This is a genomic window from Methylobacterium sp. CM6257, from assembly GCF_054611515.1.
This window is the reverse complement of sequence record NZ_CM137735.1, coordinates 6,702,475-6,758,655: the sequence shown is the minus strand read 5'-3', so window position 1 is coordinate 6,758,655 and position 56,181 is coordinate 6,702,475. Positions and strand designations below refer to the sequence as shown.

50 protein-coding genes, 2 tRNA genes and 2 pseudogenes (2 of these 54 cut by a window edge) are annotated in these 56,181 nt (G+C 68.0%); 22 read left to right on the top strand and 32 right to left on the bottom strand.

Features of this window, described 5'->3' with window-relative positions; genetic code table 11:
- On the bottom strand, positions 1–153 hold the beginning of the coding sequence (locus ACYCO6_RS32955; RefSeq protein WP_459773831.1) for a helix-turn-helix domain-containing protein. The gene continues 255 nt to the left of window position 1, outside the view; 153 of the gene's 408 nt are visible here — the first part of the coding sequence; it begins with the start codon at positions 151–153; its stop codon lies off the left edge, out of view.
- A gap of 576 nt (positions 154–729) precedes the next feature.
- Here ACYCO6_RS32955 and ACYCO6_RS32950 point away from each other — a divergent pair.
- The 3 genes from ACYCO6_RS32950 (at position 730) to ACYCO6_RS32940 (ending at position 3,822) form a co-directional block, all read left to right on the top strand.
- Positions 730–1,593: a thermonuclease family protein gene (locus tag ACYCO6_RS32950; RefSeq protein WP_459767322.1), complete on the top strand. Its 864-nt coding sequence runs from the start codon at positions 730–732 to the stop codon at positions 1,591–1,593.
- A 5-nt stretch (positions 1,594–1,598) separates the two neighbouring features.
- Positions 1,599–3,068, top strand: a complete 1,470-nt coding sequence (locus ACYCO6_RS32945; RefSeq protein ID WP_459767320.1) for a M48 family metalloprotease — start codon at positions 1,599–1,601, stop codon at positions 3,066–3,068.
- 73 nt (positions 3,069–3,141) lie between these two features.
- Positions 3,142–3,822 carry a glutathione S-transferase family protein gene (locus tag ACYCO6_RS32940; RefSeq protein WP_459767317.1) on the top strand — a complete coding sequence of 227 codons (681 nt, stop codon included), beginning with the start codon at positions 3,142–3,144 and terminating at the stop codon, positions 3,820–3,822.
- Positions 3,823–3,852: 30 nt separating this feature from the next.
- On the opposite strand, the gene ACYCO6_RS32935 is transcribed toward ACYCO6_RS32940, so the two are convergent.
- From ACYCO6_RS32935 to ACYCO6_RS32915, 5 genes are all read right to left on the bottom strand, one after another.
- Positions 3,853–4,008, bottom strand: coding sequence for a hypothetical protein (locus tag ACYCO6_RS32935; protein ID WP_459767315.1), 156 nt, complete (start codon positions 4,006–4,008; stop codon positions 3,853–3,855).
- A gap of 69 nt (positions 4,009–4,077) precedes the next feature.
- Positions 4,078–4,515 (bottom strand): EamA family transporter, encoded by a 438-nt coding sequence (locus tag ACYCO6_RS32930; protein ID WP_459767313.1) that lies wholly within the window; start codon positions 4,513–4,515, stop codon positions 4,078–4,080.
- Between the two features lie 104 nt (positions 4,516–4,619).
- Positions 4,620–6,872, bottom strand: a complete 2,253-nt coding sequence (locus ACYCO6_RS32925) for a xanthine dehydrogenase family protein molybdopterin-binding subunit (protein WP_459767310.1) — start codon at positions 6,870–6,872, stop codon at positions 4,620–4,622.
- A gap of 8 nt (positions 6,873–6,880) precedes the next feature.
- Positions 6,881–7,888, bottom strand: a complete 1,008-nt coding sequence (locus ACYCO6_RS32920; RefSeq protein WP_459767308.1) for an FAD binding domain-containing protein — start codon at positions 7,886–7,888, stop codon at positions 6,881–6,883.
- Positions 7,885–8,409 carry a (2Fe-2S)-binding protein gene (locus ACYCO6_RS32915; RefSeq protein WP_459767305.1) on the bottom strand — a complete coding sequence of 175 codons (525 nt, stop codon included), beginning with the start codon at positions 8,407–8,409 and terminating at the stop codon, positions 7,885–7,887. Before ACYCO6_RS32915 ends, ACYCO6_RS32920 begins: the two co-directional genes overlap by 4 nt.
- A 243-nt stretch (positions 8,410–8,652) precedes the next feature.
- On the opposite strand from ACYCO6_RS32915, the gene ACYCO6_RS32910 reads away from it, so the two are divergent.
- Positions 8,653–10,038: a M20/M25/M40 family metallo-hydrolase gene (locus tag ACYCO6_RS32910; protein ID WP_459767301.1), complete on the top strand. Its 1,386-nt coding sequence runs from the start codon at positions 8,653–8,655 to the stop codon at positions 10,036–10,038.
- A 2-nt stretch (positions 10,039–10,040) separates the two neighbouring features.
- On the opposite strand, the gene ACYCO6_RS32905 is transcribed toward ACYCO6_RS32910, so the two are convergent.
- Positions 10,041–10,742 (bottom strand): nucleotide-binding protein, encoded by a 702-nt coding sequence (locus ACYCO6_RS32905; RefSeq protein WP_459767299.1) that lies wholly within the window; start codon positions 10,740–10,742, stop codon positions 10,041–10,043.
- Positions 10,743–11,480: 738 nt separating this feature from the next.
- On the opposite strand from ACYCO6_RS32905, the gene ACYCO6_RS32900 reads away from it, so the two are divergent.
- A complete protein-coding gene (locus ACYCO6_RS32900) occupies positions 11,481–11,924 on the top strand; it encodes an MEKHLA domain-containing protein (protein WP_459767296.1) in 444 nt (147 codons plus the stop codon).
- A 431-nt stretch (positions 11,925–12,355) separates the two neighbouring features.
- Here ACYCO6_RS32900 and ACYCO6_RS32895 read toward each other — a convergent pair whose 3' ends face one another.
- The 8 genes from ACYCO6_RS32895 to ACYCO6_RS32860 form a co-directional block, all read right to left on the bottom strand.
- Positions 12,356–13,336, bottom strand: coding sequence for an ABC transporter ATP-binding protein (locus ACYCO6_RS32895; RefSeq protein ID WP_459767294.1), 981 nt, complete (start codon positions 13,334–13,336; stop codon positions 12,356–12,358).
- Positions 13,333–14,313 carry an ABC transporter ATP-binding protein gene (locus ACYCO6_RS32890; protein WP_459767292.1) on the bottom strand — a complete coding sequence of 327 codons (981 nt, stop codon included), beginning with the start codon at positions 14,311–14,313 and terminating at the stop codon, positions 13,333–13,335. The genes ACYCO6_RS32895 and ACYCO6_RS32890 overlap by 4 nt, the downstream gene beginning before the upstream one ends.
- Before the next feature lie 196 nt (positions 14,314–14,509).
- Positions 14,510–15,481, bottom strand: coding sequence for an ABC transporter permease (locus ACYCO6_RS32885; RefSeq protein WP_459767290.1), 972 nt, complete (start codon positions 15,479–15,481; stop codon positions 14,510–14,512).
- A 10-nt stretch (positions 15,482–15,491) separates the two neighbouring features.
- Positions 15,492–16,472: an ABC transporter permease gene (locus ACYCO6_RS32880; protein ID WP_459767287.1), complete on the bottom strand. Its 981-nt coding sequence runs from the start codon at positions 16,470–16,472 to the stop codon at positions 15,492–15,494.
- Between the two features lie 11 nt (positions 16,473–16,483).
- A complete protein-coding gene (locus tag ACYCO6_RS32875) occupies positions 16,484–18,100 on the bottom strand; it encodes an ABC transporter substrate-binding protein (protein WP_459767285.1) in 1,617 nt (538 codons plus the stop codon).
- Positions 18,101–18,405: 305 nt separating this feature from the next.
- On the bottom strand, positions 18,406–21,564 hold the full coding sequence (locus tag ACYCO6_RS32870) for a multidrug efflux RND transporter permease subunit (RefSeq protein ID WP_459767283.1): 3,159 nt from the start codon (positions 21,562–21,564) through the stop codon (positions 18,406–18,408).
- Positions 21,565–21,582: 18 nt separating this feature from the next.
- The gene (locus ACYCO6_RS32865; protein WP_459767281.1) at positions 21,583–22,899 is read right to left on the bottom strand and encodes an efflux RND transporter periplasmic adaptor subunit; all 1,317 of its coding nucleotides are present in this window, start codon (positions 22,897–22,899) and stop codon (positions 21,583–21,585) included.
- 128 nt (positions 22,900–23,027) lie between these two features.
- Positions 23,028–23,480, bottom strand: a complete 453-nt coding sequence (locus ACYCO6_RS32860) for a hypothetical protein (RefSeq protein ID WP_459767279.1) — start codon at positions 23,478–23,480, stop codon at positions 23,028–23,030.
- A gap of 165 nt (positions 23,481–23,645) precedes the next feature.
- Here ACYCO6_RS32860 and ACYCO6_RS32855 point away from each other — a divergent pair, with 165 nt between their 5' ends.
- Positions 23,646–24,206, top strand: a complete 561-nt coding sequence (locus ACYCO6_RS32855) for a L,D-transpeptidase (RefSeq protein WP_459767277.1) — start codon at positions 23,646–23,648, stop codon at positions 24,204–24,206.
- 265 nt (positions 24,207–24,471) lie between these two features.
- On the opposite strand, the gene ACYCO6_RS32850 is transcribed toward ACYCO6_RS32855, so the two are convergent.
- Positions 24,472–24,936 (bottom strand): hypothetical protein, encoded by a 465-nt coding sequence (locus ACYCO6_RS32850; RefSeq protein ID WP_459767275.1) that lies wholly within the window; start codon positions 24,934–24,936, stop codon positions 24,472–24,474.
- 141 nt (positions 24,937–25,077) lie between these two features.
- On the opposite strand from ACYCO6_RS32850, the gene ACYCO6_RS32845 reads away from it, so the two are divergent.
- On the top strand, positions 25,078–25,707 hold the full coding sequence (locus tag ACYCO6_RS32845) for an outer membrane protein (protein WP_459767272.1): 630 nt from the start codon (positions 25,078–25,080) through the stop codon (positions 25,705–25,707).
- Between the two features lie 16 nt (positions 25,708–25,723).
- On the opposite strand, the gene ACYCO6_RS32840 is transcribed toward ACYCO6_RS32845, so the two are convergent.
- Genes ACYCO6_RS32840 through ACYCO6_RS32830 form a run of 3 tightly spaced genes read right to left on the bottom strand, consistent with a single transcriptional unit; the run spans position 25,724 to position 27,767 of the window.
- The gene (locus ACYCO6_RS32840; RefSeq protein WP_459767265.1) at positions 25,724–26,371 is read right to left on the bottom strand and encodes an N-acetyltransferase family protein; all 648 of its coding nucleotides are present in this window, start codon (positions 26,369–26,371) and stop codon (positions 25,724–25,726) included.
- A gap of 37 nt (positions 26,372–26,408) precedes the next feature.
- A complete protein-coding gene (locus ACYCO6_RS32835; protein WP_459767263.1) occupies positions 26,409–27,452 on the bottom strand; it encodes a MaoC family dehydratase in 1,044 nt (347 codons plus the stop codon).
- 12 nt (positions 27,453–27,464) lie between these two features.
- Positions 27,465–27,767, bottom strand: coding sequence for a YggT family protein (locus ACYCO6_RS32830; protein WP_459767261.1), 303 nt, complete (start codon positions 27,765–27,767; stop codon positions 27,465–27,467).
- Between the two features lie 122 nt (positions 27,768–27,889).
- Between ACYCO6_RS32830 and ACYCO6_RS32825 the strand changes: the two genes are divergently transcribed.
- Both ACYCO6_RS32825 and ACYCO6_RS32820 read left to right on the top strand, forming a co-directional pair.
- Positions 27,890–27,965, top strand: a tRNA-Ala gene (locus ACYCO6_RS32825).
- A 278-nt stretch (positions 27,966–28,243) separates the two neighbouring features.
- Positions 28,244–28,456, top strand: coding sequence for a hypothetical protein (locus ACYCO6_RS32820; protein WP_459767259.1), 213 nt, complete (start codon positions 28,244–28,246; stop codon positions 28,454–28,456).
- A 194-nt stretch (positions 28,457–28,650) separates the two neighbouring features.
- Here the strand turns inward: ACYCO6_RS32820 and ACYCO6_RS32815 are convergent, their stop codons facing one another.
- Positions 28,651–29,289, bottom strand: a complete 639-nt coding sequence (locus tag ACYCO6_RS32815) for a L,D-transpeptidase (protein ID WP_459767257.1) — start codon at positions 29,287–29,289, stop codon at positions 28,651–28,653.
- A 39-nt stretch (positions 29,290–29,328) separates the two neighbouring features.
- Positions 29,329–29,534, bottom strand: a pseudogene (locus ACYCO6_RS32810) (hypothetical protein); the annotation flags it as partial.
- 615 nt (positions 29,535–30,149) lie between these two features.
- Between ACYCO6_RS32810 and ACYCO6_RS32805 the strand changes: the two are divergent.
- Positions 30,150–31,087, top strand: a pseudogene (locus ACYCO6_RS32805) (IS110 family RNA-guided transposase).
- Positions 31,088–31,456: 369 nt separating this feature from the next.
- Here ACYCO6_RS32805 and ACYCO6_RS32800 read toward each other — a convergent pair.
- The 4 genes from ACYCO6_RS32800 to ACYCO6_RS32785 all read right to left on the bottom strand — a co-directional run bounded on the left by ACYCO6_RS32800 (position 31,457) and on the right by ACYCO6_RS32785 (position 35,273).
- Positions 31,457–33,448 carry a PHA/PHB synthase family protein gene (locus tag ACYCO6_RS32800; protein ID WP_459767255.1) on the bottom strand — a complete coding sequence of 664 codons (1,992 nt, stop codon included), beginning with the start codon at positions 33,446–33,448 and terminating at the stop codon, positions 31,457–31,459.
- A gap of 598 nt (positions 33,449–34,046) precedes the next feature.
- Complete coding sequence (locus ACYCO6_RS32795) at positions 34,047–34,466, bottom strand: VrrB protein (protein ID WP_459767253.1); 420 nt, start codon at positions 34,464–34,466, stop codon at positions 34,047–34,049.
- 189 nt (positions 34,467–34,655) lie between these two features.
- Positions 34,656–34,937: a DUF6894 family protein gene (locus ACYCO6_RS32790; protein WP_459767251.1), complete on the bottom strand. Its 282-nt coding sequence runs from the start codon at positions 34,935–34,937 to the stop codon at positions 34,656–34,658.
- Positions 34,938–35,045: 108 nt separating this feature from the next.
- A complete protein-coding gene (locus tag ACYCO6_RS32785; RefSeq protein WP_459767247.1) occupies positions 35,046–35,273 on the bottom strand; it encodes a hypothetical protein in 228 nt (75 codons plus the stop codon).
- 476 nt (positions 35,274–35,749) lie between these two features.
- Here ACYCO6_RS32785 and ACYCO6_RS32780 point away from each other — a divergent pair.
- A tRNA-Ala gene (locus tag ACYCO6_RS32780) sits at positions 35,750–35,825 on the top strand.
- Positions 35,826–35,968: 143 nt separating this feature from the next.
- Here the strand turns inward: ACYCO6_RS32780 and ACYCO6_RS32775 are convergent.
- Positions 35,969–36,430 carry an alpha/beta hydrolase domain-containing protein gene (locus ACYCO6_RS32775; protein WP_459767245.1) on the bottom strand — a complete coding sequence of 154 codons (462 nt, stop codon included), beginning with the start codon at positions 36,428–36,430 and terminating at the stop codon, positions 35,969–35,971.
- Between the two features lie 211 nt (positions 36,431–36,641).
- Between ACYCO6_RS32775 and ACYCO6_RS32770 the strand changes: the two genes are divergently transcribed.
- Positions 36,642–37,355: a hypothetical protein gene (locus ACYCO6_RS32770; protein WP_459767243.1), complete on the top strand. Its 714-nt coding sequence runs from the start codon at positions 36,642–36,644 to the stop codon at positions 37,353–37,355.
- Here the strand turns inward: ACYCO6_RS32770 and ACYCO6_RS32765 are convergent.
- Positions 37,352–37,639 (bottom strand): hypothetical protein, encoded by a 288-nt coding sequence (locus ACYCO6_RS32765; RefSeq protein WP_459767241.1) that lies wholly within the window; start codon positions 37,637–37,639, stop codon positions 37,352–37,354. The genes ACYCO6_RS32770 and ACYCO6_RS32765 overlap by 4 nt on opposite strands.
- Positions 37,640–37,646: 7 nt before the next feature.
- Between ACYCO6_RS32765 and ACYCO6_RS32760 the strand changes: the two genes are divergently transcribed.
- From ACYCO6_RS32760 to ACYCO6_RS32740, 5 genes are all read left to right on the top strand, one after another.
- On the top strand, positions 37,647–37,919 hold the full coding sequence (locus ACYCO6_RS32760) for a hypothetical protein (RefSeq protein ID WP_459767239.1): 273 nt from the start codon (positions 37,647–37,649) through the stop codon (positions 37,917–37,919).
- Between the two features lie 329 nt (positions 37,920–38,248).
- Positions 38,249–41,518 (top strand): efflux RND transporter permease subunit, encoded by a 3,270-nt coding sequence (locus tag ACYCO6_RS32755; protein ID WP_459767237.1) that lies wholly within the window; start codon positions 38,249–38,251, stop codon positions 41,516–41,518.
- Positions 41,518–42,906 (top strand): efflux RND transporter periplasmic adaptor subunit, encoded by a 1,389-nt coding sequence (locus tag ACYCO6_RS32750; RefSeq protein ID WP_459767234.1) that lies wholly within the window; start codon positions 41,518–41,520, stop codon positions 42,904–42,906. Before ACYCO6_RS32755 ends, ACYCO6_RS32750 begins: the two co-directional genes overlap by 1 nt.
- Before the next feature lie 176 nt (positions 42,907–43,082).
- A complete protein-coding gene (locus tag ACYCO6_RS32745; RefSeq protein WP_459767232.1) occupies positions 43,083–43,763 on the top strand; it encodes a response regulator transcription factor in 681 nt (226 codons plus the stop codon).
- Entirely contained in the window at positions 43,750–45,132 is a 1,383-nt protein-coding gene (locus ACYCO6_RS32740; RefSeq protein ID WP_459767230.1) for a sensor histidine kinase, read from the top strand. Before ACYCO6_RS32745 ends, ACYCO6_RS32740 begins: the two co-directional genes overlap by 14 nt.
- A gap of 84 nt (positions 45,133–45,216) precedes the next feature.
- Here the strand turns inward: ACYCO6_RS32740 and ACYCO6_RS32735 are convergent, their stop codons facing one another.
- The gene (locus ACYCO6_RS32735; protein WP_459767228.1) at positions 45,217–45,510 is read right to left on the bottom strand and encodes a hypothetical protein; all 294 of its coding nucleotides are present in this window, start codon (positions 45,508–45,510) and stop codon (positions 45,217–45,219) included.
- A 641-nt stretch (positions 45,511–46,151) separates the two neighbouring features.
- Positions 46,152–47,750, bottom strand: a complete 1,599-nt coding sequence (locus tag ACYCO6_RS32730) for a porin (RefSeq protein WP_459773829.1) — start codon at positions 47,748–47,750, stop codon at positions 46,152–46,154.
- 747 nt (positions 47,751–48,497) lie between these two features.
- Between ACYCO6_RS32730 and ACYCO6_RS32725 the strand changes: the two genes are divergently transcribed.
- Together ACYCO6_RS32725 and ACYCO6_RS32720 are read left to right on the top strand one after the other, a co-directional pair.
- The gene (locus tag ACYCO6_RS32725; RefSeq protein WP_459767226.1) at positions 48,498–48,875 is read left to right on the top strand and encodes a hypothetical protein; all 378 of its coding nucleotides are present in this window, start codon (positions 48,498–48,500) and stop codon (positions 48,873–48,875) included.
- 307 nt (positions 48,876–49,182) lie between these two features.
- Positions 49,183–50,484 carry an ammonium transporter gene (locus ACYCO6_RS32720; RefSeq protein WP_459767224.1) on the top strand — a complete coding sequence of 434 codons (1,302 nt, stop codon included), beginning with the start codon at positions 49,183–49,185 and terminating at the stop codon, positions 50,482–50,484.
- Positions 50,485–50,538: 54 nt separating this feature from the next.
- Here ACYCO6_RS32720 and ACYCO6_RS32715 read toward each other — a convergent pair whose 3' ends face one another.
- The 3 genes from ACYCO6_RS32715 to ACYCO6_RS32705 form a co-directional block, all read right to left on the bottom strand.
- Positions 50,539–50,787: a PilZ domain-containing protein gene (locus ACYCO6_RS32715; RefSeq protein WP_459767222.1), complete on the bottom strand. Its 249-nt coding sequence runs from the start codon at positions 50,785–50,787 to the stop codon at positions 50,539–50,541.
- Between the two features lie 236 nt (positions 50,788–51,023).
- Complete coding sequence (locus ACYCO6_RS32710; RefSeq protein ID WP_459767219.1) at positions 51,024–51,611, bottom strand: TadE/TadG family type IV pilus assembly protein; 588 nt, start codon at positions 51,609–51,611, stop codon at positions 51,024–51,026.
- Positions 51,605–52,336, bottom strand: a complete 732-nt coding sequence (locus ACYCO6_RS32705; RefSeq protein ID WP_459767217.1) for a TadE/TadG family type IV pilus assembly protein — start codon at positions 52,334–52,336, stop codon at positions 51,605–51,607. The genes ACYCO6_RS32710 and ACYCO6_RS32705 overlap by 7 nt, the downstream gene beginning before the upstream one ends.
- A gap of 481 nt (positions 52,337–52,817) precedes the next feature.
- On the opposite strand from ACYCO6_RS32705, the gene ACYCO6_RS32700 reads away from it, so the two are divergent.
- The 3 genes from ACYCO6_RS32700 to ACYCO6_RS32690 form a co-directional block, all read left to right on the top strand.
- Complete coding sequence (locus tag ACYCO6_RS32700) at positions 52,818–53,390, top strand: pilus assembly protein TadG-related protein (protein ID WP_459767215.1); 573 nt, start codon at positions 52,818–52,820, stop codon at positions 53,388–53,390.
- A gap of 42 nt (positions 53,391–53,432) precedes the next feature.
- Positions 53,433–54,470, top strand: a complete 1,038-nt coding sequence (locus ACYCO6_RS32695) for an HD-GYP domain-containing protein (RefSeq protein WP_459767213.1) — start codon at positions 53,433–53,435, stop codon at positions 54,468–54,470.
- A gap of 67 nt (positions 54,471–54,537) precedes the next feature.
- Positions 54,538–56,181: the 5' portion of an ATP-binding protein gene (locus ACYCO6_RS32690; RefSeq protein WP_459767211.1), read on the top strand. It continues 1,062 nt past the right edge of the window; only the first 1,644 of its 2,706 coding nucleotides appear in the window; it begins with the start codon at positions 54,538–54,540; the stop codon falls past the right edge of the window.

Here is a 56,181-nt window from a genome sequence, read left to right as displayed (position 1 = left end):
TCGGTTCGTGCCCTTCTCGTACTTCTGAAGCTGGGCGGCAGACATGCCGAAGCTCTGCGCAACGCGGCGTTGCGTGAGAGACGCCTTTCGGCGCTGCTCGGCGATGCGCTGCCCGACATAGACGTCGCGCTGATCGGTTTTCTGACCCGCCATGAAGAGCTCGTTCACCCCCTGCCCTGATTCCCGGCAGCGAAGCTTAGCGCGGCCCTCGGATCTTGTCACCGGGACGGGGGTGAAGCGGGAAACGATCTGATGCGCCGCCGGATCGGCGGCGACCGCGGAGTTGGAATGCTGGTGTCCCCGGCAGGGCTCGAACCTGCGACCCCAGGTTTCATACCACTTCGGCTTTCACCGCCGCGTCCCCAGGGGCCGCGTTCGTGGCCTGGACTATCCCTTCACCTTGGGCGGGGCTCGCGCCCCACCGTTAGGTGCCGCCCGTCTAGTCTCTACACCTTCCTGCGGGACGCGGACACGTCGCGCAGGCTTGGCTCGGGATCGGCAGGGCTCCGGACGACGAGGCGCCGGTGCCGGGAGCTTTCCCCGACTTTGAGCGGATCCGCCGCGCGGTTTCCCGGCGCGACGCCCAATTGAACCTGTTTAGGAAACCTGTGCTCTGTCCAGCTGAGCTACGGAGACGACCGTGCGCTCCATAGCATTCTCCCCGTCCGAGGCCAACCGCACCCGATGGACAGAGCGGGCTCCGGCAGCATGATGCGCCGGGGGCGTTCGATGATCAGGAAGGCGGGACCGGCAGGAGCGCGGCACCGGGTGGGTCCCGCGGCAGCCCTGACGATCGCACTCGTGCTCGCGGCCTGCGGCTATGCCATGCCGGTCCGGGCGGCCCCGCGGGCGGGCGCGGCGGAGTGCCTGACGGGACCGGCGCGAATCGATGTCCTGGAGGGGATCGGGCCGCGAGGGGAGATCCGCCTGGTGTCCGGAGCCCGCACCGTGCTCGATTCCCTGCGGTGGCCGGACGCGCCGGAGGCCGCTGCGGCGGCACGGGCCTGGCTCGATGTGCGGCGCGGCAACAGCCTCACGGTGACGCCGCGCGGGCAACCCGACCGCTGGGGGCGGGAGCGGGCCGACATCCAGGCCGCCGGGGGCGGCGACGATCTCGCGGGGGGCCTGATCGGGGCGGGTCTCGCCTTTGCCGACGCGACCGAGGCCGATTCGCTCTGCCGCCCGGCCCTGCGTATGGTCGAGGAGGCCGCGCGCGCGAACCGGCGCGGCCTGTGGGGTGCGCCGCTCCCGTCGGCCGCCGACGGGCCGGCCCTCCGGGCGTTGGCTGGGCGCTTCGCCGTCGTGGAGGGCCGCGTGCGTCATGTCGGCGAGCGCGGCGCCCGAACCTATCTCGATTTCGGGATCCGCGGCGCGGACGCGCTCACGGTCACGGTATCGAAACGCACTTGGCGAATGGTGCGCGCACGTGGTTTGAGTGCGGCCTCGCTCGACGGCCGGCGCGTGCGCGTGCGCGGCATCCTGGAGGTCTGGCGCGGCCCGACCCTGGAGGCCGGCGCCGACGCCATCGAGGTCCTCAGCGAGTCGGAGCGGCCGGAGGCCGGGCCGGAGAAGGAACAGGAGCTGCGGCGCTGATCGCGATGGGCGGGATCACGGGGCAATTTCGGTCGGCAGGGTCTCTCCTGAGCGGCATGGTGGCACTCTGTGTCCTGGCCGGCCTGCTTGGCGCCTGCGTGGCCGACCAGACCGCGGCGACCGTCCGGCCGGCCGTCGTGCGGGTGCCGGCGGAGGCGCCACGGACCACCGGCCGCGAGCGCGTGGCCGATGGCGACCACCTCAAGCTCGTGGCCTCCTTCGGGGGCGAGGCGCGCGCGCCTGCCGTGACTCGGATGCTCACGGAGGTGACCGACCGTCTCGTGAAGGCGAGCGACCGGCCGGACCAAGCCTACGCGGTGACGCTCCTCGACTCGCCCGTGGTCAACGCCTTCGCGCTGCCGAATGGACGCCTTTACGTCACCCGCGGTCTGGTGGCGCTGGCGAGCGACACCTCCGAGGTGGCCGCCGTGCTGGCGCACGAGATGGCCCACGTGACCCTCAACCACGCCACGGCCCGGAGCGAGCTGGAGCTGCGCTCGGCGCTGGTCAGCCGGGTCGTGGCGGATGTGCTGAACGATCCCGATACCGGCGCGCAGCTGCAGCACCAGTCGCGCTTCGCGCTGGCCCGCTTCTCCCGCGAGCAGGAGCTGGAGGCGGACGCCACCGGCGTGCGCACTCTCGCCAAGGCCGGCTACGACCCGTTCGCGGCCGGCCGGTTCCTCACCGCCCTCAACCGCTCCACCGCGCTGAAGGCGGGGGGCGCGACCGCACCCGACATGCTGGCGACCCATCCGGGCACGGCCGAGCGCATCACCCAGGTCACCCGGGCGGCGCGCCGCATCGGCGCACCGGGAATCGGTATCGACGACCGCGCGACCTATCTCTCGGCGGTGGACGGGCTTGCCTACGGTGACAACCCGCGCGACGGCGCGGTGCGGGGCCGCCGCTTCATCCATCCCGGCCTCGGCATCGCCTTCGAGGTGCCCGACGGCTTCGCCCTGGAGAACACCCGCTCGGCCGTGCTCGGCACGACCCAGGACGGCAACCGGCGCCTGCTGTTCGACCAGATCGAGGCCAAGGAGGGCCAGCCCCTCGACGCGGTGCTGAAGGCGAGCTGGAACGACGCTCTGGACCCGGCCGGCTCCGAATCCCGAGAGGTGTCCGGCCATCCGGCGGCCTTCGCGCTCTCGCGGGGGAAGGACTGGACCTTCCGCTTGGCGGCGATCCGAATCGGCGATTCGACCTACCGGATGATCATGGCGGCCAAGGGCGCGACCGATCCCGATCCGGCCTTCCGCCGCTGGACCGCGACCCTCGTTGCAATGTCGCCCGATGAGGTGGTGCTGCGCCCCCTGCGGCTGCAGGTGGTCCAGGCGACCTCGACCAGCTCCGAGGAGCTTGCCCGCCGCATGGCGGTCCCGGATCGGGCGCTCGACCGGTTCCTCGTCCTCAACGGGCTGGAGCGGGGCGCCCAGCTCGTCCCGGGCCGCGGCTACAAGATCGTGGCGGAATAGCCGCCCTGCACGGCCGCGGCTTGTGCGGGACCGGGCCACGGGGATCCTTCCGCCGTCGTTCAGGGAGAGAGCCGTGATTCGATTCTTCTACAATCTCAGCCCCAACCCCATGAAGGTCGCCCTCTGCCTGGAGGAGATGGGCCTGCCCTACGAGCCGGTGCCGGTGGATCCGCGCAAGGGCGAGCAGTTCGACCCCGCCTACACGGCGATCAATCCGAACGCCAAGGTGCCGGCGATCGTCGACGGCGACGTGACGGTGTTCGATTCGAACGCGATCCTGCTCTACCTCGCGGGCAAGACCGGCCGGTTCCTGCCCGAGGGTGAGCCGGTGCGGGGCGAGATGCTGTCCTGGCTGATGTTCGTGGCCACCGGCCTCGGGCCGTTCTCCGGCCAGTGCGTGCACTTCCGCCACTTCGCGCAGGATGGGGGCGCCTACGCCACCGAGCGCTACGCGTTCGAGGCGCGCCGCCACTGGGGCATCCTCGACCAGCGCCTCGCGGGCCGTCCCTACGTGCTGGGCGAGGAATACACGATCGTCGACATGGCAGTGTGGGGCTGGGCCCGGATGGTGCAGTTCGTGCTCGGCGAGACCGCCTTCGCGGATCTGCCGAACGTGAAGCGCCATCTCGACGCGATCAACGCGCGCCCCGCCGCCCAGGCCGCCGAGGCCCTGAAGGGTCGCCACGCCTTCAAGGCCGAGATGGATGCCGAGGCCCGCGGCTTCATGTTCCGCGCCACGCAGAGCGCCGCCTGACGGCGCCCCCGAGATCCGGCCGCCCTCGCCTCAGGGTGCGGGGGCGGTCACCGTGAGCATCGGCAAGGTCACAGCGAGCGTGCCGTCCGGTGCCCGCGCGGTGCCGAGCGTCAGGCAGGCTGCGAGGCCGAGACACAAGGCGAGACCGAGCAGCGAGGTCTCGAAGCCGCGATAGACCCAATCCATGGCGGTCCCCTTTCGCGAAGGACCTTCAGGATGCGCCGCCCGGGTTAACGGATCGGTGCGCGTCCTTACTCACCAGCCGGAGGCGACGAGGGCCGCCCCGGCGGCGATCAGCGCGACGCCCGTCCAGGCGGCGAGGCTCAGGCTCTCGCCGAGCAGGCTCGCGCCGAAGAGCGCCACCAGCACGACGCTCAGCTTGTCGATCGGCGCGACCCGGGCGGCGTCCCCCAGGGACAGCGCCCGGAAGTAGCAGAGCCAGGACGCCCCGGTGGCGAGCCCCGACAGGATCAGGAAGACGAAGCTGCGTCCGGAAATCTGCGCGAGACTGCTCGCCTGCCCGGTACCGAGGACGATCGCCCCGGCGAAGGCCAGGATGACGACCGTGCGCACGAAGGTCGCGGCATCCGACTGCACGCCCGAGACGCCGACCTTGGCGAGGATCGCGGTGAGCGCCGCGAATACCGCGGCGGCGAGCGCCCAGAAGCGCCAGGATTGCAGCAGATGACTCACGCGGATCTCATGCTGAGAAGCCGCCGTGCGGTGGGCACGACGGCTCTCCTGTAGCAGGTCGCCGGGTGCGGGACCGCAATCGTGTCCCGTGAAACAGCGGTGCCTTACAGCAGTTTGTCGACGGTGATCGGCAGATGGCGCACCCGCTTCCCGGTGGCGTGGAAGACGGCATTGGTGATCGCCGCCGCGACACCGACGATGCCGATCTCGCCGAGCCCCTTCACGCCAAGCGGGTTCGCCTTGTCCTCCTCGTCCACGAAGATCACGTCGATGTCGTAGATGTCGGCGTTTACCGGCACGTGGTACTCGCCGAGATTGTGGTTCATGAACCGGCCGATGCGGTGGTCGAGCATCGACTCCTCCTCCAGCGCGGAGCCGATCCCCATCACCACACCGCCCAGGATCTGGCTGCGTGCGGTCTTCGGGTTCAGCACCTTGCCGGCCGCGATGGCCGAGACGACACGGGTCACCCGGACCTGACCCAGCTCCTCGTCGACCTTCACCTCCGCGAATATCGCCGAGTGCGTGTAAGCCTCGTATTTTTGGTTGAAGTCCTGGTCGGGTCCGGCCTGCTCGATGGCCTCGACCTTGTCGACGCCCGCGGCCTGCATCACCTCGACCAGCGAGACGCTGCGGCTCGGATCGCCCGCCACGGAAATGCGACCGTCCGAGAACACCGCCCGCTCGAAGTCGACATTGGCCAGCGGCGAGTTCTCCATGGCGCGGGCCAGCTTGAACACCTGCGCGGCGACGTTGCGGCAGGCCTTCATCACGGCGGTGCCGGAGGAGGCGGCGGTCCAGGATCCGCCCGCGACCGGGGCCTCGGGCAGGCGGGTGTCGCCGAGCTTGGCCGTCACCGCGTCCATCGGCAGGCCGAGGGTGTCGGCCGCGATCTGCGTCAGGATCGTGTAGGTGCCGGTTCCGAGGTCGCCGGTGGAGTTGCCCACCGTGAGGCGGCCGTCCGGCGTCAGGGTCGCGATGGCGCTCGACTGCATCATCATCGATTCCCAGATGCCGGTGGCCACGCCCCAGCCGACCAGCTCCCGCCCTTCACGGGTGGAGCGCGGCTCGGGATTGCGCTTCGACCAGCCGAACCGCTCGGCGCCGAGCTCGAAGCAGCGCCGCAGCTCCTTCGAGCCGAAGGGCTTGCCCTCGGCGGTGGCATCGGATTCGGCGTAGTTCCGGAGCCGCAGGTCGATCGGGTCGAGCCCGGTCGCGTAGGCGAGCTCGTCCATGGCGGTCTCGATGGCGAAGACGCCGGTGACGGCGCCCGGCGCGCGCATGTCGCCCGGCGTCGGCGTGTCGAGCTTCACCAGCCGGTAACCCAGGGCGACGTTGTCACACTTGTAGAGGACGCCCGACCAGTTGACGACGACCTCCTGATAATCCTCGAAGTGCGAGGTGCCCTGAACGGCGTCGTGCCGCAAAGCCGTCAGCTTTCCGTCCGGCTCGGCACCGAGCGCGATCGTCTGCAGGGCCTCGGACCGGTAGGTGAAGCTCCACATCTGGTCGCGGGTCAGGGTCACCCGCACCGAGCGCTTCAGTTCCTGCGCGGCCAGCATCGCCAGGAACAGCTGATACTGCGGGCGCAGGCCCGAGCCGAAGCCGCCGCCGAGATAAGGGTTGAGCACCCGCACCTGATCGGGCTTCAGGCCGAACACGTTGGCGAGGTACTGGTGGCTGTTCGAGACGCCCTGGATCTTGTCGTAGACCGTGTAGGTGCCGTCCTGCTCCACCACCACGGTGGAGGCGTGCGGCTCCATCGGGTTGTGGTGCTCGTCGGCGAGGCTGTAGGCGCCCTGCACGCGGACCGGCGCGCAGCCGAAGGCCTTGTCGGCGTCGCCCCACGGTTCCGGCGGCGGCTTGATGCCCATGCGCTTGTAGGGAGGCTCGTAGGCGGTGCCGCGCAGGGCCTCCAAGTCGGTCCCGGGCTCCTGCATCTCGTAGCTGACGCGGACGAGCGATGCGGCGTAGCGCGCCGTCTCGAAATCCTCCGCCACCACCAGGGCGACCGGCTGGCCGCTGAACACGATGAGGTCGTCGTAGAGGGCGCGGAACGGCGAGCCGGGGGGCGCCACCGCGTCCTGGAAGTTCTTGTCCCGCCACGCGGTGCGCGGCCGGTTCTCATGGGTGAGCACCTTGAGGACGCCCGGCACCGCCTCGGCCTCGGCGGCGTCGATGGCGGTGATCCGGCCCTTGGCGATGGCGCTCGACACGACATAGCCGTAGGCGAGATCCGGGGCGGCGAACTCGCCGGCGTATTTGGCGAGGCCGGTGACCTTGGCGGGCCCGTCGATGCGGCTGCGCGGGCTGCCGACGAAGGTGTCGCGGCCGGTGGAGCTGAAGGTCTGGGTCATAGCGGGGCCTACTGGATGCGCTTGTCGCTGAGCGACTGGGGCGTGCCGGCGGCGGCCTGTTCGAGGCCGCGCACGATGGCCCGCCGGGCGAGATCGATCTTGAAGCCGTTGGTCGATTGCGGCTTGGCCTCCGCGACGATGAGGTCGGCCGCCGCCTGGAAGCTCTCCCGGATGGCAGGCTTGCCCTCCAGCAGGGCCTCGGCCTCGCGGTTGCGCCAGGGCTTGTGGGCGACGCCGCCGAGCGCCAGCCGGGCGGTCTTCACCGTGTCGCCGTCGAGTTCCAGGCCTGCCGCCACCGAGACCAGGGCGAAGGCGTAGGACAGGCGGTCGCGCAGCTTCAGGTAGGTGTAGTGCTGCGGGAAGCGGCTCTCCGGCAGGTCCACCGAGACGATGATCTCGCCGGGGGCGAGGTTCGTGTCCTTCTCGGGAGATTCGCCCGGCAGGCGGTGGAACTCGGAGAACGGGATCGACCGGTCACCCTGCGGCCCGCTCACCTGCACGGTGGCCTCCAGGGCCGCCAGCGCGATGCACATGTCGGAGGGGTGGGTGGCGATGCAGTGCTCGCTCGTCCCGAAGATCGCGTGAATGCGGTTCATCCCGCCGATCGCCGGACAGCCGGAGCCGGGCGCGCGTTTGTTGCAGGGCGTGGCTACGTCGTAGAAGTAGTAGCAGCGGGTCCGCTGGAGCAGGTTGCCGCCCGTGGAGGCGGCGTTGCGCAGTTGCGCCGAGGCGCCGGCCAGGATGGCGTTGCGCAGCAGCGGATAGCCCGCCGCGACCCGGTCGTCGTACGCGACCTTGGCGTTGGTGGCGAGTGCGCCGATCCGGAGGCCGCCCCCGTGATCCTCGATCCGGTCGAGAGGCAGACGGGTGATGTCGATCAGCCGGCCCGGCTTCTCGACCTCGTACTTCATCAGGTCGATCAGGTTGGTGCCGCCGGCGATGAAGCGGGCCCCAGCTCCGAAGGCCTGCACCGCCTCCGCCACGGTGCCGGCGCGGACGTAGTCGAAGCGGTTCATCGGGCGCCTCCCTGCATGACGTCCTCGATGGCGTCGACGATGTTGGTGTAGGCGCCGCAGCGGCAGATGTTGCCGCTCATCGCCTCGCGGATCTCGTCGCGGGTGTGGGCGTGGCCCTCGTTCATCAGGCCGACCGACGAGCAGAGCTGGCCCGGCGTGCAGTAGCCGCACTGGAAGGCGTCGTGCTCGATGAACGCCTCCTGGATCGGGTGGAGGGCGTTGCTGCCCGCCCGGTCGCCGAGGCGGGCGAGGCCCTCGACGGTCGTGATCTCGGCGCCGTCCCTCATCACCGCGAGTGTCAGGCAGGAATTCACCCGGGTCCCGTTCACCAGGACCGTGCAGGCCCCGCACTGGCCGTGGTCGCAGCCCTTCTTGGTGCCGGTGAGATCGAGCCGCTCGCGCAGCAGATCGAGGAGCGTCGTCCAGGGCGCGACCTGGAGCTCGCGCCGCTGCCCGTTGATCGTGAGCGTGATGCCGATGGGCGTGTCGGCCGACACGGGTGGCTGATTCTCGAGGCGCATGGTGTCGTCCACGGTCTGAGCCGGCCGGGGCCGGACGAGGAGCAGAGAGAGCGGCGACGGGGACGGCGCGCGGGTGCCGGCCGGCCATTCGGTCGATAACCATTCCAATCTGTCCCTGTTCCGCTTGATGCGCGTCGCAGCTCCCCGGCGGCCCCGGCGTCAAAGATCGGAGATTGCCGCGCCCGCTCCGCCTCGGGTAACCCTCGTCCCCGCAGAGTTCACGCCGCACCCCGGAGGCCCCCGATGGCCGCGCTCGACGCGATCCTCAACGACATCGACACGGATCTGGAGAACGCCCTGGAGCGGCTCTTCGCCTTCCTGCGGATCCCGTCGATCTCCACCGATCCGGCCTATGCCGGCCCGTGCCGCGAGGCCGCCGCCTGGCTCGCCCAGGACCTGACCGCGCTCGGCTTCGAGACCTCCGTGGAGGAGACCTCGCTCCATCCGGTGGTGCTGGCCCACAGGCCGAAGCCGGGAGCGCCGCACGTCCTGTTCTACGGCCATTACGACGTGCAGCCGGTCGACCCGCTCGACCTGTGGAAGACGCCGCCCTTCGAGCCGCACATCGCCAACGACGGCCAGGGCGGCAAGAAGATCGTCGGGCGCGGCGCCTCCGACGACAAGGGTCAGGTGATGACCTTCGTGGAGGCCTGCCGGGCCCACATCGCCATGAGTGGCGAGCTGCCCTGCGGCGTCACGATCCTGGTGGAGGGCGCCGAGGAGAGCGGCTCGCAGGGGCTGCCGGAATGGGTCGCGGCGAACCGCGACCGCCTCGGCTGCGACGTTGTGCTGGTCTGCGATACCGGCATGTGGGACCGGAACACGCCGGCCATCACCTCGTCGCTGCGCGGGCTCGCCTATTTCGAGGTGAAGGTCACCTGCGCCGACCGCGACCTGCATTCCGGCTTCTTCGGCGGCGCGGCGCGCAACCCGATCCATGTGCTCGCCAAGATCATCGCCGATCTGCACGACGCGGACGGGCGGGTGACGATCCCGGGCTTCTACGAGGGCGTGCACGAGCGCCCGCCGGAAGTGCTGGAGCAGTGGCGCGGCCTCGGCCTGACGCCCGAGACGCTGCTGGGGCCGATCGGCCTCAAGGAGCCCGCCGGCGAACGCGGGCGCATGCCGATCGAGCTGGTGCAGTCCCGCCCCTCCTGCGACGCCAACGGCATCATTGGCGGTTATACCGGCGAGGGCACCAAGACGGTGATCGCCTCCACCGCCTCGGCCAAGGTCTCGTTCCGCCTCGTGGACGACCAGGATCCGAAGCGGCTGGCCGAAGCGTTCGAGGCCTTCGTGCGCGCGCGGGTTCCGTCCGACTGCAAGGTCGAGGTCATCACCTACAAGGGCTCGCGGGCGATCAGCCTGCCCTTCGATATGCCACAGCTCGAAGCCGCCAAGGCGGCGCTGCAGGACGAGTGGGGCGTGCCGGCGGTGACCGTGGGCGCGGGCGGCTCGATCCCGATCGTCGGCGACTTCAAGCGGATCCTCGGGCGCGACACCCTGCTGATCGGTTTCGGGCTCGACGACGACCGCATCCACTCGCCCAACGAGAAGTACGACCTGACGAGCTTCCACAAGGGCACGCGCTCCTGGGCGCGGATCCTGGCGGCCCTCGGGCAGGGCTGATCTCAGCCGGCCGCCGCCTGCATCTTCCCGTCGATCCAGGCCCAGAGGGCCCGGATCTCCTCCGCGGCCTGGCTGCCGGGGGCGTATTCGGTGACGCCGAGGCCCGTCGCCAGGGCGTCCTGATGATCGACCCGATGGATGATGCCCGGCTCGGCCAGCACCCCCAGTGTCCGCAATTGCGCGGCGTAGGCGCTGGTGCGCGGCGACGGCGGCGGCGGGCACTGGTTCAGCACCAGAGCCAGCCGGTCCCGCAGCCCGAGGCCGACCAGCGCCTGGAGCGTGGGGCGGGCCGCCACGATATCGAGCCGGGAGGGCCGCACCGGCATCAGGACGAAATCGGCGTCTCTCAGGGCGGGCGCGAGCCCGGCCGAGCTGCCGGCGGTGTCGAGGACGGCGAGGGTCGTGCCCTGCTCCGCAAGGATGCCCAGAATCTCCGAAAGCTGACCGATTTCCCAGGGCTGGATGCGGTCGACCGCCACGCCGCCATCCTTGCGGAGGGTCCCCCAGCCGGCGAGCGAGCCCTGCGGGTCGAGGTCCAGCGCGGTGACATGCTCACCGCTTTCCGCCGCGGCGACGGCCAGGGAGGCCGCCAGCGTGGTCTTGCCCGTGCCGCCCTTCTGAACCGCGACCGCGAGGATCCTCAGAGGCCGGGCCTCCTGTCGAGCCGGAGCCTCGGGCTCTCGTTCGGATCCTTGGGGATCCATGCGCCTCCTACCCATCGCTCTCGAGCCCGGTCCCGTGCCCGTCGCGGCACCGGAAAACGGCCATCTGCTCCCGTGCTGCGCACGGAACCGCGCGCCGGCCCCGGTGCCGCAGGCCCGTACCCGTGAATCGCCCGTCGGGGCTCTCCGTTACGGCAATCGTGGGCCAGGTAACATGACGATCGAGCCCCGAACACAGGGCCCGATCGTCCTTGCTCTTGAGAATCGCCAAGTTCGCCACCGGTTAAAATCGAACTTGCATCCTCCATGGTCTGGACATGAAGCCAAATCCGACGCGCACGCCGCTCCTTAAATCAATTCGGCATGCCGCTGATATTTTTCGGCTCTTAACGTGCGCCGTTCATGCCCGTCAAGTCGTCCGACCAAATAGCAAACGCCTTCTCTTTATTGCATCGATTTTCAGATCAAAGAACAAGCTGTACCTGCAACTCCGCCCGCCGAGATCGATTCATGAATTCTCGTTTGCCGTTATAGCGTGGTAGTCAAACCGAGGAATACAGCACCCTCTTCGATAGGCCCGGAGGCTTCCGCCCGGGACAGCAGCGCGCCGGAGCGCTCCATCTCGCCCGCCGAGCGCGGCGCCTGCAGCGAGTGGAACTCTCGTCCTCGGCATGCGCCGCATTGCCGGTGCCGCGCCGATCGGAGATGGACGGCGGCGGCCGTCACCCCTACGAGATCCCGCGCCCGCGAATCGATGCGGATCCAGTCAGGGAGGCCGGCATGCATGACCTGTCGCACGATCCCGACTTCTTCGCCGTGCTCACCGGCAGCTACGCGCGACGCCTCGGCGAGACGCTGGTGCCGGACGGCGCGGATGCGGCGTGGCTCTACGGGTCGGCCCCCTTCGCGGTCCTCGCCCATGACGGTGGCGGGGATCCGCGCTTCGTCTACGCCAACAAGGCCGCGCAGGCCTGTTTCGGCTATACGCGGGAGGAACTCGTCGGCCTGCCGTCGCGCCTCTCGGCCGAGGCGCCCGAGCGCGCCGAGCGGCAGCGGCTCCTCGACGCGGTCGCCCGGGACGGGTTCAGCCGGGGTTATCGCGGGCTGCGGATCGCCAAGGACGGGCGTCGCTTCTGGATCGAGCGGGCGGTGGTCTGGCAACTCGACCGCGATGGCGTGACGGTGGGTCAGGCGGCGACGTTTTCGGACTGGCGCGACGCCTGACGGGAGCGGAGCTCCCGCAGGGCGGCCGCCACTTCCTCTCCCGTGTCTCGATCGCGAACGCCGCATAGGGCGTGTCGAACCCTAGACCCACATCATGGCGCGGCAGCTCGGCGGGGATGCTCCCCTGATGGCGGGCATCACGGCGACGCAGACCGTCCTCCCCCGAGACCGTCGTCCCCCGGCGACGATCCCGCTCATGCTGATCGGTCTCGCCCCAATCATCCGGTTCTGGAGGGCGAGCGAAGATCCGAATGGCCACCGTCTTTGGAGCCGGGCCGTGATGGTCGTGGCGCCGGGTTCCGCCTTTCCGCATCCTGCTTTCGCGGGCGGTACGGAGCGCCGGACTTGGCCCACACGCCAGATCCTGCTTGCCACGGCCGATTGACGGGGCCGGCCGGCGCGGCAGCCCGGATCCGGCCGGCCCGAGCTCCTCAGGCCCGCCCCTCCTGCACGGCGTGGCAGGCGACGCCGTCGAGCAGCGCCGGCACCTCGGCGCGGCAGCGGTCGTTCGCCAGCGGGCAGCGCGGGTTGAAGGTGCAGCCGGGCGGCGGGTCGATCGGGTTCGGGATCTCGCCGGAGACCGGGACCCGCGCGCGGCCGACATGGGCGAGGTCGGGCACCGCGTCGAGCAGCATCCGCGTGTAGGGGTGGCGCGGCGCGGCGAACAGGTCCTTGGCGGCCGCGACCTCCACGAGCCGACCGAGATACATCACGCCCACGCGGGTCGCCATGTGGCGGACCACGGCGAGGTTGTGGGAGATGAACAGGTAGGTGAGCCCCAGCCGGTCCTGCAGGTCGCGCATCAGGTTGAGGATCTGGGCCTGCACCGACACGTCCAGCGCCGAGGTCGGCTCGTCGCCCACCAGGAACTCGGCCTGGCTCGCGAGCGCCCGGGCGATGGCCACCCGCTGGCGCTGGCCGCCGGAGAATTCGTGCGGGTACTTGCGGGCGTCATCGGCGTGGAGCCCGACGAGGCCGAGCAGCTCGCCGACCCGAGCGCGGATCGCCGCCTCCCCCTGGATCAGGTCGAAGGCGCGGATCGGCTCCGCGATGATCTTTCCCACCCGCCAGCGCGGGTTCATGGACGCGTAGGGGTCCTGGAAGATCATCTGGATGCGCGCGCGCAGGCGGCGCCGCGCGGCGGCCTGGCGCGGATCGGTCATCGAGACGCCGGTGATCCGTACCTCGCCCGCCGTGGGCGGCAGCAGGCCGACCACCATCCGCGCCACCGTCGACTTGCCGGAGCCGGATTCACCCACGATCGCGAAGGTCTCGCCCTTCTGGATCGCGAAGCCGACCCGGTCCACCGCCGTGAGGAGCCGGCGCGGCTCGCGCTCGATCACCCGGTTGAGCCAGGGCTTGGAGACGTCGAACTGGCGGCGGAGATCGGTGACTTCGACGTAGGCGCTCACGCTGCGCGCTCCGCTGCATCGTACAGGTGACAGGCCACCCGGCTCGCCTCCACCGCCTGCGGCTCCGGCCGCTCGACCCGGCAGCGGGCGAAGACCTTCGGGCAGCGCGGGTTGAAGGCGCAGCCCTTGGGGATGGCGGTGAGCCGCGGCATCGATCCGGGGATCTGGCTGAGCCGGTCGGCCTCCTGCGACAGGGTCGGGATCGCCCCCATCAGGCCGACCGCGTAGGGGTGGTGGGGCTTGGCGATCACCGAGGCGACCGGGCCGATCTCGGCAACCCGCCCGGCATACATCACCGCCACCCGGTCGGCGGCCTCGGCGATGACGCCCATGTCATGGGTCACCAGCATCACGGCGGTGCCGTGCTCGCGGCAGAGGCGCTTCAGCAGGGTGATGATCTGGGCCTGGACCGAGACATCGAGCGCCGTGGTCGGCTCGTCGGCGATGATCAGCTCCGGCTCGGCGGCGAGCGCGAGCGCGATCACCACCCGCTGGCGCATGCCGCCGGAGAACTCGTGCGGGTAGCCGTCGATGCGCCGCTCGGGCGCCGGGATGCCGACCTCGGCGAGGAGATCGATGGCGCGGCTGCGGGCGGCCCTGGCCGACAGGTCGGTGTGGGTGCGCAGGGTCTCGACGATCTGGTCGCCCACCCGGAACAGCGGGTCCAGCGAGGTCAGCGGATCCTGGAAGATCATGCCGATGCGCTTGCCCCGCACCCGCCGCATCGCCTCCGGGGAAAGATTGTCGATGCGCTCGCCGCGCAGGCGGATCTCGCCGCCGGCGATCCGGCCGGGGCGGTCGATCAGGCCGATCACGGCCGAGCCGGTCACCGACTTGCCCGCCCCGGACTCGCCGACGACGCCCAGGATCTCGCCGCGGCCGATGTCGAAGGAGACCCGGTCGATGGCGGTGAGCGGCCCGCGGCGGGTGTCGAAGGCGACCGTCAGGTCGCGCACGGAGAGGATGGTTTCGGTCATGGCGTGCGGGCTCCCACGGCGGAGCTTTCTCCCACCCGCGCCCTGATCCTGAGGTGCCGAAGCGCGGCGGAGGCCTCGAAGGAGCACTCCAGCCAGCCGCGCCATCCCTGGAGCCCACCTTCGCAGCCGCTGACGCGGCACCTCAGGATGGGGGCGTGGATAAGATCCAGCCGGGGATTGTGGGAGGCCAAATCCATCATTGCAGCTTCGGATTGAGCGCGTCGCGCAGCCAATCCCCCAGGAGGTTGATGGCGATGACGAGGCCGGCCAGCGCGACTCCCGGGAAGGCGACGATCCACCACTCACCGGAGAACAGGAAGCGGTTGCCGGTGCGGATCAGCGTGCCGAGCGACGGCATGGTCTCGGGCAGGCCGGTGCCGAGGAACGACAGGGTCGCCTCGGTGATGATGGCGAGCGCGAGGTTGATCGTCGCGATGACGAAGACCGGGCCGGTGACGTTCGGCAGCACGTGGCGGACCATGATCACCGGGGGCGACAGGCCGATCAGGCGCGCCGCCTGGACGTAGTCCTTGCCCTTCTCGACCATCACGGAGGAGCGCACGGTGCGAGCGTACTGTACCCAGAAGGACAGGCCGATCGAGACGACGATCAGCCCGATCAGCGGGCCGACATCGAGGGCGCTGCCGAAACTCGCCTTGGCGACGCCGTCCACCACCAGGGCGATCAGGATCGCCGGGAAGGTGAGCTGCACGTCGGCGACCCGCATGATCAGTGTGTCGAGGAAGCCCCCCGCGTAGCCGGCGATCAGGCCGAGCGCGATCCCCAGCACGCCGGAGGTCAGCACCCCGAGCACGCCCACGATCAGCGACAGGCGCAGGCCGTAGAGCACCGCCGAGAGCACGTCCCGGCCTTGGTCGTCGGTGCCGAGATAGTAGGGCGCCTGCCCATCCGCCTGCCAGATCGGTGGCAGGTTGGAGTTGATCAGGTCGAGCTGGGCCGGATCGTAGGGATTCTGCGGGGCGATCCACGGCGCCGCGAAGGCGAGCCCGACCATCAGCAACGTGGCGATGAGCGCCGCCACCGCGGTCTTCGAGCGCAGGAAGTTCGCCAGCAGGTCGGAGTCCCGCCAGCGCGCGAACCGAGACGGCGCCGCCTCCGGCAAGGGGACCGGCGGGGCGTCGCCCGCGTCGAGGTCGTATCCGCTCATGCGTGTGCCCTCACGCCGTCCGCCCGGCGGGCAGCCGCAGGCGCGGATCCACCACCGTGTAGAGGATGTCGACCACGAGGTTGATGGTCACGAAGATCAGCGCGACGAGCAGCAGGTACGCGGACATGATCGGGATATCGACGTTCTGCACGGCCTGGACGAAGAGCAGGCCCATGCCGGGCCACTGGAACACCGTCTCGGTGATGATCGAGAAGGCGATCACCGAGCCGAGCTGCAGCCCCGCGATGGTGATCACCGGCACGAGGGTGTTCTTGAGCGCGTGCCGCAGGTGGACGGCGCGGGTGGTGAGCCCCCGCGCCCGGGCGAAGCGGATGTAGTCGGTGCGTAAGACCTCCAGCATCTCGGCGCGTACCAGCCGCATGATCAGCGTCATCTGGAACAGGCCGAGGGTGATGGAGGGCAGGATCAGCGCCTTGAGCCCGGAGGCGGTCAGGAAGCCCGTGGTCCACCAGCCGAGCCGCACCGTGTCGCCGCGCCCGTAGGAGGGCAGCCAGCCCAGCGTCACCGAGAACAGGTAGATCAGCAGGATGCCGATCAGGAAGGTCGGCAGGCTGATCCCGATCAGCGAGACCGCCTGGAACAGCCCGGCGAGCCAGGATTCTCGGCGCAGCGCGCAGTAGACGCCCATCAGGATCCCCACCACCAGGGCGAAGATCGTGGCGCAGAAGGCGAGCTCCAGCGTCGCCGGCATGCGCTCGGCGAGCAGCTGCGAGACCGGCTGCCGGAACTGGTACGAGATGCCGAACTGGCCCCGCACCACGCTGCCGGCGTAGCGGGCGAACTGGACCAGCACGGGATCGTCGAGGCCCAGATCCTTACGGATCTGAGCCCGCTCGGCCACGGTGGTGTCGGGTCCCACGATCTGGTTCACGGGATCGCCCGCGAACCGGAACATCGCGAAGGCGATGAGCCCGACGACCGCGAGGACCGCGGCCGCCTGGATCACCCGGCGCAGCAGGAAGGCGAGCACGCCTCAGGCTCCTACGACGGGTCCTTCGACACCCAGTAGAGCAGGAGCAGGTTGTCGGCGCGCTGGGTCAGGTGGACCTTCTTGGAGACGCCCCAGGCCAGCGCCTGCTGGTGCAGCGGGATGTAGCCCCAATCGGCGTTCAGGACGTCGAAGCCCTCCTTGATCAGGGCGTCCCGCTTGGCCTTGTCGGTCTCGGATTCGACCTTGTCGGCAATCGCGTCGATCTTCGGGTCGCAATAGCCCGCGAGGTTCCAGCCGCCGCGGCCGGACTTGTCGCCAGGCTTCCGGCAGCCGACGATCTCGTAGAGGATGTTGTGGCTGTCGAGCGAGGACGGGGTCCAGCCGAGCAGGTAGAACGAGGTGTCGTAATTCGGCGCCAGCACCTTGGCGAAGTACTTGGCCTTCGGCTGCGCGTTGAGGTTCACCTTGACGTTGATGCGGGCCAGCATCGAGACCACCGCCTGGCAGATCGCCTCGTCGTTGACGTAGCGGTCATTGGGGCAATCCATGGTGAGCGAGAACCCATCCGGGTAGCCCGCCTGGGCCATCAGCTCCTTGGCCTTCTTGAGGTCGGTGGCCGGACGCTTGAACTCGGCCCCGCGGTCGAACAGGCTCGGAGCGATCATCAGGGCCGAGGGCACCGCCTGCCCGCGCATGACCCGCTTGGCGATCGTGTCCTCGTCGATGGCGAGGTAGAAGGCCTCGCGCACCTTGATGTCCTTGAACGGGTTCTTGCCCTTGACGCTCGAATCCTTCAGCTCGTCCCGGTCCTGGTCCATCCCGAGGAAGATCGTGCGCAGTTCGGGCCCGGCCATCACCGTGGCAGTGCCGCTGGCGTTCACCCGCTGCTGGTCCTGCAGCGGTACGGGATCGATCCAGTCGACCTCGCCCGAGAGCAGCGCGGCGACGCGGGTCGCCGGGTTGGCGATGGTGGTGAGAATCGCCTCGTCGAGGTTCGACTCGACCTTGCCCCAGTAGCCGTCGAACTTCTTGAAGACGGTCTTCACGCCGGGCTGGTGCTCGGTGATCACGAACGGGCCGGTGCCGTTCTCGTGCAGGGTGGCGTAGCTCGGGCTGGTGGCGTTGGGCGGCGTCGGCTGCACGACGCCGTTCTTCTCGGCCCACGCCTTCGACATGATCACCCAGGTCGGGAACTGGGCGATGGCGATGGGATTCGGCTTCGAGAGCTTCATGTCGACGGTGTAGTCGTCGACCTTCACGAATTCGGCGTCGGCCGGGACGTTGGTGGTGAAGTTCGAGCCCGGGGCCCGGACGCGCTGGGCGGAGAAGATCACGTCGTCGGCCGTGAAGGGCGAGCCGTCGTGGAACTTGACGTTCTTGCGCAGGTGGAAGCGCCAGCGGGTCGGCTCCGGCGTCTCCCAGGATTCGGCGAGGCCCGGCGCGAATTTCAGGTTCTTGTCGAGGTTGACGAGAGGCTCGTAGGCCGCCTGCTGCATGCCCTCCGTGAAGCTCTCCTTGAGGGAGTACGGATCGAGGGATTTCAGATCACCCTGGAAGGCGAAGCGGAAGACGTTGGCGGCCTGCGCGGGCAACGCCGCGAAGGCGAACGTCGCGACCGCGCCCGTGGCCACGCCGCGGACGAGGGTCTTCAGGGCTGAACGGGGCAAGCGGATCTCCGGAACCGTGAATGCGACACCGGCAGGCGGCCCGCGGTGTCCACCGCGGCGCCAGCAAGCTTCGGACCATCTGTATACAAGACGACGGGCGAGCCTGTCGCGGTCGAGTGACATTCCCCGGCCGCCATAGCGGGTTTTCCCCGCCTGATGCCGTCTCTGGTTGATGACTTTGATGCCGACGCCCCGCGATAGGCGCGTGCGATGCTGCCTTCGCACAGTGAGGCGCGGGTTCCCTCTCCCGAGCGGGAGAGGGGGTGCGTCGCGCCTTGCGGGAACCAGGGCGCGAACGCCTCGGCTCACTCGGCCGCCACCCGCGCCGGCTCGTGCCGTGCACCGGCCTCCGCCCGCTCGCCCTCCGCCACCGCCTTGCGCCGGAACAGGCGCATGACGACGACGAAGAAGACCGGCACGAAGAACACCGCCAGCACGGTGGCGGTGATCATGCCGCCCATCACGCCGGTGCCGATCGCCTGCTGGCTCTTCGAGGCGGCGCCGGTGGCGATGGCCAGCGGCACCACGCCGAAGATGAAGGCGAGCGAGGTCATCACGATCGGCCGGAACCGGAGCGTGGCCGCTTCGACCGCGGCCCGCACCACCGAGGTCCCGGGCTTCCACAGGTCCTTGGCGAATTCCACGATCAGGATCGCGTTCTTGGCCGAGAGCCCGATGATCGTGATCAGCCCGATCTTGAAGTAGACGTCGTTGGGCATGCCGCGCAGGTGCACGGCCGCCACGGCGCCGATCACGCCGAGCGGGATCACCAGCATCACCGAGACGGGGATCGCCCAGCTCTCGTAGAGCGCCGCGAGGCACAGGAACACGATCAGCACCGAGAGGCCGAGCAGCAGCGTCGCCTGGCTGCCCGCCTGCTTCTCCTGGTAGGACTGACCCGTCCAGGCGTAGCCGAAGCCCTTGGGCAGCTGGAGCATCAGCCGCTCCATCTCGGCGATCGCGTCGCCCGACGTGTAGCCAGGATTCGGCTCGCCGGTGAAGCGCACCGACTGGTAGCCGTTGAAGCCGACGATCTGGCTTGGCCCCATCCCCCATTTCAGCTCCGCGAAGGAGGACATCGGCACCATCGTGCCGCTGGCGTTCTTCACCGCGTAGTTGAGGATGTCCGACGCGTTCATGCGCTGGAGCTGCTCGGCCTGGACGTAGACGCGCTGCATCTTGCCGCGGTTCGGGAAGTCGTTGGGGTAGACCGAGCCGAGGTTGAGCTGGATCGTGGCGTTGATGTCCTCGAACTTCACGCCGAGCGCCGCCGCCTTCTCGCGGTCGATGACCAGCTCTGCCTGCGGGGTCGGCGGCAGGCCCTCGATCTTCACCTTCTGGAGAACCGGGCTGGCCGATGCGAGCTTCAGGAGCTGCTCCTGGGCCGAGAGCAGGGCTGCGTAGCCGCGGTTCGCCCGGTCCTGGAGGCGGAACGAGAACCCCGCCGCGTTGCCGAGATTGTCCACCGGCGGCGGTTCCTGGGCGTCCACCGTGGCGTCGCGGTAAGTGGCGAGCGCCGCGTTGGTGCCGGCGACGAGGGCGGCGGCCGAGTTCTTGGCGTCGCGCTCGGCCCAGGGCTTCAGGGTGACGAAGGCCTGGCTGGTGCTGGGGGCCTGACCCGAGAACGAGAAGCCGTTGAGCATCGTCACGGTGGCGACGCCGGGCTGGGCCAGCAGGTGCTCCTCGACCTTGCGGACCGCCTCCTGGGTGCGGTTGTAGGAGGCGCCCGGCGGGGTCTGGATATCCACCGTGAAGAAGCCCTGGTCCTCCACCGGCAGGAAGCCCTCCGGCAGGTTGACGAAGGCGTAGGCCGTGCCCGCCACCAGCGCGACGTAGACCAGCATCACCCGGCCGGACTTGCGGATGAACCACGCGGTGCCGCGGCCGTAGCGGGCGGTCTCCCGGTCGACGAACCGGTTGAACATCCCGAACACACCGCCCTTGGCGTGACCGTGCCCCTTGGCGACCGGCTTCAGGAAGGTCGCGCAGAGCGCGGGCGTCAGCGACAGGGCGAGCAGCGCCGAGAACGCGATGGAGGTCACCATCGCGATCGAGAACTGCCGGTAGATGATGCCCACCGAGCCGGGGAAGAACGCCATCGGGACGAAGACGGCCATCAGCACCAGGGTGATGCCGATGATCGCCCCGGTGATCTGCCCCATGGCCTTCTTGGTGGCCTCCTTGGGGGGCAGCCCCTCCTCGTTCATGATGCGCTCGACGTTCTCCACCACCACGATGGCGTCGTCGACCAGGATGCCGATGGCCAGCACCATGCCGAACATGGTGAGGACGTTCACCGAGAAGCCCGAAAGCCACATCACCGTGACCGTGCCCATCAGGGCGATCGGCACCACGATGGTGGGGATCAGGGTATAGCGGATGTTCTGCAGGAACAGGAACATCACGAGGAAGACCAGCACGACCGCCTCGACGAGCGTGTGCAGCACCTTCTCGATCGAGGCCTCGACCGCCGGAGTGATGTCGTAGGGGATGTCCCACTTCAGGTCCGGCGGGAAGAACTGGGACAGCTCCACCATCTTGGCGCGGATCGCCTTGGCGGTCTCGAGCGCGTTGCCGTCGGGGGCCAGCGTCACCGAGATGCCGGCCGCCGGGCCGCCGTTCAGCCGGGTGGAGAACTGGTAGGCGTCGCCGCCGAGCTCGATCCGCGCCACGTCGCGCAGGCGCACGTTCGAGCCGTCGGGATTGGCCCGCAGCACGATGGCGCCGAACTCCTCGATCGTGCCGAGCTGGCCCTTCACGATGATCGGCATGGTCAGCGACTGCCGGGTCGGGCTCGGCTGCGCGCCGACCGCCCCGGAGGCGACCTGGACGTTCTGGTTGCGGATCGCGTCGGTCACGTCCGAGGCGCTGAGCGAGAGGCCGCGCAGCTTGTCGGGATCGACCCAGACCCGGAGCGAGCGCTCGGTGGAGTAGAGCGTCGCGCGCCCGACCCCGGGGATGCGGCGGATCTCGTTAATGACGTTGCGGATCAGGAAGTCACCGAGGCCCACCTCGTCCATCGAGCCGTCTTTGGAGACCAGCGTGATGATGTTGAGGGTCGCGGCCGAGGCCTCCTCCACGAGGATGCCCTGCTGGCGCACCTCGGCCGGAAGGCGTGCCTCGACGCGCTTCAGCCGGTTCTGCACCTCCACGGAGGCGAGCGACGGGTCGGTGCCCGGTTCGAAGGTGGCGGTGATGTTGACCGAGCCGAACGAGTCGGTGGTCGACTCGAAGTTCATGATGTTGGCGGCCCCGTTCAGCTCATCCTCGATGAGCCGGGTCGTGCCGATGTAGAGGCTCTCCACCGAGGCGCCCGGATAGGCCGTGGACAGGGCGATCTGCGGCGGCGCGATCACCGGATACTGCGCCACCGGCAGGTTCGGGACGGCGAGGGCACCGCCCAGGCAGATAAACAGGGCCACCACCCAGGCGAAGACCGGCCGGTCGATGAAGAAGCGTGCCATGATCGGGCTCTCCCGGGCTCAGTGGCGCTGCCGGACGGCGGCCCGCTGCGCCGCGTCCGCCGTGTCGCCCGGATTCTTGGTGCCCGGCGCGTCCGGGGCCTCGTCGGCATCGTGCTTCGGACCGGCCTCGCCATGGACCGGAGTCTGATCGAGGGGCTTCACCTTCGCGCCCACGGTGATCTTCTGGAAACCGTCGACCACGACCCGCTCGCCGGCCTTGAGGCCGGAGCGGATCAGCCAGTTCTGCCCGACCACCGGCCCGACCTCGACGGGCTGGCGCATCACGGTCTCGTCGGCGCGCACCACCCAGACCTCGGCGCGGCCGTCATCAGTGCGCTGGATCGCCTGCTGCGGCACCGCGATGGCGTCGGAATCGATGCCCTGCTTGATCCGCGCCCGGACGTACATGCCGGGGAACAGCTCGTCGTGCGGGTTGGGGAACTGCACGCGCAGCGTCACCTGGCCGGTGCTCGGATCGGCGGTGACGTCGGAGAACAGCAGCCGGCCGGCCAGCGGATAGAGCGAGCCGTCATCCATGATCAGGTGGACGTTGGCGGTGTTGTCCTCCAGCCGCGCCAGCTCGCCGCTGGCGAGGTCCCGGCGCAGGCGGTTCAATTCGCCGACCGACTGCGTGATGTCGACATAGATCGGGTCGAGCTGCTGGATCGTGGCGAGCGCCCCTGTGGAGCCGGGCTCGATCAGGGTGCCCTCGGTGAGCAGCGCCCGGCCGATGCGGCCGGTGATCGGCGCGCGCACGTCGGTCCAGCCGAGGTTGAGCTGCGCCCGGTCGCGGGTCGCCTTGGCGCCGGCGACCTCCGCCTCGGCCTGCTTCTTGGCCGCGAAGGCCGCGTCGTACTGCGCCTGGCTGGCGGTGGCGCGGCTGAGCAGCTGCTCGAGCCGGTCGGCCTGCTGGCGAGCGAGCACGAGGGCGGCCTCCTGGCGGGCGAGCGCCGCCTCGGCGCTGGCGAGCTCGACCTCGTAGGGCGCGGGGTCGATCTTGTAGAGGATGTCGCCTTCCTTGACCTGACTGCCCTGCTCGAACAGCCGCTTGACCACGAGTCCGGAGACCCGGGAGCGGACCTCGGCGATGCGCATCGGGGCGACGCGGCCCGGCAGGTCGCGGAGATACGGGATCGCCTGGGGCTCCACGGTGACGAAGCCGACCTCCGGCACCGGGGGCGTCGGCGCGGCGGCCTGCTTCGGGTTACAGGCGGCGAGGCCGAGCAGGAGCAGGGAAGCGGGCCAGGCGACCTTCGCGCGGGCCAGGCGGCGGGGAGAGGACGGGGTTCGGGCGGACAGAGTGCGGGTCACGGTTACCGACGCTCCTGAAAGCATGCGTCTGCTGAGGCTCGCGCGGACAGGGCCGCGCTTCGTCGAAACGGATCTCGGGCCCAATCCTCGGGACGGGCGCGTGGAGATCAGAGCAGGCGCGTTCTCGCCGGCCGTCAGGGCCGGGGCGCGCTTCAGGCCGTCCGCGGAGGCCGGTCGGGCGAGCCGTCCGGCTCGGAGGGCGGCCGGGTGTCGGACCTGTGCGCGAACGCCGCGCTGACAGCGGGACGGGGCTGCGGTGCCTCGACCGGCGGCCGCGGCAGACCCAATTCGGTGAGGATCTCGATGTCGGCGGCGCGGAGATCCGTGCCGCCGAAGGCCGACCGCTCGGCCTCGGGCTGTGAATCCGGCGCGCCCGACAGCATCGCCAAGCGCGGGCTCACCAGGGCGCAGGCCGGGCCGTCGGCCACCGCGGTCTGGGCCGGCGCAGGCGCGGTGACGATCGCCGCCGTCGCGAGGACGAGCAGCGCCAGCACGGCAAGGCCCCGGGCGAGGCGGTCCGGCGAGGCCGCGACGCAGCGGGCCAGGAAGGCGACGGATCGGATCACGGCTGCGAGATAAGCATGGCTGTCGCCGGGTGCAATCACCCACGGCGTCGCGCCATCCGCACGGTGTTGCGCGCACCACACAGTCATGTCCGGAAGTGACCTCCCCGGCGGGGCGGCCTCAACCTTGCCGCGAAGTCCGGGCCGGCTCGCCCGATGCGCGCGGCCGCCGAGGGCCTGCGCCACGATCAACAGAGGATGAAGACCATGTCGAGACGGATCGCGATGCTCGGGCTCGCGGGGCTGCTGCTCGGGAGCGCCCCTGCGCTGGCCAACCCGCTGGACAGGGGTCCGATCGCGGACTTCCTTAACATCTTCCGCAGCCAGGCAATTCCCCGCGAGACGGTGGCCTGGACCGGCAAGGAGAAGCCCGGCACCATCGTGGTCTCCACGCGCCAGCGTCGGCTCTACTATGTGCTGGGCGGCGGTGCGGCGATCCGCTACGGCGTCGGCGTCGGGCGGCAGGGCTTCTCGTGGTCCGGCACCAAGACCGTCACCATGAAGAAGGAATGGCCGGATTGGCGCCCGCCGCAGCAGATGCTGGCCCGCCGCCCGGACCTGCCGCGCTACATGGCCGGCGGCCAGGACAACCCGCTGGGCGCCCGCGCCCTCTATCTCGGCTCCTCGCTCTATCGCATCCACGGCTCGAACGAGCCCGAGACGATGGGGGCGGCGGTCTCGTCGGGCTGCATCCGCATGACCAACAAGGACGTGGTCGATCTCTACGACCGGGTCCGGGTCGGCACCAAGGTGATCGTGCGCGACTGATCCGGGACGGATCGGACCGGCGCCGGAAGGCTGCCGGCGGGGGCGCGAGCCGGGCAGGCTCGGAGCGTCTCAGGGAACGCGCGGCGATGACACGGCGATGGCGGGCGGGTGGTCCACGCCGCGCGTTCGATCCTCCCACCATCCCGCATCCTGAGGTGCTGCGCAGCGGTCGCACCTCAGGATGCGGAGAAGGAGCCGGATGGGGCCGTCCGCCGCCGTCTGCCGGCTGCCGCCTCGGCCTGCCTGTCGCAACCGGGGAAGAACGCTAGATCTGCCTCCGGCGCTCGGCTGAGACCACGACCGCCGCGGCCAGACCGGCGGCGATCGCATCTTCGGCCAGCCCCCTCGCCCGGCCCGGCCCCGTCCGCGAATCAGGGCCCCGTGCCGCGCGACCGAGCAGCGTCCCGGCAACCGCGCCCGCAAGACCGGCCAGGACTCCATAGGCGGGGCGCGCGTGCGGCCCGGCCAGAGCCCAGCCGCCCGCCGCGCCGATGGCCAGCCGGACCGCGAAGGAGGGCGGGATGCGCCGGTCGGGCGCGAACGGCATCTTGTCGCCCGCCATCTCGGCGAGGGCCGCCGTCGTGGCGAGCACCCGCGCGCCGGCACCGGCCGGGATGAAGGCATCGCGCGTCCGGCCGCCCGAGGCGGCCCACGTCAGGGCGGCACAGGCCGACATGCTGCGCATGCCGGCCACGAGCCCAAGACCGAAGGCGGGTCCGTATCCCTGCATCGCCCCCCGCCTCTCGCCCTTCGCCGACCCACGCAGGTTGCAAAACGGCGGCGGCCCTTATGTTCCGGCCCGGGCTGCCGGGCGACGGCCTCGCTCCAGGATGACCTGTTGCCGCCCGGCGCGCTCGGCTAACATGGCGGCATGACTCGACGTGCCGCTTCGCGTCCGTTCCGCCGTGCCGCCAGCCTCGGTCTCGGCATAGGCCTTCTTCAGGCGTCGCCGGCCGCAGCCCAGGCGGTCCTGTGGCCCTCCATCGGCTTCGCGCCGCTGCCCTCCTTCGCCTGGCCCCAGCCGGTCGAGGACGAATACGGCCGCTGGACCGGCTCCTACGCGCGCCTGTCGACCGGATACGCGGTGACCTCCTCCCGGCACTTCGGCAGCTATGCGGGCCCCACCGTCGGGTTCGAGGCGGGCCGGATGTGGCAGGAGGGTCCGATCCTCTACGGCATCAGCGGCGGCTTCGATTACATCGCCGGGCTCGACGGCAACCTGACGCCCGGCTACGGGCGGCTCGCCTATTCCCGCGACTTCGCCGGCGCCCTGGAGGTGAAGGTCGGGACGCTGCTCGCGCCGGACGTGCTGCTCTACGCCAGGGGCGGGGCCGTGGCCCTCCACGAGACCCTGCGCGTCGGGCCGACGCCCTCCACGCTGCCGATCACCCGCCAGGACATCGCTGTTCGGCCGATTGCGGGCGTCGGCGTCGAATGGGCCGTTACGGACCGCCTCTCGCTGGCGGTCGAAGCAGGCGTCGCGGGGGCTGGCATCCGCTGAGGCGCCGGGCGGCCGGTCACGCGTCGCGCCCGCCATTCGAGGACTTCGGGACCGTCGCGCGGCCGCCCGGCTCCGGCGGGCCGGTCCCGGGCTTCTCCCCGGCCGCCGCGAGCAGGGCGAGATCGCGCCAGCCGTAGGCGACCTCCGCGAGACGGCCATGCCCCCGGACCGCCGTGTCGATGACGGTCCCGCCGAGGCCTTCGCAGAACCGCCGGCCGAGCGCGTTCGCCTGCAGCGCCCACAATCCGGCGGCGCCATGCCCGGCCTTCCGGAGCCTCGCCGCCATGGCCGCCATCAGGGCACGGCCCGCCCCCCGTCCCTGGGCGGCACGCAGGACGTAGAGACCGCTGATCTCCCCGCCGAAACCCGCCGCCGCCAGCGCGTCCGAGCGCTGGGCATTGCAGGTGCCGAAGCCGATGGCCGTTCCCTTCACCTCGGCCAGATAGGCGGCCCCGCCGGGGCTGGGTGCCGGAGCGCTGAGGATCCGCGCCCACCAAGCGAGCCGCACCTCGAGCGTGAGCGCGGCGATCATCTCGGCGGGCAGGAGGCCAGTATAGGTTTCGTGCCAGGCTCTGACGTGAATCGCCGCGATCGCGGACGCATCGTCCGGCCGCGCGCGCCGCACGGTCACGGCGGCCGTCTTGGGGAGCTTGAGCGCGGCCATGGGCGCCGGATCGGCCGCCAGGCCGTGCGCGCCCAGACTACTTCGGCACGAAGGCCCAATAGTCGAGGTCGAGGATCACGGCCGGGTCGTAGCCCTCGCCCACGCGGGCCGGGAAGGCGCCACAGGGCTGGTTCTTGGTGGCGACCGTGCGCAGGCGCAGGAGCCCGACATCGTCGCGGCCGACGTCGGCGGTCGCCAGGACCTCGCTCCAAGCATAGACCGTATCACCGGCAAAGAGCGGCGCAACGTGGCGCCCGGCATTGATGCCGGCGATGGCGAACACGTTGGCCAGCCCGTTGAAGCTGAGCGCCCGGGCGAGCGAGATCACATGCCCGCCGTAGATCAGGCGCCGGCCGAAGCGGGTATCCTTGGCGGCCAGCCCGTCGAAATGCACCTTGGCGGTGTTCTGGAACAGGCGCGTGGCGATCTGGTGCTCGGCCTCCTCGACGGTCATGCCGTCGACGTGGTCGATCTTCTCGCCCACCGCGTAATCCGCGAAGCGATGCGGGCTGCCGGCCAGCTCCGAGTCGTAGGCGGCGGCCGAGAGCTTCGGCAGGGCGCCCGCGAGATCCTGCGGATCGACCACCTTGGCGAGGGTGGGCACGTGCTCCTCGGCGACCGCCGCCTCGGGGTCGCGCTTGCGCACCAGCACCCAGCGGCAATAGCTCAGCACGGTCTCGCCGTGCTCGTCGGACCCCACCGAGCGCACGTAGACCACGCCGGTCTGGCGGTTCGAGCTCTCCTTGAGGCCGATCACCTCCGAGACGGTGGAGAGGGTCTCGCCCGGATAGACCGGACGCCGGAACCCACCCTCCGCATAGCCGAGATTGGCGAGCGCATTCAGGGAGACGTCCGGCACGGTCTTGCCGAAGACCATGTGGAAGGTGAGCAGATCATCCAGCGGGCTCTTCGGATAGCCGAAGGCCCGGGCGAAGGCGTCCGAGGACTGCACGGCGAAGCGCGGGCCGTAGAGGCCGGTGTAGAGCGCCACATCGCCCACCGTCACCGTGCGGGGCGTGGCGTGGCGAATGGTCTCGCCGAGGCGGAAATCCTCGAAGAAGCGGCCGGGATTCGTCTTCACGGTCAGGCGATCCTACTGCGCGTAGATGTAGGTCTGGGGGACGGCATACTCGTGCAGCAGGCGGCTGATGAACAGCAGCAGCAAGATCAGGATGATCGGCGAGATGTCGACGCCGCCGAGATTGGGCAGCAGGTTGCGAATCGGCCGCAGCACCGGCTCGGTGAGCCGGTAGAGCACCTCGCCGATCTGCGCGACGATCGGATTGCGCACGTTCACGACGTTGAACGCCACGAGCCAGCTCAGGACCGCGCTGGCGATGAGGACGTAGATGAAGAGCTGGACGACCGTGTCGAAGAGCCAGATCAGGGCGTTCATGCGGGTCCGCGCGTTGTCCTCGGGGCGCCCGCACCTCGGCGCCGGATCGGCGCGCGGCGGGCGGCGGTGAAACAGGAATTGACAGGCTGAGCCGCCCGCGCCTACAAGGCCGGCGCCTCGACGGGGCTGTAGCTCAGATGGGAGAGCGCCGCAATCGCACTGCGGAGGTCAGGGGTTCGAATCCCCTCAGCTCCACCAGGCTTTTCGTGAGCTTGGTGAATGGCTTAGGGCCATTTCTGGTCCACATTCGGCAGCCTGAAGATCGGCCCGTTACACCGGATAACGGGGACGAGGAATGGCCGCGATCCGCAGACGGGACTTGGCTTGGCAGGCAGAGGGGTCGCCGGCAGGGCTCCACGCCGATCTCGGAGAGCTTCGCGACCAAGGCCGGCGCGGCCCTGTGGGCCCGGGATCTGGAATGATCCATCGGCCGGGCTGAACGCCCTCCCAACATCAAAGACCCTCAGGGGGTCACCGTGGCTGACCTGCTGGCCCGGTATGAGTCCGAGGTTACGATCAGGAAGCGTGGGGCTGATCGAGAGGACTACAAGCGCCGCGTGCTTCGCAGCCCCGGCATTTCGGCCCTGCAGTTGGTCAAGCTGACCTCATCGGCCCTGTGCGGCTACCGGCCGCCCGTCACGTTCCCGGATCCGGCCTTCCGGCTACCCATGCCCGCCACCACGCCGTAGCCTCGCAATTGGCTCGGTCCAAAATACCGGTCAGGTTAGGGGACAAACATCAAAATGTCCTCTGGGCCGCAGGCCCGCAGGACGGGCCGAAGGCCCAGGGTCTCCCACCAATCACACTGCGCCGGCTGGTCGGAAAGGCGACGATCGAGGCCTTCGCAGGGCAAAAGCCGAAGCTGGGTACGGGTAGCAGACCGCTACTCGAAATTGTCATCGACCGGGTCGGACCCATAGGGCGCATATACTGGCTGTTGGTACGATGGCCTTACGGGCACACGCGTGTAATAGCCGTGAACGGGTTCCATCTGCATCTGCAACCCTGCAGGTACAGTGCCATAATCATAACGCCGCCTATGCGACACCGCCCTGAAGCCACGTTCTCTATTGCTGGCAACCAGTGGCTCGCTTCCTACTATCGTAATCCGTGTGCTTCCTAAGCCCTCAGCTTCAATGATGCCGAACAGTGCTGCAGCGTTCGAGGGTGATAGACGAACGCATCCATGCGATGCCGCCCGGCCGAGCCGTCTGACGTGCCGAGTGCCGTGAATCGCATGACCGGCCGATGTGAAGAAGACGGCGTGAGGCATCGGTGCATTGTCGTATTTGCGAGAAAAGTAGACCCTCTCCAGCCGCAAGGCTCTGAATGAACCATTCGGGGTTCTGTGTCCGGGCAGTCCGGTTGACACGGGCCAGCGATAGAGCGGCTGCCCGTCAACAGAGACAGACATCCGTTGGCTTGTTTGGTCGATCCTTATGCGGACGTCCGCCTCGGCCTGAACGGAGAACACCGCCGTCAGCAACAAGCTCGACGAGGCAGCGAGAAAACGGGAGCGCATGGGAACCCCTCAGGGCCAGAACAGCGAAGCCTCAAGAAATTACGCGGGCGTACGCCCAAGGTTCCGCTCTAGTGCACGGCCTCGGACGGATGGTGCAGCCTGGTTGTTGAGCATGGCTGCTGCAAGTTTGGTCCAGATGAAGGACCTAGACCGTTCGTTGTGCTCGGGGCTACAGCGTTTATCGCCGCCTGTAGGTCAACGACACCGGTGAACGTGCCTCGTCGCAGCCGCCGACGCCAGAGCGCCAGTTGTCTGAGAGACTCGGCGCGGCACGTGCCAGATGCCCTCCCCCCTCCTGTTTAGCAGCATCACCAACATGGTATATTGGCGAGTGCCGTTACCCAGGGGGGCGACACAAAGCAGAATATCTTACGGGCCGCAGGCTCGGAGGACGCACCGAAGGCGCAGGGTCATCCATCGGCTACTTGCAACTCTGTGTCTTCGATCAGACCGGCCTGCGCCGGTCTGATCGGGAGCAATCAAAGCGACCTTCATGGCCTGAGGCGCCGGCAACGGATCATACCGGTTGCTCAACCGGAAAGCCGAACGGTGAAGCGTGCGCCATCGCCGTCAAGCGGGAAGACACCCCGAAGTTCGGCTTCCCCGCCAGGGATCTGGGAGCAGACGATGTGCGTCCAATTCCCCTTTCGGTATCGGTCGAAGTCCGAGGGCAAAACGATTGCCAACAAGGCAGGCTCCACGACCATCGAGCGCACGGAGGATCCATCTGCGCTCGTTCGCGTGCTGTACTCCGCGCCGCGGAACGCTACCGAACTGCACTTCACGGTGAGGGAAGGGGCCTCTCCGCAACCAGCGAACCGCCCCTCCATACGGATCGCCTTGTATCTTGGAGTTGCCCGCTGGCGCGAAGCTTCGTCGGCATCGACGTGTCCAAGGACCGCCTCGACGTTCATCTCAGGCCGACGGGCGAGGCCTTCCATGTCCCGCGGAACGCGAAGGGACTGGAGACCCTCGCGTGCCGCTTCAGCAGCCTCCCGGTTGCCCTCGCTGTCCTGGAAGCCACGGGCGGCTTCGAGGCGAGCGTCGCTGCAGCGCTCACAGCGGCCGGACTGCCGCTCTGCATCGTCAACCCGCGCCAGATCCGCGACTTCGCCCGAGCCATGGGCCGGCTGGCCAAGACCGACACGCTCGACGCTGAGGTGATTGCCCTCTTCGCCGAACGCATCAGACCGCCGGCCAAGCCCCTGCCGAAACCGGAGAGAAGCCACTTCGCCGCGCTCGTGAGCGGGCGACGGCAGATCATCGGGATGATCAACTTAGGACCAACCGCCGCGACCAAGCCGTGGACAAGCAGCTGATCCGGAGGCTCAACCGTCACATTGCCTTTCTGGAGAAGGAACTCGAGGAGCTCGACGGCGACATCGGCCAAGCCATCAACGCCTCTCCGGTCTGGTGCGAGACCGAGGCGCTGCTCAAGTCCCTGCCTGGGATCGGCGATGTCACCGCGCGCACGCTTCTGGCTCAGCTGCCTGAGCTCGGCACCATCCGCCGCCACCAGCTTGCCGCCCTCGTCGGCATCGCCCCGATCAACCGCGACTCTGGTCTGATGCGAGGCCGGCGGTCCATCGCGGGCGGGCGAACATCTGTGCGGGGCGTGCAGTACATGGCTGCGCTCACCGCGATCCGGCGAGGCTCTCCCTTCCGACCTTTCTACGAGCGCCTCACCCAGCGGGGCCGCCCGAGGAAGGTCGCTTTGGTGGCGGTGATGCGAAAGCTCCTGGTAACGCTCAACGCTATCGTCCGCGACCGCACGCCATGGCGGCCACTCACGTCTTGACCTTCAACACAGCCGCTCTGTCGTGCGGGCGCTGCCGTGGAGAACTTGGCCCATAGCGCATCCCTCGCAGCATAGTGGTCAACCGTACCACCACACCGCGGGATCAAACATCTAAACTTACGACGCCCGATAGCCTCACCCGTGCGCTCGAACCTGACGCAGCAGCCACCGTTCTGTGCGGGACTACCGGCTAAGCCAATATACCTGCGCCTGTCAGGACTGCGACGAACCGAACGACGTGCAGCCGGTTGGAGCCGGACTCGCAGTTGTCTTGGTTTGCTTCCACCTGCGGGCCACACCAATCCTCGGATGCCGTACGTGAGCCAGTCGGCATCGACAGGTGCGGTACCCAGCCTTGGCGCCCGTGTCCTATCTCTCAAGGACGTAGGTTCCCGGTGCATCTCCCAGAGGCGGGTGCTGCGTACTGCCCAAAGGCGGCGGCGCAACTGTCTCGCCGGACCGGGCAGAGAGCCATGATACCCAGTCTGGCCACCAGCTTCCCTTGTGGCGAGCGGCGCCTTGCAGCCACTCCTCCGGGCTGCTGGCAGCAGCAGTGCCGTCCTCATGCGTGCGGTAGCCTCCCTTGCCGCCCGGAGGGTTGATGATGCCGGCGACGTGCCCGCTGGAGGCGAGGACGTAACGCACGGTCCCGCCAAACAGCTGGGTGATGCGCCACGCCGAATCCCAAGGCACGATGTGGTCCTTCTCACAGCCGACCGCATAGGTATCCTGGCGGATGCGGCCCAAATCGATCGCTTCACCCTTCAGCTGGATCTTGCCGGGCTTGACCAGATTGTTCTCGACGTAGGTATTGCGCAGGTACCAACTATGCGCAGCCCGGGTCATGCGCGTGCCGTCGCTGTTCCAATACAGAAGGTCAAAAGCGGGGGGCCTGTTGCCAAGTAGATAATTGTTGACCACGTTCGTCCAGATCAGGTCATTGGACCGCAGCAGATTGAACATGTTGCTCATCGCGCGGCTATCCAAGTAACCCCGTTCCATCATCTGCTGCTCGACGAGATCGAGCGTCGATTCATCCATGAAGACGGCCGTGTCGCCGATCCGGGAGAAATCTTGCGGGGAGACCATGAAGCTGGTCGCACCGAACCGCTCGTCCCTCTTGGCTGCAAGGACGGCCAGGGTCAGCGTCAGGAGGACACCTCCGATGCAGTAGCCCATCACGTTCACGGTTGCGCTACCGGTGATCTCGCGAGCCACATCGCTGGCCTCAAGGGGTCCGAGGTCGATGTAGTCCTCGATGCTGATCGCATCCATCGCCGCGTCGGGGTTCTTCCAAGAGACGACGAACACCGTGAACCCCTGCTCGACCAAGTAGCGGATCATGCTGTTCTTCGGCCGCAGGTCGAGGATGTAGTATTTGTTGATCCACGGCGGCAGAATCAGCAACGGCACGCGGCGGACCTGTTCTGTCGCTGGCGCGTACTGGATTAACTCCATTAAAGCGTTGCGGCGCACGATCTTGCCCGGCGTGAGAGCTAGGTTGCGCCCAGGTGCGAATGCATCCGCATCGACCATGCTGAGCCGGCCTGCGGCGATGTCGGCGAGCAGGTTTCGCGTACCGTCAGCCAAGCTGGCGCCACCCGTCTCGACGGCCTTGCGCAAGGCAACGGGATTGGACATCAGCATCAGGGCGGGGCTCATCGCGTCCACGAACTGGCGCAGGTGAAAGTTGACGCGCTGCCGCTCACTCTCGTCCATGTCAGCCGCCTCGCTCTGCTCCAGCAGCCAATCGGAGGCGAGGAGGTACAGCTCCTTCAGGGCAAGGTAGGCTGGGTTCGTGCGCCACTCGGGCGCAGCGAACCGCCTGTCACCCGTAGGCGCACCCGGTTCTTCATCCTTCGCCATGCCAAACAGGCCGAGCCAGCGCTGTCCCGCTTCCTGCCAGACATCGAGGAACGAGCGCCAGAGCGCCTGGTTGAAGTCGATGAGCGACAGGGCAGCCTTCGGCTTTCCGGCCGAACGAAGCCAGACTGTGCGCAGGGCCCAGGCGATCTCGGCCCAATCGATAGGCACCACCTCGCGCAGCGGATTTGCATTCCAGATCTGGTCGATGGAGCGGAGAAGCGGATCGTCGGTCAGGCTCTTGTTGAGCTGTTCGGGGCTGCCAGGAAGAACCGGAAGCCCGAACGTGGCGGGTGCGCCCTGCCATTGCGGCCAGACAAGGTCCGGTCCAGCTTGGGGCGGAACGGAGATTTGTTCCATCCAAGCAGTCCAGAAGCTCAATAGCTCGCCTGGACTGTTCAGCTTTGCACCGACGCTGCCACCAGAGCTCTCAGTTATTTGTGCCTTGTCTTCAAGACTCGGTTGCGTCCTACCTATGCCGATGCCCTGACCAGCCATGGGCTTCCTCCTGAAGTCTTGCCTGTCGCTGCGGCGCCGTGCTGATTTGTGGCGTGCGGCAGCCGCCGGCGTTCCTGCAGCATTTTGTTACGACAACAACGATCCAAGATGGTTTGATCCGGTCGACCTAATTCTGTTTCTCCGTGGGCGATTGGACAGCGCAGTGCTTTCGTCATTGAAGGAGTGCAGGGCTGTGGCACAGCCGTTGGACTGTTTGGCCGTCCATAAATATGGCTGAGCTACCGGCTCCGGGCAGCCGTGAGGTCAGGCTGCATAGGGCACCAAGACGGGCACCGGCATTGCTGCGGCTCTCGATGCCTGCGGCATCCACGATCGAGAGGAGTTTCGGTCTACGCTCCTTGGCCCCGCTCCTCTCGGGCCGGCACACTCGACGAGAGCCGAATGGTTCGGGTGCATGTACCCCAGGAGAAGCCAGAGTAGTCTGATGAGATCTGGCTCGGAGCGTACATTCTGAAATCGTAGAGCAATCTTCTATGTGACAGACATCCCAGCCCGCTGAACAGCCGCCCTGATGCCGACAGGATGCCCATTACGGCACGGGGCGGCACATGCAGAGACTATCTTAACGCTTCACGCCTCAGTACCAGAACCGAGCATGGTGGAAGTGGTTGTGGCGCCATCCATAATGGTGCCAGTGGTGACGGCGCCATCCATAGTGCCGCCAGTAGTACGGCCGGTGGTACCAACCGTAACGGTGCCAACGGTGGTGAGGCCGGTACCAGCCGTAATGACGCCAGTAGTGGCGATGATGCCAACCGTAGCGGCGGTAGCCATAGTAGACCGGTCGGTAGCCGTAGTGCACGGTCCGGAACCCAAATCCGTCGTGCCGGTACCAGCCAAGGTGCCGGCCATAACCGTGGTGCCCCCACCCCGTCCAAGTGGTGAGCGGCGCAGGCTGCGTAACCTGATGCTCGATGGGTGCCTGAGGTCTGGCCTGAACCGTCGATCCGAACCCGAGTGCGACGGCCAGTGAGATGATGATGCGGCTGACGCGCATAACTACCTCCCGACTTTGAGGACATAGGAACGTCGGACAGGAGCGGGCCGTTCCTATTCCTCGAGGGTGGTGGAGGTATGGGACTTCATCCCTCAAGATAGTGCGTGATGTCGTGCCGCCGGCCTGTACGGATTTTACCTCCGGTACAATCGAGGAAAATAAATCAGCCACAAAAACCGGAGTTCCTTTTCAGGACTCCGTCGGAGCGTTGCCGAAATCAGTTCCAGGTCGAGGCCAGACGGCCCACTCGCTGCGAAGCCCCGTCCGCCGGTTGAGCGTCACCGTCAGGATCAACGTGCCGTCCGCATCACGCACTGACACCACCGCATGATCGTCCCTCGTGCCGTCCAGAGCCTCGGCCAGCATCTCGGCGGCATGCTGAACGATCTCCTCAGGGTTGGCACATTCTCGCCCGTCGTCGTCCCACGACGACAGGCTGTCACTGTGCAGGTCGAAGAGGTAGGTCGCCAAGACAAAGACGATCCCGAACCGCTCGTTGCGCGGCGGACCGGCCGACCGCCAGCCGACACCAACATAAATCAACGCTCGGAACCGAGTTCGTTCCCGCTGCTCGTCTGTTCAGAAGTGCGGAGACGTCGCGTCGAAATGCTCGAGGAACCTGAGACCGTCCCAGAGTTCGACAGCGTGACCATTCGTCATTGTGGACGCGAGTGCCAGCGCCTCGTCATCGGTGGCCGCGAGCAAACGCTCCGTTCGAACGACGTTGCCTTCGAGGTCGATGAATTGCACCCGATAATGGGGCGCGCCGCTCGCGTCCGATGAAGGGGATGTCGCAGCAGCGGTCATGCGATGGCCCTCCCTTATCGGTCAGCATGTAAGCTGCTGAACCCGTTGAGACATCGGCGCGCATAAAGATACGCTTTTTTCGCGCGCTTGCGAAGATGGCAGGCTGACGGGAGCCGGAGCAATCAGGGTGCGAACTGCCGAGCCTCGCAGGCTCAGGCGGCCTCTATCCCAAACCTTGCGGCTGCCCAGATCGGCAGTGTTCCACGCCCCTCAGGATTGTCGGCCGGAAGCTAAACCAATCTGGACTGTGCCGTCGGACGGGGATCTGGCACCCGACCAGAGGGAATTCGGCCCTCCGGGGAGCGTCCAGGGATGCTCTAGCTTGTCACAATCCTGTCACAGCAGGATGGCTGAAGGCGCCTCTGCGGCCCCGCCCAAGCGCCTTGCATTCTCGCGCCGAGCCGTCTAACAGGAAGCTGTAACAGATTGATCAGAAAAGGTTTATTGGGTTCCGCCTACAAGGCCGTCGCCTCGACGGGGCTGTAGCTCAGATGGGAGAGCGCCGCAATCGCACTGCGGAGGTCAGGGGTTCGAATCCCCTCAGCTCCACCAGGCTTTCCTGGTGATAATGGACGCTTGACGTCGGACGGCCGGAGCGCTGTCGGAGCCGGGGATTTGGCGGCGGTCGATCGAGGCGCCCGCCGTCCCGACGGCCCCTCTTCCTGCACCTTCGGCCCGGTCGCGGGCATTGCTCCTCAGCGCGGTGAGCTGCCTGGCGCAGTCGGCTCGAATATCGGGCTCTCGGCCGCCGCATTGACGATGACGGCCACGTCGTCCGGCAGCAGAAAACCCTGCGCCTCCGCTGCCCGCGCTGCCACGCAGACGCGGTCCTCGTAGTCGGCTTGGCCCTTGTACCGCTCGGCCAGCGATGGAGGGCCGCCATCGGCTTCAGCCTGCGTCCGCGCGAAGGGTCGGTAAGCTCCGACGAGCGAGCAGGTGAAGGTCGTCAGCGACGCATTCTGGCCACCATGCACGCCGAGCGGCACGGCGACGTCCGGCAGGCGCACGCCGCCAACCGGGATCCCGTCGGCATCGCGCTGCGGCACTTGGATGACGGCGTCCGGCAGAGCCTCCAGGGCCTGGAGCACGTCGGGATCGTCCGTGGCACGCTGGAGCGGCATCAGCTGCGTGGCGGGCGGCGGCGCGTTGCGCGCCACCCAGCCTCCGCAGCGTGGCGCGGGCGACCGGAGCCCAGTCGAGCCGGCCCGGCGACAGGCGGCAGCTCTCCGCCTTGAGCACCGTGACGTGCGACGCACCGGCGACGTCGTACATCCGCACATTCGGCGGCAGGGGCAGGTCGGCAGTGCCGCGCGCGCCGGTTCGCCCCAAGGAGGCGCGCATCGGCGTCCCGGAGGCGTCGGCTGCCGCATGCACGAGAAAGTCGGCCGTATCGCGCACGATGGCGAAGCCGGCACTCTCGACGAAACGCCGCCCGTCCGCGTCCGAAAAGGCAGGCAGGTCCGCCCCTCGGCCGGGTTCCCAGTAGACCTCGGCGACCGCGTAGCCGCGATCCTCCAGGAAACCAGTGCCGGCGTCGAGGTTGCCGGAGGGCATCGGGCGGGCACGTGGGCTGTTGTAGAGCGCATTCGCGTAGGCATTGCCGCGATTGGGGACGTCGACCAGGAGCGCGCCGTTGCCCGAACCGGGATCGGCCGGGACGAAAAGGATGACGCGGGCCCCGTAGGCGACTCTGCCGGCGGCATTGCGCGTCGCCTTGTCGAGGTCGGGAATGCCGCCCTCGTCGGGCGCGAGCTCCCCGGCGACGCGCCCGTCGAGACGGACGTAATCGCCGGCCCTGAACGAGCCGTAGGCCTGCCGGCTCGTGATCTCAAGCCGCGTGACCTTGGCGTACGCGGCGCCTCCGCTCATCGCGACGACGAGCAAGGCGGCGGCGCGCGAAAAGCGTCTCATGACGTCCCCTCTTCCGGCGCGGCTTGGCCGAATCGGCCGCGGCTGACCAGTGGTCCTGCGCTGGACGCGCGCGGGTTCGATCGCCGCAAACGGCTCCGGAAGGGCACCGGACCGGCCACCGCTCCCGAGGGCAGCCGGCGGGCCGGGCGCCCTCCCGATCCGGGGGGCTAGGGGTAGGCATGCCGCCGCGTGCGCTCGAACCGGTCGGCGCAAGCCTTGTCGAACAGCGCGCAGGGTGCCCGCCCACCGAGGGGCTCCGTCAGCATCGGCTGGCCGCCGACATCCCCGAGGGAATGAGCCTGCGAATACTGCGACTTCGGATCGAAGTAAGGGTCCGCCGTGTAGCTGTTCATGAACGCGCCGCCCGCGGGCATCTCGCTCTCGGAGAAGGCAGGCCCGGTGAGACGAAACAGAAGAGCGGCAATCGTCAGAATACGCGCGCGCTTGGTGACCATGGTGGGGATGACCCTGACCTTGAATGATCGTGAGGCCTGCCGCTGGCCCGCGCGCGTCCAGAGCGCCGAAACCGGGGCGGCAGTCCGATGGAAGTCCGGATTGGTGGCCGGGCGCGCGGTCGGGCGGGCCCCCGGCCCACGACGCTACGTCGTGACGAGACCGAGGAGCCTCACCACAGACCTCCTCAAGGGCGATCTGTTCGCGGCACGTCCCCGGATCGACTGGATGCTCAAGTTCCGTCAGCCGGAATTAGAATTCTTTCGGCCCGCCCGCAAATGAATAGCGCTTGCGATTCTGAAACCAATTATTTTTCTGAAAGATTCTTAAAACTCTAAACCGGAGCCGAAAGCCTGACGGCCAGCACCCCAGGCAGGACCAGTGCCTGTGGGATCCGTCTTTCAGAGATCCGCAAGAATTCTCCCAAAGTAAAAAAACTTTTGGAATGTGAGCGCGAATTCATTCGATGATCCGCGAGGCGCAACCTACATTCCGGCGGCGCTCGGTTTCCACCTGGCGCTTCTTCCGCACATGGCACCTCGTCCGACCGACACACGCGTTCGTCATCCGCGCGGCGTGCTCGCGGGACCGAGGCAGGACGCTTGGAGCAGATGGATCTCGTTCGGTTCGCCCTGAAGTTTCGCAAGAGCTTCTATGTTCTTGCCGTCCTGATGTTCCTGGCGGGCATCGGCTCGATCGCGGTGGCACCGAAGGACGTGCTGCCGTCCGTCGACATTCCGGTTGTCGTGGTGGTCTGGACCTATAACGGCCTCGACGCCACCGACATGGTTCAGCGCATCACGAACTACAGCGAGTTCTCGCTGTCGAGCAACGTGAACAATATCCGGCGGATCGAATCCACTTCGATCCAGGGCACCGTGACCGAGCGGATCTACTTCGATTCCGCGGTCAGCATCGATCTCGCGATGACGCAGGTCGATTCGGCGATGAACGCGATCCGCTCCCGCATGCCGCCCGGCGTGCAGCCGCCCGTGATCATGCGGCTCTCCGCCTCGTCGGTGCCCGTCATCCAGATGGCTTTGTCGTCGTCCAAGCTGCCGCTCACCAAAGTCTTCGATTACGCGCAGTACCGGACCCGCCGGCGGCTCGCCGAGGTGCCGGGTTCGACCCTGCCGTCACCCTACGGCGGGGCGCCGCGTCAGGTGATGGTCGATCTCGACCCCGCCAAGCTGCGCGCGATCGGCATGACGCCTCTGGACGTCCTGAACGCGGTCCTCAAGCAGAACCTCGTGGTGCCCTCCGGTCTCGCGAAGATCGGGACACAACAGTACACGGTGCGGCTGAATTCGAGCCCGCAGCTCGTCGATCAGCTCAATCGCATTCCGATCAAGGTCGAGAACAACCAGCCGGTCCTGCTGCGGGATGTCGCCCATGTGCGGGACGGTTCGCCGCCGCAGATCAACATCGTCCGCGCCGACGGTCACCACTCCGTCCTCCTGCAGGTCCTGAAGAACGGCGCGGCCTCAACCCTGGACGTCGTGAACGCCGTCAAGGCCGCCCTGCCCGACATCCACGCCGCCGCACCGAAGGGCATGACGATCACGCCGCTGTTCGATCAGTCGGTCTTCGTCTCGGACGCCATCACCGACGTGGTGCGCGAGGCGGTGATCGCAGCCGGCCTCACCGGTCTCGCGATCCTGCTGTTCCTGGGCTCCTGGCGCTCGACCCTCGTGGTGCTCGTCTCGATCCCGCTCTGCATCCTGACCTCCCTGTCGATCCTGGTCGCCCTCGGCCAGACCATCAACGTGATGACCTTGGGCGGCCTCGCCCTGGCGGTGGGCATCCTGGTGGACGACGCCACGGTGGCCATCGAGAACACCTATCGGATGTTCGAGGAGGGCTTCCCGTTCCGCCGCTCGGTGATCGAGGGCGTGGCCGGGATCGCCAAGCCGGCGCTGATCTCCACGCTGGCGATCTGCTCGGCCTTCTCGGCGGTCTTCTTCCTCACCGACGCGCCCCGCTACCTGTTCGTCCCGCAGGCCGAGGCGGTGGTGTTCGCGATGCTGACCTCCTACCTGCTGTCGCGGACGCTGGTGGCGATCCTGATCGATGTCCTCGTCGCCCCGGAATACGCCCGGCATCACGGCGGTTCAGACCCTGCGACCGACAGGTTGGCGGCACCACGACGCCGCTCGATCCGCGGCCGGCTGCTCGGCTTCGCGGCGCGCCCGCTCCTCTGGGGGCTCCGGTATCCGGTGCGCGGCGCCCTCGCCTTCCGGGCCGCCTTCGAGCGGAGCTTCGCGCGGTTCCACGCCGGCTATGTCGGGCTCCTCTCCGCCGTGCTCCGCCATCCGGCCCGCACCCTGTTCGGCGTACTCACCGTCCTCACGGTGACCGCGGCGATCTTTCCTTTCGTCGGGCAGGACTACTTCCCGCAGATCGAATCCAGCCAGATGACGCTGCATATCCGCACCCGCCCGGGTGAGCGGATCGAGCAGGCGGAGAAGACCTTCGCGCAGGTCGAGGACGTCGTCCGGCAGGTCGTCCCGAAGGACGAACTCGGTCTCATCCTCGACAATATCGGCCTGCCGGCATCGAACTACAACTTCGCCTTCATGGATGCGTCGTTCGTCGCCTACAATGACGGCCAGATGCTGATCAATCTGAAGGGCGAGCACAAGCCGATCTCGGTCTACGAGAAACGCCTGCGCAAGGTCCTGCGCGATGCCTTCCCGAACGACGTTTTCTATTTTCAGCCCTCCGACATCATCACGCAGATCCTGAACTTCGGCACGGTCACGCAGATCGACGTGCAGGTCTCCGGACGCCACGACGCCGAGGACCTCGCCGTGGCGCGCGACCTCGTCCGCCGCATCTCGGCCGTGAGGGGCGCCGTCGACGTCCACCTCCACCAGATCGTCGACGCGCCGCAGATGTACGTCAACGTCGACCGCAGGCTCGCCTCGGAGATGGACGTCAGCGAACAGTCCATCGCGCAGAACCTGAACGTCTCGCTCTCCGGCTCCTTTCAGGTGAGCCCGAACTTCTGGGCCGATCCGAAGTCCGGGATGCCCTACCAGCTCTGGGTCCAGACGCCGGAATGGCGCAACGCCGACATCGACCAGCTGATGAATACGCCGGTCTCCGTGCATGCGACCGCGCATGACAGGCCCGGCATTCCGATCCTGCTGTCGAACATCGCCACGATGCAGCGGCAGCCGGAGCAGACGGTGATCAACCACGTCAACCAGCAGCCGACCTTCGACATCCTCGCCAACGTCCAGAACGCCGATCTCGGCACCGTGCGCAACGCCGTGGACAGGATCGTCGCCGACGCACGGGCGCAGCTGCCGGCCCCGGACAAGATCCTGGTCCGCGGCCAGATCGAGAGCATGGAGAGCGCCTTCTCGCATATCGAGCTCGGGCTCGGGATCGCGCTGGTGGCCGTCTACCTGCTGCTCGTCCTGAACTACCAGACCTGGGCTGACCCCTTCGTGGTCATCGCCGCGCTGCCGCTCGCGTTCTGCGGCATCGTGATGAGCCTGTTCATCACCGGCACGGCGTTCTCGATCCCGGCGCTGTTCGGCGCGATCATGTCGGTCGGCGTGGCGAGCGCGAACTCGATCCTGCTCGTCACCTTCGCCAAGGAGCACCGCGAGGCCACCGGCTGCTCGGCGCGCGAGGCCGCGCTGATGGCCGGCCATACCCGGCTGCGCCCGGTTCTGATGACCGCCTCGGCCATGTTCCTCGGCCTGATCCCGATGGCGATCGGCTCCGGCGAAGGCGCCGAGCAGAACGCCGCCCTCGCCCGCGCGGTGATGGGCGGGATCGGCATGGGCACGCTCTCGACGCTGCTCTTCGTCCCGCTCCTCTACACCCTGCTTCGGCGCAACCCGATCAAGCCCCTCGAGGATTATTGATGCGCGCACCGTCCGACGCCCACGAATCTGGCACCCTCGACGCCGCCGAGCGGGCGCATCGCCACGCGGTCGAGATCGATCCCCTGCGGCAGGACGGGGCCGGGGAGGCCCTGGTGCATGCCGCGCTGCCGCCGCCGCGCAAGCGGCCCTTCTTGGTGGCGTTCCTGGCGTTGGGCAGCGCCCTCGGCCTCGGGGGCTGGCGACATTGGCAGACCTACCAGGCCTCGCTGGAGACGCAGGCCGAGGCGGTCAACTTCGTCCCGGCGGTGCGCACGCTCTCGGCCACCGAGGACGGCGAACCGATGACCCTGACCCTTCCGGGCCAGACCGAGGCCTTCGACCACGCCGACATCTTCGCGCGCGCCACTGGCTACATCGCCGAGCGCCGGGTGGATATCGGCGCACGGGTGAAGAAGGGCGACCTTCTCGTGCGCATCGCCGCACCGGATCTGGATCAGCAGGCGCGCCAGGCCGAGGCCCAGCTCGGCCAGCTCCGGGCCCAGCTCGCCGTCGCCCGCGCGGATGTCGAGCAGGCGAAGGCCAACGTCACGCTGGCCAACGCCACCGATGCCCGAACCTCGACGCTGGCCGGCCAGGGCTGGGCCTCGAAGCAGAACGCCGACCAGAGCCGGGCCGGGATGCTGACGGCCACCGCGGCCCTGGCTGCCGCGGAGGCGAAGGTGAAGGTCGCCGAGGCGAACATCACGGCCCAGCAGGCCACCGTCGACCGGCTGCGGACGCTGACCACGTTCGAGAACGTGGTGGCGCCGTTCGACGGCGTCGTGACCGCCCGCATGGTCGATGTCGGCGATCTCGTCCACGCCGATTCCGGCAGCGGCACGCCGCTCTTCTCCATCGACAGCTCGGATGTCCTGCGCGTCTCCGTGCAGGTGCCGCAATCGGCGGCGGTGGGCATCCACGACGGCGTCCGGGCGCGGGTGACCGTCGCGCAGATGCCGGACCGGGTGTTCGGGGGAACGGTGTCGCGCAGCTCCGTGGCGCTGCGTTCCTCCGTGCGCACCCTCGACACCGAGGTCGACGTCAAGAACCCGGACCGGGTCCTGCGGCCCGGCCTCTACGTCGCCGTGACCTTCGCGGTGCCGCGCACGCATCCGCGCGTGACCGTGCCCGCCGAGGCGCTGATTTTCGACGCGGCGGGCACGCACGTCGCCGTCGTCGAGCCCGACGACACGGTCCGGCTGCGCCCGATCACGATTGCGCGCGATCTCGGCACTCGGCTCGAGCTGCGCACCGGGCTCAAGAGCGGTGAGACCGTCGTCCTCAACCCGCCCGCGGACCTGCGGGACGGCAGCCGGGTCGTACCAAGAGGCAATACCGCCTCACAGCCTTCGGTAGCCAAGCTCTCCGAGCAGGCGAGTGCGGAGTGATGCGCATGGTTCAGGCCCCTCACCTTCCTGTAAGCTTCGCCGACCAAATGACGCATGCCGCCAGCAACGATCGACCGCCATTTGACAGCGGGCCCGGAGGGGATAATTCCGGCGCCCCCGCCGAACCGCTGGGGGCCAGGCCAAGCGGGCGCATACAAAATAAAAAGGAGAAAAGGATGGCCAACGTATTGGTCGTCGAGGACGATCGGCGCGTTGCCGCCGAGATCGGATCGGCGCTCACGGAATACGGGTTTCAGGTCGACGAGGCTCCGAGCGGGACGACCGGACTACGCAAGGCGATGGAAGGCAACTTCGATGTGATCATCCTGGATCGCATGCTGCCCGAGATCGACGGCCTGTCCCTGCTCACGAAGCTGCGCGCCGCGAAGGTCTCGACGCCGGTCCTGATCCTCAGCGCCCTGTCGGCCGTCAACGAGCGCGTCGACGGCCTGCGGGCCGGCGGCGACGATTACCTGGCCAAGCCCTTCGAGTTCATCGAACTGACCGCCCGCGTCGACGCGCTGGCCCGGCGCAAACTGGCCGCCGAGGCGGTCAACGAGCTTCAGGTCGGCGACCTGCGCCTCGACCTGATCGAGCGCGTGCTCTACTGCGCCGGCCGCCCCGTCGAGCTGCTGCCCAAGGAATTCGCCATCATCGAGTTCCTGATGCAGAACGCCGGCGTCCTGGTGAGCCGGAAGATGATCTTCGAGTCGGTGTGGGGCTACAGCTTTAACCACCAGTCGAGCGTCATCGACGTGCATATCGGGAAGATCCGCAAGAAGCTCGATCCCGACGGGCTGAACCCGCGCATCCACACGGTGCGCAACACGGGCTTCATCCTCCGTGCGACTTCTTGAGGTCCGGCGCACGAGCGGCTTCCGGGTCGCGAGCCTGTTCTTCGCGACCTTCGGGGGCGCATCGCTCGCCCTGTGCGGCTTCCTGTACGTCGATACGCGCAGCTACGGCCGCAAAGCCGCCTTCGAGTGGGTGGAGTGGGAGTCGAAGCACCTCCTGAACCTCCCGCCGCGGGCCCTGCGCGAGCGCATCGACGCCTCGGAGGATTTCGCGGAGGGCGGCCGCCCCCTCGTGCTGTTCGGGCCGGACCACGTGCGTAGGGCCGGTGCGCCAATCTCCTACCCGGCGACGGCACCGGTCGGACACCCGTTCGTCCTGACGCAGCCGATGGAGCACGGGACGCGCACGCTGTTCAGCCAGCTCACGCAGCTCCCGAGCGGCGAGTACGTCCTGGTCAGCCGCTCGGCCAAGGATCTTCAGTCCCTCGAGAACGCCTTGGTCGAGACATTCTCCTGGGGAATGGCGGCCACCATCGTCATCGGCCTGATCGGCGCCGTGATCTTCGGCGTCGGATCACTCCGTCAGAACGACGCAATCACCTCGGCGGTGGTTCGCATCATGCGCGGCGATCTCAGCGAACGGCTGCCGACGCGGGGCGTCTCGGCCGACCTCGCGCACCTCACCCGCGTGGTGAACGACATGCTCGACCAGCTTCAACGGCTGATGCTCGAGATCAAGGGTGTCAACGAGAACATCGCCCACGACCTGCGCACGCCGCTCACCCGGGTGATCGGCACCCTGGAGCGGTCCCTGCGCAAGGTCGATACCGTCGAGGCCTTCCGCGCCTGCAACGAGGATGTGCTCGCCGAGGTCAAGTCCATCGTCATCCGGTTCTCGGCCCTGCTGCGGATCTCGGAAATGGAGGATCGCCTGCGCCGGTCCGGCTTCACGGACGTCGACCTCGGTCGGCTCCTTGAGGACGCGGTGGAGTATTACGAGCCTCTGGCCGCCGAGCGCGGCATCGCGCTTCGCTGGGAGCGGCCGGACGTGGCCTGCGCGGTGGAGGGCGACCGAAGCCTGATCTTCGAGGCCGTGAGCAACCTGATCGACAACGCCCTGAAGTTCACGCCTGCTGGCGGACAGGTCGAGGTCACGCTCCTGCGCACCCCCCCGGGCATCCGCGTGGCCGATACCGGCTGCGGGATCCCCGCGGAGGAACTGGGTGCCGTCCGGGCCCGGTATCGCCGTGGGGCGCTGAAGACCGACAAGAGCGGCTTCGGGATCGGGCTCAGCCTGGTCGATTCCATCGCGCGGCTGCACAGCGCCGAGTTCGACGTTGCGAGCCCTGGGACCGGCTGCTGCGCCACGCTGCTCTGGCGCCACGCCGCGGCGGCCAAACATCCGGAGCGCGTTGCGGCCGCCGAGGCCTGAGGCCTTTTCCGCGCCCGATGAGGGGGGGCCGCCCCTGGCCCGGCGCCCGCCCCGTCGGGGCGGGGCACCGGGCCGGCGTGAGGCTCAGTAGGAGGCCGGGTGGCGGCGGCGCGCACGGGTGTTCAGCCGGCTCCACTGGGGATCGGCCGGAACGGTCTGGACATAGGCAGGCTGCGCCGCCGAGGAGCTGTAGCCCGTTGCACCTTCCCACATGCCGCCGGAATGGTCGTTGCCCTGCGCGTATGAATCGGCATCCAGGCCGCTGCCATGGGTGCGGATGATGAGGCTGGGATCGATCGTGGCATCCCCATCCTGAGCGGACGCGGTGCCGGAGATCAGGAGGCCGCCCAGAGTGCAGGCCAGGACAAAGCTCTTCATGGCAAGATCTCGTCTTCGTGCTGTCGCGCATCGGCGACGGGATAAGACGATGCTGTTATGTCTTTTTAAATACAATGTTTTATTGAGCAATAATGTTTTCGAGTTGCGACCGGTCTTAAAATTCTAAAATATCTTTTCGACGGGGCGATGTGCCTGCAGCGCTTCGGCCGACTTGAGAATGCGGCTCGCGGTGCCCCGGGCTCCGTCCAGGCCTGCCGCAATCCGGAGCGTCGGCCATCACCGGATCCGGACGGGGTGGCCCTGGGCAACAGAGCCAAGGCGAGCCTTGAGCTCGCGCCGGGGGCAGATGCGGCGGCGTTCCGGAAACGAAAAAGCCGACCGGTCTCCCGGTCGGCGAAGTCGTATGGGTCTGAAGCTTTGGATCGGATCCGCCCTGCCCTGGTACCCGGGCCCGCTGGATCTGAAGCCTAAGCATCCGCTCAGTCAGCAGCGAAGCAAGCCGCCGAAGAGCTGTCTCTCTTGTAATCGCTCCCTGCACGGGCGCAATGAAAAGTTGTTTTATTTACTGAACTCGGCCGTTTTACGTTCGAATACCGCGCCAGCACGCGCACGCACGAAAGCCCGGCCGCGCGGCCGGGCTCCTTACAGGATCCATTTCCTATAGTGGCGAAAGCGCAGGCCTAGAAATCCCGCTGCACACGGAAGCGGACCTGTGCCGCATCCTGGGAGTTGATGTACCGCAGCGAATTCTTGGAGATATCGGGCGTCACGCCGCTGTTGAGCGCCGTGCGGATGTACTCGCCCTCCACGCCGATATCGAGGTCCTTGACGGGCGTCCAGATCAGGCTCGCTCCGGTGATGATCTGGTTGTTGCCGCGCAGGATGGGGCTGGTAGCGAAGGCCAGAGTGTTCGCGGCGCTCGCGCCGGCAGGCGCGAAGCCGAAGCCCAGAAGGCCGAGAGCGTTTCGGCCCTTCGCATTGTAGTCGATTTCCGCATAGCTCCCGAAGAAGGCGGATCGCCAGGCCGGCGCCCAGTAATGGAGCAGCGACGCGACGGCCGAGAAGGTCGTCGACAGCTCAAGACGTCCGGTGGCCGGGTTCAGCACCGCATCGGCGTAGTATTGCTGGAAGGATCCACCGCCTACCGGAGCGGCGGCGAGCGCATCATACGGTGCCGTGTAGTTCGAGATGCCGGTGTAGGTGAGCGCACCCTGGCCGTACGCACCTTGGAGATAGAGGGTGTCGCCGGTCGCGATGAAGGGCAGATTGACCTTCACGCCCCCCTGGACCGCCCAACCGTAGGCACTCGAGGCCCGCCCGGTGGGCGAGATGCCGAGCCCGGGTGTTGCCGTCGACACCCCCGCCACGGTGCTAGAGGCATCGCCGACGTTGATCTCGTGGACGGCGGCGGAGAGCTGGGCGGAGCCCCAGGCCTGATCGATCCGCGCGACGCCGACGAAGTCCGGCAGGCGGGACTTCTGCGTGACGTCCACGAAGGCGACGTTGCCGGGTCCGACGACGATCGGAGCGAGATAGGTGGCGGGCGTGAACGGGTTGAAGGCGTTGCTGTAGCCCGCGAAGCCGCCGGCCGCCGTGAAGGCGCCGACCGCGGAGCCGCTGCCGAAGACCGGGAAGCGCCGGTAGACCGGATCCTCCATGGAGGCGGTCAAGGTGAAGCCGTTTCCGAAGGTCGCCGAGTAGGCGAGCAGATTCGTGCTGTAGGTATCGGACCCGGCCGTGCCGCCGATCAGCTCGAAATCGTGGGCGTAGAAGTCGAAGAACGAGGCCGCACGGCCCGCGGTCAGCCCGGCGAACTGGATGAACGCCTTGTCGGCGTTGATATAGGTCTGCGTGCGACTGAAGGCGTCGGCTCCCAGTCCGGGAAACGCCAGGCCCTCGCGCTGGCGGGATGCGGAAGTCAGGAACGGGCCGCTGCGATCGGCCACGTCGAGCCGCAGGAAGGCGCGCAGGGTGCCGTAGTCGGTCTGGGTCCGCGCATCGAGGTTCAAGCGGAGCAGGCCGAGATAGCCGGTCACGTCGCCGCCGGTCCCGCTGCGAACCTTGGTGGACTGAGAGAGGAAGTCGTAACGGGCTCGGCCCGAGAGGCGGATGCAGGTGTCGCTTCCGGGGATATAGAAGAATCCGGCCCCGTAGGCGTTGCAGACGCGGACATACTCGACTGGCGCCGCCTTCGTTGTTGGAAGATCGGCGGCTTTTGCGCCGATCCCCGAGAGCATTATAGCCGAAGAGCACAACAGAAGCGTCTTGATTTTAGTCATCATGTCCCCGCATCCGACGCCACCTGCATCAAGCGCAAGCGTCAATCCAGATCTCTGCGTTCAGTCGTCGGCTCTGCGATGAACAAAGCCCCGCCTCGCAGCGTTTTAGAGATTTGGCCGGCCATTCGATCGGCATCTTGACCGTATCGGCGCAAGGTTCATTTTACAAATAAAATACGTTTTCTTTTATCAACGGACGTTAAGTTCATAAAATCGGCTTTATATTTGAAATTAGAGAATCAAGGCCGACCCTCGGAACTCGGCTATGTCTCAGGGCAACGAGGCCGGCGGGGGCCTCGGTGCCTTGCGGGCGAGGATGTCGAAGGTCGCGCGCAGACCGCGCTCGAGCGTGAGGCGCGCGGTCGGCTCAGTGACTGCCGCTGCCGCCGTCCGCACTCCCGTTCGGAGCCGGTCGCTCCGGGTGGCTTGCATTGGCGCCCGCTGCCGAATCCGTGGTGACGGTGCCGGCTCCCGTCCGACCCGGTGCAACGACGACGTTCCGGCGGTTTCCGGCGGTGTTAGGCTGCCGCTCTCCGGTCGGCCGCTCCGGATTGAGCCGACCGGGGGCAGCGGCTCCTTGAGCCAGGACAGGGCTTGCTGCGAACACCGCAAGCACAGTCGTCAGGGTGCGTCTCACCAGGGCTTTTCCTACAATCAGGAATGCATCCCCCCGCTCACAATCTGCTTCTCCGGCCGGTGTTCCCAAAATTCTGGCACTAATTTTTAAACAAAGCGCCGGATAATGAAATGTATTTGCATATATTGGCCGATTTTAATTTGCAACCTGCAGATCCACTGGACTTGAAAAATCCTTATGCCTATGAAATCGACAACTGGAGGAGGATCAGCGTGCGTGAGTTGGAATTTTGGATCGTTCTCGCGTTCACAATCATAACTTGCTGGTCATTGTTTGGCCTGATCGGATTTTCGCACTCGTATGTCATGTTCATGCCGCTGGATGAGTCGTTAAAATATGACGATAAGGGCAACACTATCGCGGGGGTCACCCTCGTTCTCGCCAGCTGTGCCTACGCGGCCGTTGCATTCATCCGGATGGCCGCGCTGCTCTGTGGATTCGCCCTGAGGAAGTTTCGGGCTGACGGGGCGGCAACTCCCTTCATCTGAAGGCCACGATCACGGACAGCGCACCACCCTCGATCAGGGCCGCTGCCCCGTCGAGCCACGAACGCGACGCGCGCCGAAGTGCGGTGAGCGAACTCCCTCGTTGACGTGCCGGCGTGCCGGCTGCCGGATCGCCTCCTCCCCCCGAAAGCCGGCCGTCCACGCGTTCGACGACGGCTCCTGCAGGGCGCCGGCCCCCGAGGGCACACGATATCTTGTTCGCCGCTTCGCCCTCACGAGCAGGTGCGCGCTTGCCTCGCCGGAAGGCAGTCTGCTTGAGAGCGCGGCAGTTTCCTGAAGGGTGCCCCTCATGTTGTCGTCCGCCGCACGAGGCCTGTCCGGCCTCGCGCTCCTGATCCTGTTCACCTCCCCCAGTCTCGCGGCCGCCGCCGCGCCCGATACCGGCAGCACGGCCTGGATCCTGACCGCCTCCGCTCTGGTTCTGTTCATGACGCTGCCCGGCCTCGCCCTCTTCTACGGCGGCCTGGTCCACGCCCGGAACGTCCTGTCCGTCCTGATGCAGTGCTTCGCCATCTGCTGCATCGCCTCCGTGCTCTGGGCCCTGTTCGGGTACAGCCTGGTCTTCGACGGCGACGGCGCCCTCATCGGCACGCTTCACAAGGCCTTTCTGGCTCATCTGGAGCCTTTGCGCCCGGCGACGCCGCTCCCGGAAGCCGTGTTCGCGCTCTACCAGATGACGTTCGCGGTGATCACGCCGGCCCTGATCATCGGGGCCATCCCGGAGCGTGTGGCCTTTCCCTTCGTGGCCCTGTTCTCGGCCCTGTGGCTGCTTCTCGTCTATGTTCCGGTGGCGCACTGGATCTGGGGCGGCGGCTGGCTCGCGGGGCTCGGGACCCTGGATTTCGCCGGCGGCATCGTGGTGCACACCACGGCGGGCATCTCGGCCTTGCTTCTCGCCATCCTGGTGGGGCGTCGGCGCGGATTTCCCACGACGCTGACCCCGCCGCACAACCCCGGCATGACCATGATGGGCGCCGGCATGCTCTGGGTGGGCTGGTTCGGCTTCAACGGCGGCAGTGCGCTGGCGGCGGATGCGAGCGCTGCGAACGCCATCCTGGTCACGCACCTGTCGGCCTCGGCGGGCGCCATGGCCTGGACGGCGGCCGAATGGGTGAAGATCCGCAAGCCCACCTCGATCGGCATCGTGACGGGCTGCGTGGCGGGTCTCGCCACGATCACGCCGGCGGCGGGCTTCGTCTCGCCGGCCGCTTCGCTTCTGATCGGCACGGCCGGCGGTCTCGTCTGCTTCTTCGTGACCCTCTACGTGAAGCACCACCTCGTCATCGACGATTCCCTCGATGTCTTCGCCGTTCATGGCGTCGGCGGCATCCTGGGCTCGCTCCTGCTCGCACTCTTTCTGCTGCCCGAACTCGGAGGAATCGGCCTGAGCGAGGGCCGCACGGTCCTGGGCCAGCTCGCGGTCCAGGCCCTGGCCATCGCGGTGGCGGCGCTCTGGTCAGGCCTCCTCACCTGCGGCTTGGCGCGGCTCCTCGGCCTCGTCACGCCACTGCGGGTCGATCAGGAGGCCGAGCATGACGGCCTCGATCTGGCGAGCCACGGCGAGCGTGCCTACGAGTTCACGAACAGATGAGACGCACCGGCCTGTCGGTTCGCCGCAGGCCGGTGCCGGTGCCCGCCCTGGCGATCACGCGTCGCTGAAGACGACGCCGAGTTCGGTCTCGCTGCGCCATGCGACCCGCGCCGGCAGGCGCTGGGCTTGAGGTCCGTACGACAACGCGAATTCGTCGGGCACGCCGATCACGCTGACGACGCGCAGGCGCGCGCCCGCGTCCGACATGTTGCGGACCGTGCAGTCGATCGCACCGCCGCCGAGAAGCTCGATATGCCCCCGGAGCAGCGTTCGTCTGCGGGGAGCCGCACGTCTGTCGTCCATCCTCGTCACCCTCGGCTCGCAGGTCGAACCCCATCGGATCCCGCACGCGATTGAGCCATTCGGACGTTCAGGCTTTCCGTGACCGTATCATCTGCCAGGATCGGGACGGTGCCCGATCGCTTCCGGCACAGCGATGCGCCGAAAGGCTTTGCGCCTCTCAACACCGATGCAGGAAGACCGCCCCCGCAAGTCTTCACTCAAACGCGATACGAACTTATGACGAGACGTCCATGAATTCACATCGGGCAGGGTTTTCCGCCTGGAAGCACGATTTCGTTCTGGCCGTTGTAGACTTCACCTCCGCGGACCGGCCAGATCTTCTTATACCGGAAAGTCCACCGGGCCATTGACGAGAAGAGCGGGAAGACGGGGCGATACGTCATCGTCACCTCCGACATCACGAAGCGATCACCCTTCCTGTCCATGCCGGCGGGCGGGGGCCCGAGGGAGGAGCCGGCCGCGCGAGCCTGCCCGTTGGATTGCGCGCTTGAACAGACCTGGGTCGTCGCGACGGTGCCGTTCTGATAGGTGCCGCCCACGGTAAGCACGATGCTCGCGCTGGTCACATCGTACGGGTTGGAGATCACGCCCGCGACCGAGAAGACCGGGGAGAGGTCCGTGTAGCTTCCGCGGGAGATGAGATCCGCCATCGTGGCCGCAGCATTGTCGAGCCGCTTCCCGATCATATAGGCGCGGGGCAGCTCGATCGACGCCATGAATATCAAGAGCAGGATCGGCGCGATCAGGCTGAACTCGACAGCGCTGACCCCATCCCTGCTGCCCGCGAAGCCGATCAGGCCGGTGCGGATACTCCCGTTCAGCACGGCTTCGGCTCGTAGTCCTCGGCCCGGAATATCTCGGTGGCCACCAGCATCTGCGACTTGTCGGACATGATCCGGCCGGTGAAATCCAGCATCTGGAACAGGCGCATCACCGGAACCGCGACGCGCACCGTGACCGTGTCGCCACCCTGGGGACAGTCGAAGCGCGTGCCGAAGCCGACCGCCCAGGTCTTCGTGGTCCGGTCGAACGGCTCAGCCGGTTTCGAGGTCGAGAAGGAGGTCGCCCGCGAGACGTCGAGGCGCAAGTCCGTGCATGGAAACAGAATCGATGGGCCGCTGCAGACGATCCTTCGGAAGCGCTGGCTGGGGTCGCTTCCATCGGCGCCATCCTGGAAGATCCCGGTCCGCAATTGGCGGACCCCGCGGTCGACAGCGATGTCCAGCGTCTGCTGCTCCAGCGCGACGAGACCGGATTCCGCCACGACGACGAGCAAGGCCAGGAAGGGGCCCGCGAGAAGCGCGAACTCCACCGCGGACGCGCCGGCCCGGTGACGCGCGAAGCGCCGCACGCGCGTCTCGCACAGAGCGGCCGCACGTCTCAGCGCGGGGATGGGCAGGCCGATCCGGATGGATGCACCCGGCCAAGCCGCCGCCCCCCCTGGGGTCGCCGCCTCCGAACACGCCTCCCGCTCGTCGGCGCCGGCAGCCGCCGCGATGGGCGGGTGCCGCGGACCGGAAGTCACGAGACGCCTCAGGATGCCTGTCATGACGATTGAACTCTGCAGGTCGCGCCCCTGCGCCGTCTCTTCGCGGGAGCCCGATCTGCCCCGACGATACCCGCCGCTCGTTTAGAAAAGGTTCCGGACGAACAAGACGCGAAGTGTTTTCAGGAAGCGCACCAGCAAATCCGGACCCGCCGCCCCACAGAGCGGCTTTTTGCCCCGCAGCACGGGCCGCTGCCCGAATAACCCGGACCAGTTTTCGATACCGGCAAGCACAAGTAATCTACTGTTTACGAAGATTCATCGATCCATCACGGCGCGATGGAACCCGAGGGCCGGCCAAGCGGCCGCGACATGCGCGAGGCGACGAATTCTTTAAGAGCCCGGCATATTCATCGAGACCGGCGGCCCGCTGGGACGTCCGCTGCGGCGACAGCCCGGCCGGGAGGATGGCACCATTCGTCACCTGTGGCGCACGTTCCGGGACGCCTCGCGCGCCCTGTCAGATCGGTCCGGGACCGTAGCGGTGACCTTCGGGCTCAGCGCGATGGTCCTGCTCGGCCTCACCGGCGGCATCGATCACGCGCGCCTCTCGTCGCGGCGTAGCCAGCTCCAGAACGCGGCCGACGCCGGTGCCCTGGCGGCGGGCAATTACCTCAAGCTGGCCGTCTCCACCTCGGCGGCCGCCAAGGGCATCGTCGAGGACACTGTCCGCTCGCAGGCCGCCCCCCGCCCCGAGATCCCCTACGCCCTTCAGGCTGATGTCGCGCCCGACAAGACGAGCGTTGCCGTCACGGTTGACGAGACCGTCAGGCGCGTCTTCGGCGGCATCGTCGGCAAGATGCGCCTGTGCCTGCTGACCCTCGGACCCGCCGCACCGGGCGCCTTCCAGCTGGAGAAGAACGCCGAGTCGACCGCACAGGATTGCTCGCTCTACGGGAACTCGACGAATCCGCAGGGCATGGTCGGCAAGCAGGTGAACCTCTACCAGGGGCCGAACCTCTATCTGAACGCAAACTACGATGCGACGAGCGTGCCAGTGCCGAAGGGCATCGGGCCGCTGTCGGGCAAGCTCCTCTCGCAACAGGCGGGGCAGTGATGCCGAACCTCTGCCGATGGCCCGTCGCCTGGGAGTGACACGGTGCTCGCGCTGATCCTCGACGATTCCGAGATGAACAACCTGCTGGTCGTGCAGGCGCTCAAGCCGGTGGCCGATTGCGAGCCCGTGGCCTTCACCTGCCCCGTGGAGGCCCTCGCCTTCCTGCGGGCGAACGTCGACCGGATCGGGATCGTCGTCACCGACTACGACATGCCGGGCCTGACGGGCCTCGACGTGATCGCGGCCGCGCGGGCCGTTCCGGGCTTCGCCCACGTGCCGATCGTCATGGTCACGAGCCTGGACCAGCGCAGCCTGCGCCACCAGGCCCTGCGCGCCGGAGCGACGGACTTCCTCGGCAAGCCTTGCGATCCCGTCGAGATCCAGGCGCGTGTCAGCAACCTCATGAAGATCAGCGCGGCGCACCGGCAGGATCAGGACCGGGCCGCATGGCTGGCGCGCGAGGTCGCGGCGGCAGTCTCGGTGATCGAGGCGCGGGAGCGCGAGATCATCACCCTGCTGATGCGCGCCGCCGAGCAGCGCGACACCGATACCGGCGACCACATCGCCCGGGTGGCGGGCTATGTCGGGGTCATCGCCCGGAACCTCGGCTTCGACCCGCCGTACATCCAGGCCCTGACGCTCGCCTCCACGATGCACGACGTGGGCAAGATCGGCGTCCCGGACTCGATCCTGCTCAAGCGGGGACCGCTCTCCCCCGACGAGCGCGCCGAGATGGAGAAGCACGCCGAGCGCGGGCGGCGGATCCTCGAAGGCAGCACCTCGGACGTCGTGCGGCTCGCCGCCGAGATCGCCGAGAGCCACCACGAGCGCTGGGACGGGACGGGCTACCCCAAGGGCTTGCGCGGCGAAGCGATCCCGCTCTCCGGCCGGATCGTCGCGGTGGCCGATGTCTTCGACGCCCTGGTGACAGAGCGCCCCTACAAGGCGGCGTGGCCGCTCGAGCGCGCGCGGGCCCACATGGCGGACCAGGCGGGCCTTCATTTCGACCCGCGCTGCATCGACGCCTTCCTCAGCGGCTGGGACGCGGTGGCGCAGACCTGGATCCGGTCCGCCGCCTGATCCGGGTCCGGCCCGCACCGACACCGCCCCGATCACCTCCCGACCCCATCCCACACAGGAGCGCACCGTGCAGCTCGCCTGGCTCAAGCCGAGACGCTCCCTGGCCGGCCGGCTCGCCCTGGCCGTCACCGGCGCCGTCACGGCGGCGCTCATCCTGGCGGCGGCCCTGTCGGTCTGGCGCGAGGTCGCCCGCTACGCGGCCGACAAGCACGATGCGCTCGAAGCCGTCGCCGAGGTCTTCGCCGAGGGTGGGGCCCGGGCGACCGCGGAGAACGACGAGACGGCGGCGGCCGCATCGCTTCGGGCCATCGGCCAGGTGCGGTTGTCCATCGTCTACGGAGCGATCGAGCGGCTCGACGGATCCGTCCTCGCCGAGCAGGGTATCGGCCTGCGCCTGACCCGGGACGCCGCCCTCGACGGCGAGGATCTGTCCCTCCTGCGCATGCTCGCCACCCGCACCCTGCAGGCGGAGGCGCCGATCAAGGACAACGGACGCGTGATCGGCCGCGTCGTCCTGATCGGCGAGACCGAGGGGCTCCTCACGCATATCTGGACGGCCGGGCAGAACGGGGCGCTGGCGGCGCTGCTGGCCGTCGCCATCGGGATCGGCGTGTCCCTGTACCTGCAGCGGAGCGTGACGCGCCCGCTGGCCGCGCTGGCCCGCACGATGGACGCGGTGCGCCTCCGCCACGACTACGCGCAACGCGCTCCGGTGACGAGCGACGATGAGGTCGGCGCGCTGGCGCGCACGTTCAACGACCTCCTCTCGGCCGTCAACGAGCGCGATCATCGCCTCGCCGCCCACAGCGCCCACCTCGAAGCGGAGGTCCGCGCCCGGACGGCGGATCTGAGCGAGGCCAAGCAGGCCGCCGAGACGGCCAACGCGGCCAAGTCGACCTTCCTGGCCACGATGAGCCACGAGATCCGGACGCCGATGAACGGCGTCCTCGTGATGGCGGAATTGCTGGCGGGCTCGGACCTGCCGCCGCGCCAGCGGCGCTATGCCGACGTGATCGCCCGCTCCGGCCAGTCGCTGTTGGCGATCCTGAACGACATCCTCGACTTCGCCAAGGTCGAGGCCGGCAAGCTCGACCTTGAGCGCGTGGCCGTGAACCCGGCCGACATCGCCGATACCGTGGTCACGCTGTTCGCCGAGCGCGCCCGGGGGGTGGGCCTCGACCTCGCGGTCTCCGTCGCCCCCGAGGTCCCGCGGGCCATCGTCGGCGACCCGGTCCGCCTCGGGCAGGTGGTGAGCAACTTCGTGTCGAACGCGCTGAAGTTCACCGAGACCGGACACGTCTCCGTCCGGATGACGATCGATCCCACGGATGGATTCCTGGTCATCGCCGTCACCGATACCGGGATCGGCATTGCGCAGGACAAGCTGGCCACGATCTTCTCGGCCTTCTCGCAGGCCGACCAATCCACGACCCGACGCTTCGGCGGCACCGGCCTCGGGCTCTCGATCGCCCAGCGCCTGATCGAGGCGATGGGCGGCAGCGTGGCCGTCGCGAGCCGCGTCGGCGAAGGTTCGACGTTCTCGGCGCGCATCCCCGTGGAGGCGGTCGAACCCGCCCGCCCGGTGGCGCGCCTGGCCGAGGTGCCGGCCAGGGTGGTCCTGCGCGCGGCCGGCCCGGCGACTCGGGCGGCCCTCGCCTCGGACCTGCGGGCGGCCGGGTTCGAACCGGCCGAGGCGGCGGACGGGGCCGGC

What these genes read in the sequence shown, in the direction of transcription:
- ACYCO6_RS32745 (WP_459767232.1), top strand. Translation starts at nt 43,083, where the DNA reads ATGGCCAACGTATTGGTCGTCGAGGACGATCGGCGCGTTGCCGCCGAG.
- ACYCO6_RS32840 (WP_459767265.1), bottom strand. Translation starts at nt 26,371, where the DNA reads ATGGCCGCGCTCAAGCTCCCCAAGACGGCCGCCGTGACCGTGCGGCGC.
- ACYCO6_RS32800 (WP_459767255.1), bottom strand. Translation starts at nt 33,448, where the DNA reads ATGGCTGGTCAGGGCATCGGCATAGGTAGGACGCAACCGAGTCTTGAA.
- ACYCO6_RS32730 (WP_459773829.1), bottom strand. Translation starts at nt 47,750, where the DNA reads ATGACTAAAATCAAGACGCTTCTGTTGTGCTCTTCGGCTATAATGCTC.
- ACYCO6_RS32750 (WP_459767234.1), top strand. Translation starts at nt 41,518, where the DNA reads ATGCGCGCACCGTCCGACGCCCACGAATCTGGCACCCTCGACGCCGCC.
- ACYCO6_RS32715 (WP_459767222.1), bottom strand. Translation starts at nt 50,787, where the DNA reads ATGGACGACAGACGTGCGGCTCCCCGCAGACGAACGCTGCTCCGGGGG.
- ACYCO6_RS32755 (WP_459767237.1), top strand. Translation starts at nt 38,249, where the DNA reads ATGGATCTCGTTCGGTTCGCCCTGAAGTTTCGCAAGAGCTTCTATGTT.
- ACYCO6_RS32855 (WP_459767277.1), top strand. Translation starts at nt 23,646, where the DNA reads ATGTCGAGACGGATCGCGATGCTCGGGCTCGCGGGGCTGCTGCTCGGG.
- ACYCO6_RS32765 (WP_459767241.1), bottom strand. Translation starts at nt 37,639, where the DNA reads ATGGTCACCAAGCGCGCGCGTATTCTGACGATTGCCGCTCTTCTGTTT.
- ACYCO6_RS32720 (WP_459767224.1), top strand. Translation starts at nt 49,183, where the DNA reads ATGTTGTCGTCCGCCGCACGAGGCCTGTCCGGCCTCGCGCTCCTGATC.
- ACYCO6_RS32920 (WP_459767308.1), bottom strand. Translation starts at nt 7,888, where the DNA reads ATGAACCGCTTCGACTACGTCCGCGCCGGCACCGTGGCGGAGGCGGTG.
- ACYCO6_RS32770 (WP_459767243.1), top strand. Translation starts at nt 36,642, where the DNA reads ATGCACGAGAAAGTCGGCCGTATCGCGCACGATGGCGAAGCCGGCACT.
- ACYCO6_RS32785 (WP_459767247.1), bottom strand. Translation starts at nt 35,273, where the DNA reads ATGACCGCTGCTGCGACATCCCCTTCATCGGACGCGAGCGGCGCGCCC.
- ACYCO6_RS32705 (WP_459767217.1), bottom strand. Translation starts at nt 52,336, where the DNA reads ATGACAGGCATCCTGAGGCGTCTCGTGACTTCCGGTCCGCGGCACCCG.
- ACYCO6_RS32900 (WP_459767296.1), top strand. Translation starts at nt 11,481, where the DNA reads ATGCATGACCTGTCGCACGATCCCGACTTCTTCGCCGTGCTCACCGGC.
- ACYCO6_RS32890 (WP_459767292.1), bottom strand. Translation starts at nt 14,313, where the DNA reads ATGACCGAAACCATCCTCTCCGTGCGCGACCTGACGGTCGCCTTCGAC.
- ACYCO6_RS32725 (WP_459767226.1), top strand. Translation starts at nt 48,498, where the DNA reads ATGTATTTGCATATATTGGCCGATTTTAATTTGCAACCTGCAGATCCA.
- ACYCO6_RS32870 (WP_459767283.1), bottom strand. Translation starts at nt 21,564, where the DNA reads ATGGCACGCTTCTTCATCGACCGGCCGGTCTTCGCCTGGGTGGTGGCC.
- ACYCO6_RS32910 (WP_459767301.1), top strand. Translation starts at nt 8,653, where the DNA reads ATGGCCGCGCTCGACGCGATCCTCAACGACATCGACACGGATCTGGAG.
- ACYCO6_RS32830 (WP_459767261.1), bottom strand. Translation starts at nt 27,767, where the DNA reads ATGAACGCCCTGATCTGGCTCTTCGACACGGTCGTCCAGCTCTTCATC.
- ACYCO6_RS32865 (WP_459767281.1), bottom strand. Translation starts at nt 22,899, where the DNA reads ATGCTTTCAGGAGCGTCGGTAACCGTGACCCGCACTCTGTCCGCCCGA.
- ACYCO6_RS32945 (WP_459767320.1), top strand. Translation starts at nt 1,599, where the DNA reads ATGGGCGGGATCACGGGGCAATTTCGGTCGGCAGGGTCTCTCCTGAGC.
- ACYCO6_RS32760 (WP_459767239.1), top strand. Translation starts at nt 37,647, where the DNA reads ATGACCCTGACCTTGAATGATCGTGAGGCCTGCCGCTGGCCCGCGCGC.
- ACYCO6_RS32925 (WP_459767310.1), bottom strand. Translation starts at nt 6,872, where the DNA reads ATGACCCAGACCTTCAGCTCCACCGGCCGCGACACCTTCGTCGGCAGC.
- ACYCO6_RS32815 (WP_459767257.1), bottom strand. Translation starts at nt 29,289, where the DNA reads ATGCGCTCCCGTTTTCTCGCTGCCTCGTCGAGCTTGTTGCTGACGGCG.
- ACYCO6_RS32935 (WP_459767315.1), bottom strand. Translation starts at nt 4,008, where the DNA reads ATGGATTGGGTCTATCGCGGCTTCGAGACCTCGCTGCTCGGTCTCGCC.
- ACYCO6_RS32905 (WP_459767299.1), bottom strand. Translation starts at nt 10,742, where the DNA reads ATGGATCCCCAAGGATCCGAACGAGAGCCCGAGGCTCCGGCTCGACAG.
- ACYCO6_RS32915 (WP_459767305.1), bottom strand. Translation starts at nt 8,409, where the DNA reads ATGCGCCTCGAGAATCAGCCACCCGTGTCGGCCGACACGCCCATCGGC.
- ACYCO6_RS32950 (WP_459767322.1), top strand. Translation starts at nt 730, where the DNA reads ATGATCAGGAAGGCGGGACCGGCAGGAGCGCGGCACCGGGTGGGTCCC.
- ACYCO6_RS32885 (WP_459767290.1), bottom strand. Translation starts at nt 15,481, where the DNA reads ATGAGCGGATACGACCTCGACGCGGGCGACGCCCCGCCGGTCCCCTTG.
- ACYCO6_RS32845 (WP_459767272.1), top strand. Translation starts at nt 25,078, where the DNA reads ATGACTCGACGTGCCGCTTCGCGTCCGTTCCGCCGTGCCGCCAGCCTC.
- ACYCO6_RS32735 (WP_459767228.1), bottom strand. Translation starts at nt 45,510, where the DNA reads ATGAAGAGCTTTGTCCTGGCCTGCACTCTGGGCGGCCTCCTGATCTCC.
- ACYCO6_RS32795 (WP_459767253.1), bottom strand. Translation starts at nt 34,466, where the DNA reads ATGCGCGTCAGCCGCATCATCATCTCACTGGCCGTCGCACTCGGGTTC.
- ACYCO6_RS32850 (WP_459767275.1), bottom strand. Translation starts at nt 24,936, where the DNA reads ATGCAGGGATACGGACCCGCCTTCGGTCTTGGGCTCGTGGCCGGCATG.